52 protein-coding genes and 1 pseudogene (1 of these 53 only partly in view) are annotated in these 57,402 nt (G+C 67.1%); 30 read left to right on the top strand and 23 right to left on the bottom strand.

Annotation, left to right across the window (positions count from 1 at the left end):
* The 4 genes and pseudogenes from IU452_RS18120 to IU452_RS18135 form a co-directional block, all read left to right on the top strand.
* Window positions 1–840 (top strand): annotated as a pseudogene (locus IU452_RS18120) (DNA-directed RNA polymerase subunit beta); the annotation flags it as partial.
* A gap of 100 nt (window positions 841–940) precedes the next feature.
* Window positions 941–4,894, top strand: a complete 3,954-nt coding sequence (locus IU452_RS18125; protein ID WP_195110271.1) for a DNA-directed RNA polymerase subunit beta' — start codon at window positions 941–943, stop codon at window positions 4,892–4,894.
* Window positions 4,895–5,058: 164 nt separating this feature from the next.
* Window positions 5,059–5,499, top strand: a complete 441-nt coding sequence (locus tag IU452_RS18130) for a hypothetical protein (RefSeq protein WP_195110272.1) — start codon at window positions 5,059–5,061, stop codon at window positions 5,497–5,499.
* 128 nt (window positions 5,500–5,627) lie between these two features.
* Window positions 5,628–6,695: a glycerophosphodiester phosphodiesterase family protein gene (locus tag IU452_RS18135; protein ID WP_195110273.1), complete on the top strand. Its 1,068-nt coding sequence runs from the start codon at window positions 5,628–5,630 to the stop codon at window positions 6,693–6,695.
* 21 nt (window positions 6,696–6,716) lie between these two features.
* Here the strand turns inward: IU452_RS18135 and IU452_RS18140 are convergent, their stop codons facing one another.
* Window positions 6,717–7,652 carry an EamA family transporter gene (locus IU452_RS18140; protein ID WP_195110274.1) on the bottom strand — a complete coding sequence of 312 codons (936 nt, stop codon included), beginning with the start codon at window positions 7,650–7,652 and terminating at the stop codon, window positions 6,717–6,719.
* A gap of 38 nt (window positions 7,653–7,690) precedes the next feature.
* On the opposite strand from IU452_RS18140, the gene IU452_RS18145 reads away from it, so the two are divergent.
* From IU452_RS18145 to IU452_RS18155, 3 genes are all read left to right on the top strand, one after another.
* A complete protein-coding gene (locus IU452_RS18145; RefSeq protein ID WP_195110275.1) occupies window positions 7,691–8,221 on the top strand; it encodes a CGNR zinc finger domain-containing protein in 531 nt (176 codons plus the stop codon).
* A gap of 243 nt (window positions 8,222–8,464) precedes the next feature.
* Window positions 8,465–9,685: a Cmx/CmrA family chloramphenicol efflux MFS transporter gene (locus IU452_RS18150; RefSeq protein ID WP_195110276.1), complete on the top strand. Its 1,221-nt coding sequence runs from the start codon at window positions 8,465–8,467 to the stop codon at window positions 9,683–9,685.
* A gap of 29 nt (window positions 9,686–9,714) precedes the next feature.
* Entirely contained in the window at window positions 9,715–10,185 is a 471-nt protein-coding gene (locus IU452_RS18155) for a PaaI family thioesterase (protein WP_195110277.1), read from the top strand.
* On the opposite strand, the gene IU452_RS18160 is transcribed toward IU452_RS18155, so the two are convergent.
* Both IU452_RS18160 and IU452_RS18165 read right to left on the bottom strand, forming a co-directional pair.
* A complete protein-coding gene (locus tag IU452_RS18160; protein ID WP_195110278.1) occupies window positions 10,154–10,807 on the bottom strand; it encodes a hypothetical protein in 654 nt (217 codons plus the stop codon). The genes IU452_RS18155 and IU452_RS18160 overlap by 32 nt on opposite strands.
* Before the next feature lie 189 nt (window positions 10,808–10,996).
* Window positions 10,997–12,001 carry an aldo/keto reductase gene (locus IU452_RS18165; RefSeq protein WP_195110279.1) on the bottom strand — a complete coding sequence of 335 codons (1,005 nt, stop codon included), beginning with the start codon at window positions 11,999–12,001 and terminating at the stop codon, window positions 10,997–10,999.
* 101 nt (window positions 12,002–12,102) lie between these two features.
* Here IU452_RS18165 and IU452_RS18170 point away from each other — a divergent pair, with 101 nt between their 5' ends.
* The gene (locus IU452_RS18170) at window positions 12,103–12,975 is read left to right on the top strand and encodes a helix-turn-helix transcriptional regulator (RefSeq protein WP_195110280.1); all 873 of its coding nucleotides are present in this window, start codon (window positions 12,103–12,105) and stop codon (window positions 12,973–12,975) included.
* 21 nt (window positions 12,976–12,996) lie between these two features.
* On the opposite strand, the gene IU452_RS18175 is transcribed toward IU452_RS18170, so the two are convergent.
* Both IU452_RS18175 and IU452_RS18180 read right to left on the bottom strand, forming a co-directional pair.
* The gene (locus tag IU452_RS18175; RefSeq protein WP_195110281.1) at window positions 12,997–13,308 is read right to left on the bottom strand and encodes a GNAT family N-acetyltransferase; all 312 of its coding nucleotides are present in this window, start codon (window positions 13,306–13,308) and stop codon (window positions 12,997–12,999) included.
* 301 nt (window positions 13,309–13,609) lie between these two features.
* Window positions 13,610–14,086, bottom strand: a complete 477-nt coding sequence (locus IU452_RS18180) for a MarR family winged helix-turn-helix transcriptional regulator (RefSeq protein ID WP_195110282.1) — start codon at window positions 14,084–14,086, stop codon at window positions 13,610–13,612.
* 93 nt (window positions 14,087–14,179) lie between these two features.
* On the opposite strand from IU452_RS18180, the gene IU452_RS18185 reads away from it, so the two are divergent.
* Window positions 14,180–14,794 carry a GTP cyclohydrolase II gene (locus IU452_RS18185; RefSeq protein ID WP_195110283.1) on the top strand — a complete coding sequence of 205 codons (615 nt, stop codon included), beginning with the start codon at window positions 14,180–14,182 and terminating at the stop codon, window positions 14,792–14,794.
* 3 nt (window positions 14,795–14,797) lie between these two features.
* Here the strand turns inward: IU452_RS18185 and IU452_RS18190 are convergent, their stop codons facing one another.
* From IU452_RS18190 to IU452_RS18210, 5 genes are all read right to left on the bottom strand, one after another.
* Window positions 14,798–15,124, bottom strand: coding sequence for an STAS domain-containing protein (locus tag IU452_RS18190; protein WP_195110284.1), 327 nt, complete (start codon window positions 15,122–15,124; stop codon window positions 14,798–14,800).
* Window positions 15,121–19,008, bottom strand: a complete 3,888-nt coding sequence (locus tag IU452_RS18195; protein ID WP_195110285.1) for a SpoIIE family protein phosphatase — start codon at window positions 19,006–19,008, stop codon at window positions 15,121–15,123. The genes IU452_RS18190 and IU452_RS18195 overlap by 4 nt, the downstream gene beginning before the upstream one ends.
* Complete coding sequence (locus IU452_RS18200; protein WP_195110286.1) at window positions 19,005–19,376, bottom strand: STAS domain-containing protein; 372 nt, start codon at window positions 19,374–19,376, stop codon at window positions 19,005–19,007. The genes IU452_RS18195 and IU452_RS18200 overlap by 4 nt, the downstream gene beginning before the upstream one ends.
* 63 nt (window positions 19,377–19,439) lie before the next feature.
* Entirely contained in the window at window positions 19,440–20,141 is a 702-nt protein-coding gene (locus tag IU452_RS18205; RefSeq protein ID WP_324192692.1) for a PAS and ANTAR domain-containing protein, read from the bottom strand.
* A gap of 77 nt (window positions 20,142–20,218) precedes the next feature.
* A complete protein-coding gene (locus tag IU452_RS18210; protein ID WP_195110288.1) occupies window positions 20,219–20,719 on the bottom strand; it encodes a MerR family transcriptional regulator in 501 nt (166 codons plus the stop codon).
* Between the two features lie 119 nt (window positions 20,720–20,838).
* Between IU452_RS18210 and IU452_RS18215 the strand changes: the two genes are divergently transcribed.
* Window positions 20,839–21,039, top strand: a complete 201-nt coding sequence (locus IU452_RS18215; protein ID WP_195110289.1) for a hypothetical protein — start codon at window positions 20,839–20,841, stop codon at window positions 21,037–21,039.
* Between the two features lie 2 nt (window positions 21,040–21,041).
* Here IU452_RS18215 and IU452_RS18220 read toward each other — a convergent pair whose 3' ends face one another.
* The gene (locus IU452_RS18220) at window positions 21,042–21,533 is read right to left on the bottom strand and encodes a SixA phosphatase family protein (protein ID WP_195110290.1); all 492 of its coding nucleotides are present in this window, start codon (window positions 21,531–21,533) and stop codon (window positions 21,042–21,044) included.
* A 188-nt stretch (window positions 21,534–21,721) separates the two neighbouring features.
* Here IU452_RS18220 and IU452_RS18225 point away from each other — a divergent pair, with 188 nt between their 5' ends.
* Entirely contained in the window at window positions 21,722–23,389 is a 1,668-nt protein-coding gene (locus IU452_RS18225; RefSeq protein ID WP_195110291.1) for an FAD-dependent oxidoreductase, read from the top strand.
* 111 nt (window positions 23,390–23,500) lie between these two features.
* Here the strand turns inward: IU452_RS18225 and IU452_RS18230 are convergent, their stop codons facing one another.
* A complete protein-coding gene (locus tag IU452_RS18230; RefSeq protein ID WP_195110292.1) occupies window positions 23,501–24,274 on the bottom strand; it encodes an acyl-[acyl-carrier-protein] thioesterase in 774 nt (257 codons plus the stop codon).
* A 210-nt stretch (window positions 24,275–24,484) separates the two neighbouring features.
* On the opposite strand from IU452_RS18230, the gene IU452_RS18235 reads away from it, so the two are divergent.
* Genes IU452_RS18235 through IU452_RS18245 form a run of 3 tightly spaced genes read left to right on the top strand, consistent with a single transcriptional unit; the run spans window position 24,485 to window position 29,486 of the window.
* The gene (locus IU452_RS18235; protein WP_195110293.1) at window positions 24,485–26,332 is read left to right on the top strand and encodes a serine/threonine-protein kinase; all 1,848 of its coding nucleotides are present in this window, start codon (window positions 24,485–24,487) and stop codon (window positions 26,330–26,332) included.
* Entirely contained in the window at window positions 26,332–28,275 is a 1,944-nt protein-coding gene (locus IU452_RS18240; protein ID WP_195110294.1) for a serine/threonine-protein kinase, read from the top strand. The genes IU452_RS18235 and IU452_RS18240 overlap by 1 nt, the downstream gene beginning before the upstream one ends.
* Window positions 28,276–28,319: 44 nt before the next feature.
* Window positions 28,320–29,486, top strand: coding sequence for a DUF7373 family lipoprotein (locus IU452_RS18245; RefSeq protein WP_195110295.1), 1,167 nt, complete (start codon window positions 28,320–28,322; stop codon window positions 29,484–29,486).
* Window positions 29,487–29,489: 3 nt separating this feature from the next.
* Here the strand turns inward: IU452_RS18245 and IU452_RS18250 are convergent, their stop codons facing one another.
* Entirely contained in the window at window positions 29,490–30,734 is a 1,245-nt protein-coding gene (locus IU452_RS18250; RefSeq protein ID WP_195110296.1) for a transglycosylase SLT domain-containing protein, read from the bottom strand.
* Window positions 30,731–31,036, bottom strand: a complete 306-nt coding sequence (locus IU452_RS18255; protein ID WP_195110297.1) for a type VII secretion target — start codon at window positions 31,034–31,036, stop codon at window positions 30,731–30,733. The genes IU452_RS18250 and IU452_RS18255 overlap by 4 nt, the downstream gene beginning before the upstream one ends.
* Window positions 31,037–31,155: 119 nt before the next feature.
* Here IU452_RS18255 and IU452_RS18260 point away from each other — a divergent pair, with 119 nt between their 5' ends.
* The 3 genes from IU452_RS18260 (at window position 31,156) to IU452_RS18270 (ending at window position 34,429) form a co-directional block, all read left to right on the top strand.
* Window positions 31,156–32,130, top strand: a complete 975-nt coding sequence (locus IU452_RS18260; protein WP_195110298.1) for an NADPH:quinone oxidoreductase family protein — start codon at window positions 31,156–31,158, stop codon at window positions 32,128–32,130.
* Window positions 32,131–32,296: 166 nt separating this feature from the next.
* Window positions 32,297–33,283: a phosphotransferase gene (locus IU452_RS18265; RefSeq protein ID WP_195110299.1), complete on the top strand. Its 987-nt coding sequence runs from the start codon at window positions 32,297–32,299 to the stop codon at window positions 33,281–33,283.
* A gap of 24 nt (window positions 33,284–33,307) precedes the next feature.
* Entirely contained in the window at window positions 33,308–34,429 is a 1,122-nt protein-coding gene (locus IU452_RS18270; protein ID WP_195110300.1) for a winged helix DNA-binding domain-containing protein, read from the top strand.
* A gap of 53 nt (window positions 34,430–34,482) precedes the next feature.
* Here IU452_RS18270 and IU452_RS18275 read toward each other — a convergent pair whose 3' ends face one another.
* Window positions 34,483–35,004, bottom strand: a complete 522-nt coding sequence (locus IU452_RS18275; RefSeq protein WP_195110301.1) for an Lrp/AsnC family transcriptional regulator — start codon at window positions 35,002–35,004, stop codon at window positions 34,483–34,485.
* 137 nt (window positions 35,005–35,141) lie between these two features.
* On the opposite strand from IU452_RS18275, the gene hppD reads away from it, so the two are divergent.
* The 7 genes from hppD to tuf all read left to right on the top strand — a co-directional run bounded on the left by hppD (window position 35,142) and on the right by tuf (window position 42,323).
* Entirely contained in the window at window positions 35,142–36,344 is a 1,203-nt protein-coding gene (gene hppD, locus IU452_RS18280) for a 4-hydroxyphenylpyruvate dioxygenase (RefSeq protein WP_195110302.1), read from the top strand.
* Window positions 36,345–36,579: 235 nt separating this feature from the next.
* Entirely contained in the window at window positions 36,580–37,113 is a 534-nt protein-coding gene (locus IU452_RS18285) for a DUF3558 domain-containing protein (protein WP_195110303.1), read from the top strand.
* An 8-nt stretch (window positions 37,114–37,121) separates the two neighbouring features.
* Window positions 37,122–37,655, top strand: coding sequence for a DUF3558 domain-containing protein (locus IU452_RS18290; RefSeq protein ID WP_195110304.1), 534 nt, complete (start codon window positions 37,122–37,124; stop codon window positions 37,653–37,655).
* A gap of 296 nt (window positions 37,656–37,951) precedes the next feature.
* Complete coding sequence (gene rpsL / locus IU452_RS18295; protein ID WP_011211612.1) at window positions 37,952–38,326, top strand: 30S ribosomal protein S12; 375 nt, start codon at window positions 37,952–37,954, stop codon at window positions 38,324–38,326.
* Complete coding sequence (rpsG, locus tag IU452_RS18300) at window positions 38,326–38,796, top strand: 30S ribosomal protein S7 (protein ID WP_195110305.1); 471 nt, start codon at window positions 38,326–38,328, stop codon at window positions 38,794–38,796. The genes rpsL and rpsG overlap by 1 nt, the downstream gene beginning before the upstream one ends.
* 205 nt (window positions 38,797–39,001) lie before the next feature.
* On the top strand, window positions 39,002–41,053 hold the full coding sequence (gene fusA, locus IU452_RS18305) for an elongation factor G (RefSeq protein ID WP_228818310.1): 2,052 nt from the start codon (window positions 39,002–39,004) through the stop codon (window positions 41,051–41,053).
* Window positions 41,054–41,132: 79 nt separating this feature from the next.
* Complete coding sequence (tuf, locus tag IU452_RS18310; RefSeq protein WP_195110307.1) at window positions 41,133–42,323, top strand: elongation factor Tu; 1,191 nt, start codon at window positions 41,133–41,135, stop codon at window positions 42,321–42,323.
* 98 nt (window positions 42,324–42,421) lie between these two features.
* On the opposite strand, the gene IU452_RS18315 is transcribed toward tuf, so the two are convergent.
* From IU452_RS18315 to IU452_RS18330, 4 genes are all read right to left on the bottom strand, one after another.
* Window positions 42,422–43,750: a hypothetical protein gene (locus IU452_RS18315; RefSeq protein ID WP_195110308.1), complete on the bottom strand. Its 1,329-nt coding sequence runs from the start codon at window positions 43,748–43,750 to the stop codon at window positions 42,422–42,424.
* Window positions 43,751–43,854: 104 nt separating this feature from the next.
* Complete coding sequence (locus IU452_RS18320; RefSeq protein ID WP_195110766.1) at window positions 43,855–45,066, bottom strand: lipase family protein; 1,212 nt, start codon at window positions 45,064–45,066, stop codon at window positions 43,855–43,857.
* Between the two features lie 298 nt (window positions 45,067–45,364).
* The gene (locus IU452_RS18325) at window positions 45,365–45,994 is read right to left on the bottom strand and encodes a TetR/AcrR family transcriptional regulator (RefSeq protein ID WP_195110309.1); all 630 of its coding nucleotides are present in this window, start codon (window positions 45,992–45,994) and stop codon (window positions 45,365–45,367) included.
* Window positions 45,994–46,341 (bottom strand): SPW repeat domain-containing protein, encoded by a 348-nt coding sequence (locus tag IU452_RS18330; RefSeq protein WP_195110310.1) that lies wholly within the window; start codon window positions 46,339–46,341, stop codon window positions 45,994–45,996. Before IU452_RS18330 ends, IU452_RS18325 begins: the two co-directional genes overlap by 1 nt.
* Window positions 46,342–46,538: 197 nt before the next feature.
* On the opposite strand from IU452_RS18330, the gene IU452_RS18335 reads away from it, so the two are divergent.
* The gene (locus IU452_RS18335) at window positions 46,539–47,720 is read left to right on the top strand and encodes an NAD(P)/FAD-dependent oxidoreductase (protein WP_195110311.1); all 1,182 of its coding nucleotides are present in this window, start codon (window positions 46,539–46,541) and stop codon (window positions 47,718–47,720) included.
* Between the two features lie 12 nt (window positions 47,721–47,732).
* On the opposite strand, the gene IU452_RS18340 is transcribed toward IU452_RS18335, so the two are convergent.
* Window positions 47,733–48,542, bottom strand: coding sequence for an RES domain-containing protein (locus IU452_RS18340; RefSeq protein ID WP_195110312.1), 810 nt, complete (start codon window positions 48,540–48,542; stop codon window positions 47,733–47,735).
* A 93-nt stretch (window positions 48,543–48,635) separates the two neighbouring features.
* Window positions 48,636–49,010: a hypothetical protein gene (locus IU452_RS18345; protein ID WP_195110313.1), complete on the bottom strand. Its 375-nt coding sequence runs from the start codon at window positions 49,008–49,010 to the stop codon at window positions 48,636–48,638.
* A 234-nt stretch (window positions 49,011–49,244) separates the two neighbouring features.
* On the opposite strand from IU452_RS18345, the gene IU452_RS18350 reads away from it, so the two are divergent.
* Both IU452_RS18350 and IU452_RS18355 read left to right on the top strand, forming a co-directional pair.
* Window positions 49,245–50,018, top strand: coding sequence for an aspartate/glutamate racemase family protein (locus tag IU452_RS18350; protein WP_195110314.1), 774 nt, complete (start codon window positions 49,245–49,247; stop codon window positions 50,016–50,018).
* Between the two features lie 314 nt (window positions 50,019–50,332).
* Complete coding sequence (locus IU452_RS18355; RefSeq protein WP_195110315.1) at window positions 50,333–51,106, top strand: DNA alkylation repair protein; 774 nt, start codon at window positions 50,333–50,335, stop codon at window positions 51,104–51,106.
* A gap of 419 nt (window positions 51,107–51,525) precedes the next feature.
* Here IU452_RS18355 and IU452_RS18360 read toward each other — a convergent pair whose 3' ends face one another.
* Together IU452_RS18360 and mftR2 are read right to left on the bottom strand one after the other, a co-directional pair.
* Entirely contained in the window at window positions 51,526–52,581 is a 1,056-nt protein-coding gene (locus IU452_RS18360; protein ID WP_195110316.1) for a ferredoxin--NADP reductase, read from the bottom strand.
* A gap of 39 nt (window positions 52,582–52,620) precedes the next feature.
* A complete protein-coding gene (gene mftR2 / locus IU452_RS18365) occupies window positions 52,621–53,244 on the bottom strand; it encodes a mycofactocin system transcriptional regulator MftR2 (protein WP_195110317.1) in 624 nt (207 codons plus the stop codon).
* 383 nt (window positions 53,245–53,627) lie between these two features.
* Between mftR2 and mftF the strand changes: the two genes are divergently transcribed.
* The 3 genes from mftF to IU452_RS18380 all read left to right on the top strand — a co-directional run.
* Window positions 53,628–55,046, top strand: a complete 1,419-nt coding sequence (gene mftF / locus IU452_RS18370) for a mycofactocin biosynthesis glycosyltransferase MftF (protein ID WP_195110318.1) — start codon at window positions 53,628–53,630, stop codon at window positions 55,044–55,046.
* A gap of 331 nt (window positions 55,047–55,377) precedes the next feature.
* On the top strand, window positions 55,378–56,670 hold the full coding sequence (locus IU452_RS18375) for a helix-turn-helix domain-containing protein (protein ID WP_228818222.1): 1,293 nt from the start codon (window positions 55,378–55,380) through the stop codon (window positions 56,668–56,670).
* A gap of 341 nt (window positions 56,671–57,011) precedes the next feature.
* A protein-coding gene (locus tag IU452_RS18380) for an AMP-binding protein (protein ID WP_195110320.1) crosses the window boundary here: on the top strand, window positions 57,012–57,402 show its beginning. The gene runs 1,682 nt beyond the window's last position; 391 of the gene's 2,073 nt are visible here — the first part of the coding sequence; the start codon lies at window positions 57,012–57,014; its stop codon lies beyond the right edge, outside the window.

A 57,402-nucleotide genomic window follows, 5' to 3' on the forward strand; every position in this document is an offset into this window, starting at 1 on the left:
ATCCTCCCGAAGGAGGACATGCCGTTCATGCCCGACGGCACCCCGGTCGACATCATCCTCAACACCCACGGTGTGCCGCGTCGTATGAACATCGGCCAGATCCTGGAGACCCATTTGGGCTGGATCGCCAAGAGCGGCTGGCAGATCGACGGCAATCCGGAGTGGGCGAAGAACCTGCCGGAGGACATGATCGGCCAGCCCGCCGACACCAACATCGCGACCCCGGTGTTCGACGGTGCGCAGGAGGAGGAGCTGACCGGCCTGCTCGGCTCGACGCTCCCCAACCGCGACGGCGAGACCATGGTCAACGAGGACGGTAAGGCGGTCCTGTTCGACGGACGTTCCGGCGAGCCGTTCCCGTACCCGGTGGCGGTCGGCTACATGTACATCCTGAAGCTGCACCACCTGGTCGACGACAAGATCCACGCGCGTTCGACCGGTCCGTACTCGATGATCACCCAGCAGCCGCTCGGTGGTAAGGCGCAGTTCGGTGGTCAGCGCTTCGGTGAGATGGAATGTTGGGCCATGCAGGCCTACGGCGCCGCCTACACCCTGCAGGAACTGCTCACCATCAAGTCCGACGACGTGGTGGGCCGCGTGAAGGTGTACGAGGCGATCGTCAAGGGCGAGAACATCCCCGAGCCGGGCATTCCGGAGTCGTTCAAGGTCTTGCTCAAGGAACTCCAGTCCCTGTGCCTCAACGTCGAGGTGCTGTCTTCGGACGGCGCCGCGATCGAGCTACGGGAAGGCGAGGACGAGGACCTCGAGCGTGCGGCGGCGAACTTGGGAATCAACCTGTCCCGCAACGAGGCTGCGACGGTCGACGACTTGGCGCAGTGAGCCGATTCGGTCCGGGTCACTGGGGAGAACTCGGTGACCCGGGCATTGGAACCAGCGAATTTTGCTCAAAACTCAACCCGAACAGGGGAAAGGAAGTTACGTGCTAGACGTCAACTTCTTCGATGAACTCCGGATCGGCCTGGCCACCGCCGAAGACATCCGCCAGTGGTCCTACGGCGAGGTGAAGAAGCCGGAGACCATCAACTACCGCACGCTCAAGCCGGAGAAGGACGGCTTGTTCTGCGAGAAGATCTTCGGTCCCACCCGGGACTGGGAGTGCTACTGCGGCAAGTACAAGCGCGTGCGCTTCAAGGGCATCATCTGCGAGCGCTGTGGCGTCGAGGTGACGCGCGCCAAGGTGCGTCGTGAGCGGATGGGCCACATCGAACTGGCCGCGCCGGTCACCCACATCTGGTACTTCAAGGGCGTTCCGTCGCGTCTGGGCTACCTGCTGGACCTGGCGCCGAAGGATCTCGAGAAGATCATCTACTTCGCCGCCTACGTCATCACCGCCGTCGACGAGGAGCTGCGTCACAACGAGCTCTCCACGCTCGAGGCGGAGATGGAGGTCGAGAAGAAGGCCGTCGCCGATCAGCGCGACACCGACCTCGAGGCCCGCGCCCAGAAGCTCGAGGCCGACCTGGCCGAGCTGGAGGCCGAGGGTGCCAAGTCCGACGTCCGCCGCAAGGTCAAGGACGGTGGCGAGCGCGAGATGCGCCAGATCCGCGACCGTGCCCAGCGCGAGCTGGACCGGCTCGACGAGATCTGGAGCACCTTCACCAAGCTGGCCCCCAAGCAGCTGATCGTGGACGAGGTGCTCTACCGCGAGCTGCAGGACCGCTACGGCGAATACTTCACCGGCGCAATGGGTGCCGAAGCCATCCAGAAGCTGATGGAGAACTTCGACATCGAGGCCGAGGCCGAGTCGCTGCGCGAGGTCATCCGGACGGGTAAGGGCCAGAAGAAGCTTCGCGCGCTGAAGCGACTGAAGGTCGTGGCCGCGTTCCAGACCAACGGCAACTCGCCGATGGGCATGGTCCTCGACGCCGTTCCGGTGATCCCGCCGGAGCTGCGCCCGATGGTGCAGCTCGACGGTGGCCGCTTCGCGACCTCCGACCTGAACGACCTGTACCGCCGCGTCATCAACCGCAACAACCGCCTCAAGCGACTGATCGATCTGGGTGCGCCCGAGATCATCGTCAACAACGAGAAGCGGATGCTGCAGGAGTCGGTGGACGCCCTGTTCGACAACGGCCGCCGCGGCCGCCCGGTCACCGGTCCGGGCAACCGTCCGCTGAAGTCGCTGTCGGATCTGCTCAAGGGTAAGCAGGGTCGTTTCCGTCAGAACCTGCTCGGTAAGCGCGTCGACTACTCGGGCCGTTCGGTCATCGTCGTCGGTCCGCAGCTGAAGCTGCACCAGTGCGGTCTGCCGAAGCTGATGGCGCTGGAGCTGTTCAAGCCCTTCGTCATGAAGCGGCTGGTCGACCTGAACCACGCGCAGAACATCAAGTCCGCCAAGCGGATGGTCGAGCGGCAGCGGCCGCAGGTGTGGGACGTCCTCGAAGAGGTCATCGCCGAGCACCCCGTGCTGCTGAACCGCGCGCCCACCCTGCACCGGCTGGGTATCCAGGCCTTCGAGCCGCTGCTGGTCGAGGGTAAGGCCATCCAGCTGCACCCGCTGGTCTGTGAGGCGTTCAACGCCGACTTCGACGGTGACCAGATGGCCGTGCACCTGCCGCTGTCGGCGGAGGCGCAGGCCGAGGCCCGCATCCTGATGCTGTCCTCGAACAACATCCTGTCCCCGGCGTCCGGCCGCCCGCTGGCCATGCCGCGTCTGGACATGGTCACCGGTCTGTACTACCTGACCCGCCTGGAAGAGGGCGCCAAGGGTGAGTACAAGCCGGCCACCAAGGACACCCCGGAGTTCGGTGTGTACTCCTCGCCGGCCGAGGCCCAGATGGCCGTCGACCGCGGTGAGCTCACCGTGCGTTCGCGGATCAAGGTGCGTCTGACCGATCAGCGTCCGCCGAAGAACATCGAGGCGGAGCTGTTCCCGGACGGCTGGCGGCACGGCGATGCCTGGACCACCGTGACCACGCTGGGCCGGGTCATCTTCAACGAGCTGCTGCCGGTGGACTACGCGTTCATCGACGAGCAGATGCCGAAGAAGCGGCAGGCCGCGATCATCAACGATCTGGCCGAGCGCTACCCGATGATCGTGGTCGCGCAGACCGTCGACAAGCTCAAGGACGCCGGTTTCTACTGGGCCACCCGCTCCGGTGTCACCGTCTCCATGTCGGACGTTCTGGTTCCGCCGGAGAAGACCGACATCATGGAGCGCTACGAGGCGCAGTCGGATCAGATCGAGAAGAAGTACCAGCGTGGTGCCCTCGATCATCAGGAGCGCAACAACGCCCTGGTCAAGATCTGGCAGGAGGCCACCGAAGAGGTCGGTAAGGCGCTGCGTAACCACTACCCGGCCGACAACCCGATCATCACGATCGTCGACTCGGGTGCCACGGGTAACTTCACCCAGACCCGTACCCTCGCGGGCATGAAGGGTCTGGTGACCAACCCGAAGGGTGAGTTCATCCCGCGGCCGATCAAGTCCTCCTTCCGTGAGGGCCTGACGGTGCTGGAGTACTTCATCAACACCCACGGTGCGCGAAAGGGTCTGGCCGACACCGCGCTTCGCACCGCCGACTCGGGTTACCTGACCCGTCGTCTGGTGGACGTGTCGCAGGACGTCATCGTCCGCGAGGAGGACTGCGGCACCGAGCGCGGTATCACCGTGCACATCGCGGAGAAGATGCCCGACGGCACCCTCATCCGCGACCCGCACGTGGAGACCAGCACCTACGCCCGCACCGCGGCCATCGACATCGTCGACGCCAAGGGCAATGTCATCGTCGAGAAGGGTCACGACATCGGCGACCCGGCCATCGATGCGCTGCTCGAGGCGGGTGTCACCGAGGTCAAGGTGCGTTCGGTGCTGACCTGCACCTCGGCCACCGGTGTGTGTGCCATGTGCTACGGCCGCTCGATGGCGACCGGCAAGCTCGTGGACGTCGGTGAAGCGGTGGGTATTGTGGCCGCCCAGTCCATCGGTGAGCCCGGTACCCAGCTGACCATGCGTACCTTCCACCAGGGTGGTGTCGCCGGTGACGACATCACCGGTGGTCTGCCCCGTGTGCAGGAGCTGTTCGAGGCCCGTGTGCCCAAGGGCAAGGCCCCCATCGCGGAGGTCTCGGGTCGCGTGCGGCTCGAGGACGACGACCGCTTCTACAAGATCACGATCATTCCGGACGACGGTTCGGAGGAAGTGCTCTACGACAAGCTGTCGAAGCGTCAGCGGCTGCGGGTGTTCAAGCACGAGGACGGCACCGAGCGCCTGCTCGCCGACGGTGACCACGTCGAGGTCGGCCAGCAGCTGCTGGAGGGTTCGGCGGATCCGCACGAGGTGCTGCGCGTGATGGGCCCGCGTCAGGTGCAGGTCCACCTGGTCCACGAGGTCCAGGAGGTGTACCGGTCGCAGGGTGTGTCCATCCACGACAAGCACATCGAGGTCATCGTCCGCCAGATGCTGCGTCGCGTCACGATCATCGACTCGGGTGCGACGGAGTTCCTGCCCGGTTCGCTGGTCGAGCGCGCCGAGTTCGAGGCCTCGAACCGTCGCGTGGTGGCCGAGGGCGGCGAGCCCGCCTCGGGTCGCCCGGTCCTGATGGGTATCACCAAGGCCTCGCTGGCCACCGACTCGTGGCTGTCGGCGGCGTCCTTCCAGGAAACGACTCGTGTCTTGACGGACGCGGCCATCAACTGCCGCTCCGACAAGCTGATCGGCCTGAAGGAAAACGTCATCATCGGCAAGCTGATCCCGGCCGGTACCGGCATCAACCGCTACCGCAACATCCAGGTCCAGCCCACCGAGGAGGCCCGCGCCGCCGCCTACGCCGTCCCGTCCTACGACGACACCTACTACACCCCGGACGGCTTCGGCCAGACAACCGGTGCAGCGGTGCCACTGGACGACTACGGCTTCAGCGACTACCGGTAATCGGTAGGTAGCCAACCACTTTCGGCCCTCGCTCCGAGCTTCGGAGCGGGGGCCGAAGTGCTTCTATGGAGTGTCGCCTTCTGGCAGGTTGTCGGTGCCCGTAGCTAGAGTCCTACTGCCGGGGCGGTCCCGCCGTCGGCGCCGATACATAGGGGGATCAACGGATGAACGACGCAACACACGAAAACCGTTTGCGCGGGCTCGAGACCTTCGCCCAGACCACCGCAGTCGACATCGCCGACATCAAGACCACACTCGGCCAGCACACGCAGATGTTGGGGCAGCACACGGAGATGCTGGGCCACCACACGGAGATGCTGGGCCAGCACACGGAAATGCTGGAGCAGCACACGGAGATGCTGATCGAACTCAAACAGGTCGGCGATGCTCGGCATGCGGCGGCGATGGGCAAGCTAGCCGAACTCGAGCAGGTCGGCGATGCTCGGCATGCGGCGACGATGGGCAAGCTAGCCGAACTCGAGCAGGTCGGCGATGCTCGGCATGCGGCGACGATGGGCAAGCTAGCCGAACTCGAGCGGATCGGCGACGCACGTCATACGGCGACAACGACCATGCTTCAAGCGGTGCTCGACAGACTGTCCTGAGGTCGGTCGAATGCTCTCGGCCCCTGCGCTGACCGGGCGTAGGGGCCTGGGCATAGGCGGAGTGTGAGCTCGGCGGCTGTTCATTCTTGCGTCACTGGGGTGTGGATGATGTGCGGCAGGATGGGAGCATGCGCCGAGGGCATGGGACAGGTGTGGTGGCGTTGGTGGTGGCGGGGGTTGTGGCCGCCGGGGTGATCCCTGCGGCGGCGGATGGAGTGCGGCAGTTCGATCTGCAGGCGCATCGGGGTGGGTTGGCGTTGGTGGTTGAGAATACGTTGGCTGCCTTTGCTAATGCGGTGGAGGTTGGGGTGAGCACATTGGAGTTGGATGTGCAGATCACCGGCGATGGGTATGCGGTGGTTACTCATGATCGGGATCCGAGTCCGGCCAAGTGTGTGGATACGGCACCGGCGTTTCCTGGCGATCCGAAGTTTCCGTATGTCCCTGGCGCGACCTATATTCGGGATCTGACGCTGGCGCAGGTGCGCACTATCGACTGTGGTTCCAAACAATTGGACGGATACCCCGAGCAGCGGACTGTGCCTGGAGCGCGAATGCCGCTGCTGTCGGAGGTTTTCGATCTGGTGCGCGAATACCGGGCCGACGGGGTGATGTTGAATATCGAAACCAAGGTCGAGGCCGGGGCTCCCGAACAGACCGCTCCCCGTGAGCAATTCGTGGACGTGGTCGCCTCTGAAGTGCGTCGAGCGGGGATGGAACACCGCGTCACCATCCAGAGTTTCGACTGGGGTGCCTTGATGCGCATGCGGGAGGTGGCTCCCGAACTCCCGATCGTCGCCCTCACCAATGGCCAACAGTTCCTCCGCGCAGGCGAACCCGGACCCTCTCCCTGGCTGGGCGGAATAGACATCGACGACTTCCCTGGCACCTTGCAGGAGAAGTACGTCGCCGCAGCCGCATCCTTCGGCGCCGACGCCGTATCCCCCGTGCACGGCGATCCCCAGAACGCAACCGTCGACACCCCCGGCTACCGCCCGTTCACCACGCCCGAGCTGGTCCGAGCCGCACACGCTCGCGGGATGCGCGTGGTGCCGTGGACGATCGACGACCGCCCGACGATGACCACCCTGCTGGACCTCGGCGTAGACGGCATGATCACCAACCGTCCGGACCTGCTCCGCACGGTCCTCTCCGATCGCGGCTGCCCACTCCCGCCCGCCTACCGACGCCCGTGACCGGCGCCCCACGCGGCTCGGTTACCGGGTCTGTTCGCCTAGGCGGACGGTTACGACGCCGATGAGAATCAGTGCGCCGCCGAGCAGTTGGATGGGCCTGGGCGTTTCGCCCAGCAGCATCCACGCGAAAAGTATGGCGGCAAGGACCTCGGTCAGCGCGACGAACGAGGCCAGGCGCGAGCCGAGCAATCGCGTGGCGGCGATGCCGGAGACGTAGGCGAGCGCGGCGGTGACGACCCCGAGGGCGAGCAGCGGCGGCCACCACGATGTGGTGAAACCGGCGAAGACGACCGGCCGCGCCGTGACCCGCAGCGGCACGATACCGACGAAGCCGGCCAGCAGAATGGTCAGACCGCCGAGCAGCAGGCCGCCCGTGGCGAGCACCGTACCGGGAACGGTATCCGTGCCGCGGGCCGAAAGCAGGAAATACGTTGCCGCGCCGAGCATCGCGGCGACGGCCCAGGCGATGCCGATGCCGCTCGTGCTGACCCCGGAGAGCAGATCCAGGACCAGAAACAGGCCCGCGATTCCCAGCACCGCGCCGAGAATCGTTGCGCTGGTGGGTCGTTGGCCGTGGCATAGCCAGAGCCAGCCCACTACCGCGATGGGGGCGGTGTATTCGATCAACAGGGCCGCGCCGACCGTCATGTGCGCGACCGCATTGAAGTACGCCAATTGAGTGCCCGCAACGGCGGCCAGGCCGTAGGCGACGATCAGGGGAGCATTGCGGCGCAACAGGTCCCAGTCTCCGCGCAGTTGTCGCAGCGCTATCGGCAGCAGTACGACACCGCCGAGCAGCACGCGCACGGCGACGACGGCGGCGGGACTCCAGCCCGCATTCATCAGGCCGCGTGCCAGCGCGCCGGACAGGCCGAAGGACGATGCCGACAGCAGGGCGAAGAGCAGGCCGGTGCGCAGCCGGCTCGGTGTCGAGATGTCATGAGTCATCGTCCCCATGACCCATGACGCTAAGCGGTTGGGGGTAATATGTCAATATGTCTTTTGCTCATGACACGGTTGCGGCGCTGGCCGCGGCGGTCGAGCTGGTCAATTCGGCGGAAGAGCCGGATGCCATCACCGAGATCGCGCAGCTGGACGAGTTTTTCGTCAGGCATGGCTACACCGGCGCACGCGCCCGCGACGCCGAGGAGTTGACGGCCGTGCGTGCCTTGCGCGCGCCCCTGCGCCGGCTTCTCACCAGCGACCGCGACAGCGCGGTCGGGCTGGTGAACGAGATTCTCGCCGAGCATCGGGCGGTGCCCCAACTGGTCCGGCACGACGACCTCGACTACCACGTCCACGCGGTCCCGTCCGACGCTCCGCTGCCCGTCCGCATCGCGGTGGAAACCGCCATGGCCATGATCGACCTGATCCGGGAGGACGAACTGAGCCGCCTGTCGATCTGCGCCGACGAATCCTGCGAGGGCATCGTCCTGGACATGTCCCGCAACCGCTCCCGCCGCTACTGCAGCATCGCCTGCGGCAACCGCAACGCCGTCGCCGCCTACCGGGCTCGCCGCAGGTGAGCGTCACCTGCGAAATCGAGTTGAGCCGGGCCCGGAGGCCGGTGTTAGGGTAGCGGTCATGTTCTCCCCGGAGGCTTCCAGACGCTAGCCGTCGGGTGCGTTGCACCCTGACGGCCTTCGAGCGTGACAACCCTTGCCACCGAATGACTTCGGTGTCGTTGTGCTGCCGTCGGCTGTCGGTCCTCCTGCCCCTGGCCTTGTGCCGGGCGGTAAGTCCTTGCTGTACGAAGCTTTCGGAGAGATATGCCAGTCGTGGTATTCGTCCTGGCTGCTGCGGTTTTCGCGCAGGGGACGTCGGAATTCATGTTCTCGGGCCTGCTTGCACCCATTGCCGCCGATATCGGTGTGTCGATCGGTGCGGCGGGCCTGCTGACCTCGTTGTTCGCCCTCGGAATGATCATCGGCGCACCGCTGATGGCAATGACTGCGGGCCGCTGGTCGACGCGCCGGGCGCTGGCCGGGTTTCTGCTGGCCTTTCTCGCTGCGCACGTCATAGGGGCGTGCACAACGTCATTCGCGATACTGCTGATCACCCGCGCGGTGGCCGCGATCGCCAATGCCGGATTTCTCGCCGTCACACTCGCGGCGCTGCCCGCTCTGGTCGGGAACGCCCGGGTCGGCAGGGCAACCTCGAGCGTGCTGGCCGGGGTGACCCTGGCCTGCATCGTCGGCGTCCCCGCCGGCACGCTGCTCGGCCAGATCTGGGGCTGGCAGTCCGCGCTGTGGGCGGTCGTCGTGGTCGGATTGCCCGCGCTGGCCGCTACCTGGCGCCTCGTCCCGCCGACCGGATCGCCGGGTGGGGCCGAGTCGGCTCTCGACCCGCTCCGGCACGAGTGGCGCGCTCTGGGCGACCGTGCGGTGCGCACCGTCCTGTGCTGCGGGGCGTTGGTGAACGGTGCGACCTTCGCGGCCTTCACCTATCTCGGCGTTCTCGTCACCGATGCCGGGCATGCTGCGCCGCAGTGGATTCCGGTAGCTTTGGCGCTGTTCGGCATCGGCTCGTTCCTCGGCGTCACCGCGGCGGGTCGCTACGCCGACCGGTACGCCCACCCCATCGTCACCGTCGGTGCGGGAGCGCTCGTTCCGGTGTGGGTCGCCACGGCGTGTGCGGCCCGATGGCTGCCGAGCCTGCTCGCCATGACCCTCGTTGCGGGCGTTGTCTCGTTCGCGGTCGGATCCACGGTGATCGGCCTGATCGTCCGGACCGCTGCGGCCACCGCCCCGCGGCTCGGTGGAGCGATGGCGACCACCGCGTTCAATGTCGGTGCCGCCGTCGGTCCGGCGGCGGCGGGACTTGCGATCGGCGCGGCCGGTGCCGCGACGGCGGCCGTCTGGATCAGTGCCGTTCTGTCGTCCGTCGCGGCGGTGACGATCCTGCTCGCTCGGCGCAGGCAACGGCGCGAAGTGCACGACGGCACCGACCGTCCCGTGGACAACACCGTCCGCGCGGGGTATGAAAATTAGAACTTGTTTCAATTCCGACGGGAGTGGTGATGGACGACGCGGCGCTGGGTGACATGGTGATGGCCGGGTTCAAGAAGCTGGGCTTCATCCGGTTCGCGGGGATCGAGGGGGCGGACTATCGGGCCGGACGCAATGTGGTGACCATGGTGCCCAAGCCGGAACATCTCAACCACAACGGGGATCTGCACGCGGCGATGTTGTTCGGACTGGCGGAGACCGCGGCGATGGGGGCGTCGGTGTCCGGGATCGTCGACCTGATGGGGGAGACGTTCATCGTGGCCCGCGACGGCCGGATCGAATACCGGGCCCGTGCCAAGGGGGAGGCGGGTCCGTTCGCGGCTACCTCGGAATTGACTGCGGCGGAGGTCGATCGGATGCGCGCCGAGATTCGCGCGCGCAATCCGATCGAGCTCGCGGTGCCGGTCGATATTACCGACGGCACCGGAAAGACGGTCGCCGCGGCGACTTTCACCGCGGTAATACGCCCCCGGAGGCAATGAAGCTGTTCACCGACTGGAGCGCGGTGTCCAGGGCGGGCTGGCCGCCGCTGGCGTAAAGCCCTGCGGCGCCGCCGATCAGCCCGCCGAGCACGGTGGTGATCGGGACGGTGATGAAGTCCAGGACGAACAGGCCCGCGGGGAATCCGACCACGAATCCGATGGCCGCGCCGATCGCCGCGCCCGTTGCCACGGCGGGCAGGTTGGCCTGTACGACATCGAACAGCCTTTGCTGGGCGTCGATATCGCGCAGCGGTGTCGAGGTTTGGGCGGCCGGCGTCAGTGTCAGGCGCCGGCCCGCCTCCTCGATGGTGGGTGTGAGCTCGATGCGCTTACCGGCGATGTCGTAGCGCAACGGCACGCTCGCGATCATCTGTCCCGAATCATCTGTCACCGCAATGGATTCCGCATCCCACGTGGCCAGGAACCGCCCTGCCTGAAGAGTGCTCACCGCAGCCCTGCTGTCCGGGGTCAATCCCACCTGATACCCGACCCCGTGATCGGTGCCGTTCACCCCGAGCCCGGGCCGCTCGGCAGGCACCGGATCCGCCCCCGCCACACCCGCGGTCACCGTCGTCGCGCTCAGGCAGAGCACAGCTGTCGCAATGGCTTTCGTGATCCTCATCAACACTTCTCTCCCATAGCAATTTCGGACGAACCTACCGGCTGCCACCCGCCAGCAGAAGAGTTGCTGCACGGCGCATATGGGCAATGAGGCCCCGTCGCCCGGCCTGGCGGCCGGGCGACGGGGATGCGGAGTTGTGCGCGCGGGGAGGTGGAGATATTCCCTGTCGTGGGGGCTCTCCCTCAGGGCTCACCGCTCGCTGTCGAGCATTGCCATCTGTGCGGCGTCGTATCGGCCGCCCGCGACCTGGTCGGCGGGGACCGCGGATTCGATTGCCGCCAGTTCCTCGTCCGAGAGCTCGATCGCCAGGGCGCCGACCGCTTCCGTCCAGCGGTGGGGGCGGCGGGCGCCGATGATCGGGACGATGTCGGTGCCTCGGGCGAGGACCCACGCGATCGCCAGTTGGGCGACGGTGACGTCGTGCTGCTCGGCGATGGCTGCCAGCGCCTCGACCAGACGCAGGTTGGCGGTCAGGTTCTCGCCCTGGAAGCGGGGGCTGTGCGCGCGGAAATCGGTGGCCTCGAAGGCGGCGCCGCGGCGCAGCGAATCGCTGAGCAGGCCGCGCGACAGCACACCGTAGGCCGTGATGCCGATGCCGAGCTCGCGCGCGGTCGGCAGGATCTGCGCCTCGATACCGCGCGAGATCAGCGAGTACTCGATCTGCAGATCCGCGATCGGATGCACCGCAGCGGCCCGCCGCAGGGTCGGGGCACCCACCTCGGACAGGCCGATGTGCCGCACATATCCGGCCTCGACCAGCTCCGCGATGGCCCCGACGGTGTCCTCGATCGGCACGGCCGGATCCAGGCGGGCGGGCCGGTAGATGTCGATGTAGTCGACGCCCAGCCGTTGCAGCGAGTACGCGAGGAAATTGCGCACCGCCTCGGGCCGGGTGTCGACACCGCCGAAGCTGCCGTCCGGCCCGCGCAGGGCCCCGAACTTCACGCTGAGCAGATAGTCCTCGCGCTTGCGATCGGCGAGGGCGCGGTGAATAAGGGCCTCGTTGTGGCCCATCCCGTAGAAATCGCCGGTATCGATCAGATTCGCGCCCGAATCGAGGGCGGCGTGGATGGTGGCGACCGATTCGGCCTCGTCGGCCTGTCCGTACATGCCCGACATGCCCATCGCGCCGAGCCCGAGGCGGCTCACCTGCGGTCCGGCGGCTCCCAGCTGCACTTTCTCGATATTCGTCATACCTGGAATCCTGCGCCTCGCTCCCAGGATGCGGGAGAGATCGTTCATCGGGGGATCGGCGATCCCTGGCTGCGCGTCCGCCGCTGGAGCAGAGTGGGGGCATGGACCGCGACGAACTCGCCGATTTCCTGCGCCGCCGCCGCGAACAACTGCAGCCGTCGGAGGTGGGCCTGTTGCCGGGCAACCGCCGGCGCACTCCCGGCCTGCGCCGCGACGAGGTGGCCCTGCTCGCGGGCATGTCGACCGACTACTACACCCGCCTCGAACAGTCCCGGGGCCCGCGCCCGTCGGTCCAGGTGCTGAGTTCGCTGGCCCGCGCCCTGCGGCTGACCGACGACGAACGCGACCACCTCTACCACCTGTGCGGCCACCCCGCACCGGCCCGCGGCGGCGGCGACCGGCATGTCGGCCCCGGGCTGCTCTACCTGCTGAACACGCTCGACGACACTCCGGCCTGCGTGGTCTCGGATCTGGGCGAGATCCTGGTGCAGAACCGGATGCACATCATCCTGATGGGCGACGCCTCCGGCCATACCGGCCTGGACCGCTACCTGATGTGGCGGTGGTTCACCCACCCGCAGGAGCGCACCAAATTCCCCGACGCGGACTGGGACCGCCTGACCCGCAAACACGTTGCCGATCTGCGCGCCACGGCCGCCCGCCGCGCGGGCGACGCCGATGTCACCGAACTGGTCGCCCGGCTACGCGCCACCAGCCCCGAATTCGAGAGGTTGTGGACCGAACACGAAGTGGCCGTTCGGGTCACCGACGCCAAACGAGTCGACCACCCCCAGGTCGGCCTGCTGGACCTGGTCTGCGAAACCCTGCTCACCCCGAACGCGGCACAGAACCTGCTGGTCTACTACCCACGCCCGGGCACCGACGCCCAGGAGAAACTGGATCTGTTGCGAGTCATCGGCACCCAGTCCATGCCCACCGGTGAGATTCCGGCGAAGAGCGCGCCGGAATCGTGAAGGTGGCGTACCGCGGCCGACTCACCTCTGAATACCCTTGCCCACCACGTGCTCGTCGTATTCCGGGTGCTTGTCCAGCCAGCCCTTGATGAACGGGCAGCGCGCCACGATAACCCGCCCGCGCGCGACCGCATCCTCGATCGCGTCGTGTGCCAGCGCGCCGCCGAGGCCCTTCCCGCTGTATTCGGTGTCGACCTCGGTGTGGATGAAGACGGTGTCGCTGTCGCGTTCCCGGTATTCGGCGAAGCCGGCCAGCTTGTCCCCGTACCACACCTCGTAGCGGTGTTGGGCGTCGTTGCGGACGACGGCTGCGGTCACAGCCTGCTCGGTCATGGTTCAGTTCTCCTTCCGCGCCCGCACCGGATGCCTGCTCATGATCGACACGCGATTGAATGCACCGATGGTCGTCGCAACCCAGATGACGACGGATACCTGCTCATCCGACATGTGTTGTCGCGCAAGAGCATACTCACGCTCCGGCCGCCACCGCGGTGCGGACCGCGAGCGCCACCCTGTTGAGGGCGTGGAACGGCTCGGGGCTCTGCTCATCGATCCAGACGCGGGCATCGGGGAGAGATGTTTGCATAGCGGACGCATCGTAACCGGGCTCCGATGCTCCTGTGGCGCAAGTAATTCAGTGCTCGCCGCGTAGCCGCCGGATAACCTCGCTCAAACCATCGGCGATGGCGCTGAGTTGCTCGGCGGTCAGGACATCGAGGAACATCTCGCGCACGGCGGCGGCATGTCCGGGGGCCGCCTGATCCAGCCGGTGCCGTCCGGCCTCGGTCAGCACCGCATACACCGCGCGCATATCGGTGGTGCAGGACCGCCGGCGCACCAATCCGGCCTGTTGCAGCCGATCGATCTGATAGGTGAGTTTGCTCTTGGAGTTGAGCAGCGTCGCGGCCAGCTCGCTCATGCGCAGCTCGTGTTCGGGCGCGGCCGCCAGCCGGGCCAGGATCTCGTACTGCAGGTGCGAGAGTCCGGCATCGCGTTCCAGTCGCCGGTCCAGTCGCCGGCTCAGCAGATTCGCGGACGCCAGGTAGGCCAGCCAGGCGCGCTGTTCCTTGTCGTTCAGCTCCTTTTCGTTCAGCCGGCGCGGAACGCTCATGATGCGAGGCTACCGTCCGTTGTTCTGAATGGAATAACTTTACGATTCACTGGGTTCAAATTTGAACCATGTGACCCGGACAACGGAGCAGCCATGACACAGACGGCCGCGGTGCGTACCCGCGTGCGCATTCCGCTCAGCTTCGGCGACGGCTACTCGACCGCTGCCGAGGCTGTCACCTTCGACGGACTCGCCGACGGCAAGGAACATCTCGCCCTGATCCTGGGCGAGTGGTCCCTCGGGTCCACGCCGCTGGTGCGGCTGCATTCGGAATGCCTGACCGGGGACGTCTTCGGATCGGCCCGCTGCGACTGCGGCCCGCAACTGCGCGAGTCGGTCGAGCGCATCACCGAGGCCGGCGGCGTGCTGCTGTATCTGCGTCAGGAGGGCCGCGACATCGGCCTGTACAACAAGCTCGACGCCTACGCCCTGCAGGATGTGGGCCTGGACACCTATCAGGCCAATACCGCCCTGGGCCTGCCCGAGGACGGGCGCGACTACGGCGCGGCCGCGCAGATGCTGACCGCGCTCGGCATCACCGAAATCGACCTGCTCACCAACAATCCGGACAAGCCGCGCCAGCTGCGCGCCTTCGGCGTCGCCGTGCGCGCCACGATGCCGACCGGTGTCCACGCCACCGCGAGCAACCTGCGCTATCTGCGGGCCAAGGCCGAGCACACCGGCCACACCATCCGGTTGATCGGCTGAGTGTCAGTCCCCGAGCGAGCGAACGGCGGTGGCCGCGTCGGCGTGGAAGGGCAGGTGGACCAGTTCGGCCGCCCGGCGAATGGGACTGCCCGGCGCCAGAACCAGCACCACCGCATCGTCGGCGAGCAGCCGGTCCAGCGCGGCGAATCCCGCGCTGTCGAGATATCCGAGGTGGCTCAGTTCCAGCACCAGCGGCCGCGGGCCCGGCAGTGCGGCAACCGATTCGGCGAAGTCGTGGGCGTTGGTGACGTCGACCTCGCCGCTGACGGCCACGTGCGGTGGCGCGGCGCCGAGCCGGTCGGTATGTAGTTCGAAGGCGGCTCGGGTCATCTGTGAACTCCGTTCGCCGGGGACGAGGATGCGGGTGGATCGTCGAACCGCAGGGTGATCCGGGTTCCCCGGGCCGTCCTGACGGTGTCGACGTGATCGGCGAGTCCATTGATGAGTGTGAGCCCGCGGCCGCGTTGCGCGTTGCGGTGACTCGCCGACGAATCACGCCACCAGCGACCGGAGTCGCCGATGGTGACGGTGATGCCATCGAGGTGCCGGAACGCCTCGATCGAGACGGTGGCCTGCCGATCCGAGTGAGCGTGTTCGATCGCATTGGTGACCGCCTCGCCCACGGCCAGCAAAATGTCGTGCTGCCGGTGCGTTTCGTACCCGATGGTGCTCAGCCACTGCCGCAGCCGATCTCGGACCTGCGGGACCTGCGCCGGTTCGGCGGGGAAGGCGGTGGCGAGGCTGTGCTGAGTGGAGTGGGTGGTGCGGACCGCGAGCAGCGCCACGTCATCGGTGTAGCCGCCGGGCGGGGCCATGCGGTCGAGCAGTTCGGCGCAGACCGCACCGACCGGCAGATGTGAACAGGAGGCCACGGCCTCGCGCAGCCGCTCGAAGCCCTCGTCGAGGGTTTCGTCCGGGCGCTCGATCAGGCCGTCGGTGTAGAGCAGGACGAGACTTCCCGGAGGCAGCCGGGCGTGCCCGGCGGGCTCGGCTCCGCAACCACGCCAGGCCGCCAGCGGGGGACGGCGGCCCGCGGCGAGGAAATTCGCGCTGCCGTCCGGCGTGAGCAGCAGCGGGTACGGATGACCGGCGCCGATGTAATCGATCGAACCCGCCTGCGAATCCAGGACCGCGTAGGTGACGGTGGCGCAGCGGGCACCGGAGACGGTGGCCGCGTAGCGGTCCAGCGTGTCGAGGACGGTGGCCGGATCGGCGGCGGTCAGGGCGGTGGCGGCCAGTGCCGCCCGCAGCCTGCTCATCACGATCGCGGCGGGCAGCCCGTGCCCGACGACGTCGCCCACCGAGATCCCGAGCCGTCCCGGCTGGTCCAGCGGCGTCACCAGATACCAATCGCCGCCCACGCGCATGGCCTCACCGGCCGGTTGGTACACCGCCGAGACGACCGCGCTGGTCGAGCGGCGGTCCAGATCGAGCAGGTGCTCTTGGAAGGACACGGCGATGCGGTGTTCGCGCGCCAGCACCTGGACGCGGGTCAGGGCCGTCTCGGTCATCTCGGCCGTTCGGGCGAGGATGTCGAGATCGGTGTGGCCGAAGGGCCGGGCGTCCGACCACAGCAGTGTGAGGGCGCCGAAGACCCGGTTCGCCCCGTCGCGCAGCGGGTGGATCACCAGTGCCCGCAGGTAATGAGAGGTGTCCTCGGCGAAGCGGCGATATCGGGAGTCGAGGGTTGCGAGGTCGGTGACGATCGAGGGCCGGCCGGTCCGGATGACGTCCACGACCGGCACGGGCGCGTCCAGATCCAACAGGTGGTAGCGGTCGCGCAGTTCGGTGGGGACCGCGCCCGCGTATTCGATACGGATCCGGTCGGTTTCGCTGTCGAGTACCGCGATCGCCGCCGCGGCGGCATGGGCGGAACCGATCGGGGAGTCCAGCAGCGCGGCGAGGATTCCGGCGACGGTATCGGTCGCCTGCAGGGCGGCGTCGAGCTGGGCCAGCGCCGTCTCGCGCAGGACGTCCGCGTCGCGGCGGCGGCGACCGGCTCGTTCGCGGGCGGCCGCGGCCAGCCGGGCCGCCACTCGATCGATCAACTCCTGAGAGGCGAACGGTTTGGGCAGATAGTCGTCGGCGCCGTGGGCGAAACCCTCACTGGCCGACTCGCTTCCGGCACGGGCCGACAGCATCAGCACCGGAATCGACGCCGACACCGGATCGGCACGCAGCGCGGTGACGAATTCGAATCCGGTCAGCCCGGGCATCATCACATCGGTGACGATGACGTCGGGGCGGCGTTCGCGCACGGCCCGCAGCGCGGATTCGCCGTCGGCGGCCAGCAGCGTATCCCAGCGCGTCGACAGGATCCGGTCCAGGTGATGGCGCATATCGGCGTTGTCGTCGGCGATCAGGACGAGCGCCCGGTTGTCCCCGTCGCCGGATATCGGGTGCCCGCTCGACTCGGAGGCCGGAACCAGCCATTGACCGGCCTCGGTGACGTACGGATTGTTGCGGTCGACCGGTGCGGGCGAGTGGTGAACCGGCACGGCGGCCAGCGAATTCGGCAGCCGGATGGTCACCGTGGTGCCACGGTCGAGTTCGCTGTCGATTTCGATCCTGCCGTGCTGCAATTCGACCAGGCCGCGCACCAGCGCCAGTCCGATACCGGTGCCCTCCACGCTGCGGCCGTGGGCATTGTCGGCACGGTAGAACCGGTGGAACAGCCGATCCAGATCCCGGCGCGCGATACCGATCCCGGTGTCCTGCACGGTGATTCGGCAGCCGTCGGCCTCCGACCGCACCCGGACCCGGATCGAGCCGTGGAAGGTGAATTTCACCGCATTGGACAGCAGGTTCAGCACGATCGTCTCCCACATGGCGGTGTCGATATCCGCCAGTGCGGGATGACAATCCAGGATCAACTCGAGCCCCGCGCGCTGGCACAGCTCGCTGAATGAGGAGGCGATGTGCGCCGTCAGCGCGCCCACATCGGTACACACCGGCCGGGCGGTCGCGCGCCCGGCCTCGATCCGGGAGAAATCGAGCAGCGAATCCACCAGGCGCAGCAGCCGACCGGCGTTGCGCCGGGCGGTACTCAGCCGCTCGGCCAGCACCGGATCGTCGTCCACCTCGGCCAGTGCGTCGTCGAGCGGGCCGAGCAGCAGCGTCAGCGGCGTCCGGAATTCGTGGCTGACATTGGTGAGGAAGGTGGTTTTGGCGCGATCGAGTTCGGCGAGTGCGTCGGCGCGATGACGTTGCTGTTCATAGGAGACCGCGGCGGCGAAGGCCGACGACAGCTGGTCGGCGAGCAGCCGGCAGAAGCCGCGATACTGGGCGTCGAGCGGGCGCCGGGGGCTGGTGCCGATCACCACCGCGCCGATCACCGCCCCGTCGCCCAGCGGCAGGACGAGTGCCTGCTCCGGGCAGTTGTGCGGGAGAACCTCGGTGATGCGCGGGATCACCGCGGGCAGGTCCTCGATCGTCGCCACGGTCGAGCGCGACCACTGCGCCGGATCCCAGGCCGTCAGTTGGGCAACCGATTCCGGGAGCAGAGCCCGCACCGCGGGGGTCGCTCCGCGCAGCGTGATGTCGTGCGAGTGCGGATCCTCGACGTAGACGGCGATGAACGGCAGGTCGGCCGACTGCTGGGCACAGACCGTCACCGCGGCCTGCACGGCGTCGTCGACGGCGCGCGTGTCCATCACCGCGCTGGCGACCGCGTTGAGCGCGTGCAGGCGGCGCTCGCTCAACACCCGTTCGGTGGTTTCGGCGACCGCGCAGAAGATCCCGTACACCGCGCCGTCACTGTGGATCAGCGGGCTGTAGCTGAAGGTGAAGTACCGCTCCTCGGGGCGGCCCGCGGTCTGCACCGGCAGCATCAGATCGTTCGACCAGGTGGCCTGGCCGGTGGCGATGACACCGGCGATCATCGGCTGGATCGAATCCCAGATGTCCCACCACACCTCGCCCGCACTCTTACCGAGCGCTTCGGGGTGTTTGTCGCCGAGGATGGGGAGGTAGGCGTCGTTGTAGATCTGATAGAGCTCGGCCGCTCCGATCCAGAGCACGATCGGGAACTTCGAGGTGAGCGCCGCGGCCACGATCGAACGCAATTCTGTCGGCCAGGTGTGCAGGGATCCCAGCGGATGTGTCGACCAGTCGAAAGCGCCGAAGCGGCGGCCCATTTCACCGCCCAGGGCGAGCGCGGCGGCCAGGTCGGCGGGTATCGCCGGACCGTCGCGGTGCGCCCCTGCCGCGCTCATGGCTGCTTCTCGGGGTCCTCGGTTCGCAGCGCCTGCTCGAGTGTGGGGAACACCGACAGCACACTGTCCAGGTTCGTCACCTGGATCGGGCGTACCACCCGGGGAGTGTCGGCCACCAGCCGTACCGTCGTTCCCGTGGCCAGGCCCTGCTCGTGGCACTCCAGTGCGGCGTTGAGGCCTGCACTGCCGAAATAGGTCACCTCCTGCAGGTCGACCACCAGCAGGCGGCTCGGGTGCGCCGAGGCGAGTTCCAGCGCTGTCGTCAGCCGCTCGGCGAGAATCCGGACGGTGCTGATGTCCACGTCACCGACGGCGCGCACGATCACCGCATCGTCGCCGACCTCGTGGTCGACCGTCAAACGTCTCACCTGGACCCGCCTCGGTCTTCGAATTGTTCGTTGCCGTGTAAAAGATTACGGGCGACCCGTGGACTACGCCCGTTTCACCTGGTCGCCGTTGCCCGGCTCGGTGGGTATCCGCTCGTGCACGGTCAGCAGCAGGTGGTCGAAGCGGCTCTGCACCGTCGGTGGGGCGGGCGGCAGGGAGTCCAGTTCGGCGATCAGCCGCGCCGCCAGGGCGCGGAGTTTCGTATTGGTCTCCTGGGAGCGCCAGCGTAGGATCCGGAAGGCCTGATCGGCATTGATCCGGTAGATCCGCATCAGCACCCCCTTGGCCTGTTCGATGACGGCGCGCGCCTCGAACAGTTCGGGCAGGGTCTCGTCGAGGATCTCCTGGCGTTCTTCGGCCAGGGTGTCGGTGACGTCGATGTAGTAGCCGGAGGTCCCCACCACCGCGCCGGATTCGTCGAACATCCGGTCGGCGACCACGATCACGTTGTGGATGGTGCCGTTGGTATCGATGAAGCGGTGTCGGCTGGAGAACGACTCACCGGAGTGCAGGGCGTAGTCGAGGAGGTCCTGGACGTGGGCCCGGTCGGCGGGATGTTTGTGCGACAGCAGTAGTTCGGTGGTGGGTACCACCGAGCCCGGCTCGTAGCCGTGCATCCGCGCCAGCTCGTCTGACCATTCCCAGCGTTGACCGACGAACCAGAAGCGGAATGCGCCGACGTCAGGACGGTTTTCGCCGTCGCGGGCGTCCTGGTCGGCGTCTGGTGTCTCTGCGGGCCCCTGCACTACTGGAGTATCCCACTCGCGCAAAGTCGTTAGGAGCCGAGGCATCAAAATTCGGGGTCGAGCATTGACTTTCGGCACTACCGGGTGGTAGGTGCTAGCAGTCCTGGTTCGGGATCGCCAGCCCGGATTTCCGGTGCCGGAGTCGTTTCGCTCGGAATGCCTTGCAGCGCGGCGGTTCTCGCTTCGTAGAGGGTGATCTTGCGGTCCAGGACGGTCAGGGTCTGCTGCAGTTCCTCGATGCGGTCCAGGACCTCCGCGCGGGTCTTGCGGAACATCTCGAGCCGCTGCGGCGTGGTGGCGTCACCGGCGCGCACCAATTCGGCGTAGTGCAGCATGTCGGCCACCGACATGCCGGTGCAGCGCAACTTGCCGATCAGATCCAGCCAGTTCAGATCGCGGTCGCTGAAGCGGCGCTTGCCCGCGGCGTCGCGGCCGACGTAGTTCATCAGCCCGATCCGCTCGTACCAGCGCAGCGTGTCCCGGCTGAGCCCGGACTTCTCGGCCACCTCGCCGATCGAATAGCGGGGTCGCTCGTAGAGGTCCTGGTCACCGTCGGTATCCGAGATGGTCACACTCATCGGTTTCGCCCCTTCCGCCACAACTTCTCCCACCGTACCCACCTGGAGTGCACTCCAAGCAAGCCCGATCGGCGGAAAACGGCCGGGCCGTGCGGCCGCGGCGGGCCTACTCTGAATGCATGGCCAAAGAGATCGATCGGCTCAGGGCGCGTTCGGCCCTGGAGACGGTCAAGGAAAGCCCGGTGATCGCCGCCATCGCAGCGGTTCCGGTCCTCATCGTGCTGGGCGTCGTCTGGTGGCTGACCAACTGGTTCGTGGCGCTACTGGTCCTGGTCCTGCTCGGCGTCGTCGTGGTCGTCCGCGGCCGCCTCGTGCGGTAGGACTAGCGCGGTACGTGGAACCGGACCAGGTCGCCGGTGCCCGGGTCCGCGTCCGCCCACGGTCGGTCGAATTCCAGCACGGCCAGTGCCGAGGTGGGGAATTTGCGGCTGAGCTGTTCGGCCGGTGCCGAACCGCGGTTGGCCGCCAATTCCCAGGCGGTCCACGGCATCCCGGGGGCGTGCCCGATCAGCAGCAGCGTGTCCACGTCGGCGTCGGTGAGCTGGATCAGCTCGATCAGGGTGCGCGGGGACGCCTCGTAGATCGACGGCTCGAACACCACCGGCGCGGTGATGCCGGTCGCGGTCAGCGTCTCGCGGGTGCGAACCGCGGTCGAGCAGCGCACCGCGTCGATGGGCGGCTGCGTCGCGCGTAACCAGTCGCCGGCCAGCCCGGCCTCGCGGCGGCCGCGCGGTGCGAGCGGGCGCTCATGGTCGGCCACGCCCTCCGGATAACCGGATTTGCCGTGCCGCATCAGGATCAGGGTGCGCACCATGGGCACTACGGTAAGCCGCCGCCCGGCCCGACTCGTCGCTGCGGCGCGCCCCCATATCGGAGACGCAGCTCACTCTCGAGGCACACTGAAGGAGGCGTCACATCATCGGCTCGCGGGTCATGGCTGTGACGCATGCCCTGTCCCACCGGGGTGGGGTATCCCCGTGATGTTTCGAGGATCTGCGAGATATGGCCTACGTGATCACGCAGCGTTGTTGCAACGACGCCAGCTGCGTACCCGAGTGCCCGGTCGATTGCATTCGTCCCACTCCCGAGCAACCCGAGTTCGCGACGACCGAACAGCTCTACATCGACCCCGACACCTGCATCGACTGCGGTGCGTGTGTGGATGCCTGCCCGGTGGAGGCCATCTTCTCCGAGGACGATCTCACGGCTTCCCTGGCGCGGTTCCGCGATATCAACGCCACGTATTTCGAGCGGCACCCGCTGGAGTCGAACTTCGATCCGCTGGTCACCCCGGCCCGCCCGCCCAAGGAACTGGGCACCCTGCGGGTGGCGATCGTCGGCGCCGGCCCGGCCGCCTGCTATGCGGCCGACGAACTGCTGCGGCGCGCCGATGTGGAGGTGGAGATGTTCGACCGGCTGCCCACCCCGTGGGGGCTGGTCCGCGCCGGTGTCGCGCCCGATCATCCGGGGACCAAGACGGTGTCGAACATGTTCGAGAGCGCCTTCCGGCGCGACACCCTGCAGTACCACCTGAATGTCGAGGTCGGTAAGCATATTTCGCACGAGGAGCTGCTGGCCCACCATCACGCCGTGATCTATGCGGTGGGCGCCTCGACCGACCGGCGGCTGGGGGTGCCGGGGGAGGATCTGCCCGGCAGTCACTCCGCGACCGAGTTCGTGGCCTGGTACAACGGGCATCCGGACTATGCGGAGCGCACCTTCGACCTGTCGGGCGAGCGGGCGGTGATCGTCGGCAACGGCAATGTCGCCCTCGACGTGGCGCGCGTGCTGACCCTGGATCCGGACGAGCTGGCCAAGACCGATATCGCCGACTATGCCCTGGACGCCTTGCGCCAGAGCGCTATTCGTGAGGTCGTGGTCCTGGGGCGGCGCGGGCCGCTGCAGGCGGCGTACACCTCGCCGGAGTTCCTCGCGCTGGGCTATCTGCGGGGGGTCGACGTCGTGATCGATCCGGCCGAACTGGAGTTGGATCCGGAAAGCCGTGCGCTGCTGGACGATCCGGAGGTCGAGCCGTCGCTGCAGTTGAAATACCAGCTGGCCCGGGAGTATGCGGCCCAGGCGCCGAATCCGGGCAACAAGCGCATCGTGTTCCGCTATCTGGCCTCGCCGGCCGAGCTCACCGGTGGCGATCGGGTCGAGGGCGTCCGGTACGTGCACAACGAGCTGGTCTCGGAGAACGGCTCGCTGGTGGCGCGGGCGACCGACCGCACCGAGACGATCCCGGCCTCGCTGGTGCTGCGGTCCATCGGCTATCGGGGTCAGCCGGTCCCGGACCTGCCTTTCGACGAACGCACCGGCATCGTCCCGAACGAGGGCGGCCGCGTGGTCTCCGACGGCAATCCCCTCACAGGCGTCTACGTGACGGGCTGGATCAAGCGCGGCCCCCGCGGCGTGATCGGCTCCAACCGCACCGACGCCGCCGAAACCGTAGACCACGTCCTGGTCGACTTCACCTCCGGCAAACTCACCGCCCCCCAGGGCGACCGCACCGACCTGAAATCCCTCCTGACCCAACGCCAGCCGGACCTGGTAGACCGCGAGGGCTGGAAGGCGATCGACACCGCCGAACGCACCGCCGGCCGCTCCAGCGGCCGCCCCCGCGTCAAATACACCACCCGAGAAGACCTCCTCAAAGCCTCCCGCCCCTAACCCCAGCCGCACCCCGTACCTCCACCAGCCCAGCCGCACCCCTTGCTCGCATCCGCACCCTCTGCAGGGCCTGGAAGGGGTGCGGCTGTATGCGCGGGGTGCGGATGCGGGTCAGTTCGGCAGTGGGCCGATTCGGACTGCCGTCGTGGTGGTGCCGCCTACCACGAACCACAGGCGCAGCACGGGATGTCCGGTGCGATCACCCGGCTCGTAGCGGCTGCGCACGCTGATGTGCTGGCGCGCCAACACCGGGGCGATATATTCGATGACCGCGCGATGCGGGGCCGCCACCAGCTTCGGGAAGTCGACCAGGTAGTGCTCCACGGCCTGCCAGTAGGCGGCATTGTTGACGTGGTTGTACTGGTCGATGTCGGTGGCGCGCACGGGGAACGGCAGATCGGTGTCCGACTCGGCCGGGGTGGCGTCGGTCAGCCAGGGCCGCCAGCGCAGTCGTTGCTCGGTGGCGGTGCGGGCCAGATGCGCCAAACCCTCGTCGCTGATGCGGGTGGGCCGGTTGGTCGACTCGTTGATATTGATCCAGAAGCCCTCGGTCTCGATCAGACCGCCGTTCTCGCTGGTGATCCGCACCCGCATATTGGTCCAGCGGGTGGACATCGCCGAACACCACCGGCGCAACTCCACGCGGTCCGGCCACTGGATCGGCCGCACCACATCGATCACCGTGCGGCGGACGATCCAGCTCGGATCGGTGCGATGGAAGAATCCGGCGTGCAATTCCTCTTCCGCGATGTCCTGGAGATAGCGGGCCACGGCGTCGAACCGCAGCCGGTTGTACGGATCCACATCACCAGCCCGGACGGGCCACGCCGAGGCAAAGCCCATGCCCTCCTGGGGAAGCGGGGCGAGTGGCTGATCGAGTGACACTGGTGCTCCTCGCGCTGCACGGTGTGCTGCGTTCTCGTGCGTGCTGTTGTCACTGACTTTACGGGGCGTACGTCACACTGTGACGTCCAGTCGCCTCTACTCACCCGTAGTGAATGCCCGATTTGCCCGATCGCAACGGCCTCTCCCGAGCTGCGCTCACGGCCCTGTCGGTACTATCCCCCCGATGAGGTAGCGAGGGGAGGGACCACGGTGAAGCCGCTGGGGCCGCACGATCCGCATTGGGCGGGACGCCACCGGCTGATCGCGGTAATCGGCCAGGGCGCCATGGGGCGAGTACTACTCGGGCGCGCACCCGACGGCCGACTGGTCGCGGTGAAGATGATCCACCGCCATCTGGCCCAGAACCCCGAATTCCGAGCCCGGTTCCGCCTGGAAGTCCAAGCCTCGCAACGGGTGACCGGCGCCTATACGGCCGCCGTCATGGACGCCGACCCGGACGCCACCGATCCGTGGCTGGCCTCGATCTACGTACCCGGCCCGTCGCTGCGCGAGGCGGTGGACGGCTTCGGTCCGATTCCGCTCGGTGGGCTGCGGCTGCTCACCGCGGGCTTGGCGTCCGCTCTGCTGGAAATACACCGCGCGGGCATGATTCACCGCGACCTCAAACCGAGCAACGTGTTGCTCTCGGCCGGGGGCCCCCGCGTCATCGACTTCGGCATCGCCCGGGCGCTGGCCGCCGAGACCCAGCTGACCAGCGCCGGATCGCTGATCGGCTCCCCGGCCTTCATGTCACCCGAGCAGGCCGAGGGCCGCGAACTCACGACGGCCAGTGACGTTTTCGCCGTCGGCGCGATGCTGGTGCTGGCCGCGACCGGGCAGAGCCCATTCCTCGGCGCATCGACCCCGCAGACGCTCTACAACATCGTGCACAGCCGACCCGACACCTCCGGCGTCCCGGCGGTGCTGCGGCCGGTGGTCGATGCGTGTCTGTCCAAGCACCCTGCCTACCGGCCGACGCCGGTGCAGGTGTTGGAGTCGGTGGGGTCGATCTCGGCGCGTGCGGGGTGGCCCGCAGGCATTCAGTGGCGGATCGAGGACGGCCGGGCAGAGGCCGAGCGCTGCGTCCGGACCGACGGCCGCCCTCCCGAACTGCGCGCCCGCCGTCCGATTCGATGGATAGCGGCCGGCGCGGCGGCCGTCGCGGCTGCCGGTGGTGCGGCGGCGGTCGTGCTGACGAATGGCGGATCGGCCACCCCACCCGACCCGTTGGCGAACCGGACACTGTCGATGTCCGACGACCAATTGCGCCGGGTCGACACCTGCAAGCTGCTCGGCACCGACGTCGTCGGGTCGTTGGGGCAGCCGGTCCGGCCCGATTTCACGAACTCGTCGGTGTGCACGACGAAATTCGTCACCCCGGACGGGAAGCAACCGACGATGACCGTCGGCGTCGGGACCTCGGTCGCGTCCGCGAAGCCGACCTCGGACACCCTCGTCGGCAGCCCCGTGCTCGACACCACGACCGATCCCCGCTCGTGCGGACGGGCGATCCTGGCCCGCGAACATCCGAGGCTCGGTATCGACCTGAAAATCACCGATGCGGACGGTGATTCGTGCGAGTTGGCGATGGCGGGGCTGAAAAGCGTTGTCACCCGGTTGGTTACCGACCCTCCGGCCGCCGCGCTGCCCGGCCGCTCGGTCGTGGCCGCCGACCCGTGCGCCTCGGCCGACCCTGCCGCCGTCGCACAGGCGGTAGGTCCGGGAATTCAACCGACACAGACCGACATCCACACCTGCCGGTGGCAGGGGCCCGCACTGAGCATGCAGATCCGGATGATCGAGGCGAAACGCGTGGACACCGATCCCGAATACGAACTGTTCAGCCTCGGCGACGAGCTACAGCTGCTGCCGCACGACGGGGCTCGGCGGGTCGAATCCGACGGCACCTGCGCGAGCTATCTGACGGTGCAACCCACGGTCGCGGATCGCGCGGAAATGGCCGTCGTCACCGCACATCCGACCGGCCCCGCCGTCGGCAACGCCTGTGACATCAACAACGCGGTACTCACCACGGTCGTCAAGCGATTGGTGCTGTGATGGTCACACGATTGGCACCCGGCGACCCCTCTCGCATCGGACGGTACCGCGTGCTGGGGCAGCTCGGCGCGGGCGGAATGGGCCGCGTCCTCCTCGGCGTGGGACCGGACGGCCGCCTCGTCGCCATCAAGCAGGTGCACCCCCATCTGGTCGAGGAGACGGACTTCCTGCCGCGTTTTCGGCGCGAGGTGCAGACCTCGGCACGCGTCTCCGGCGCTTTCACCGCGGCGGTGGTCGATTCCGATGTCGACTCCGAATCGCCCTGGCTGGCCTCGGTTTTCGTGCCCGGATTGCCACTCGACCGCGCGGTGGAGCTGTCCGGCCCGCTCGCGCCCGGCCAGATCCGGACCCTCGCGGTCGGACTGGCCGCCGCACTGCAGGCAATTCACGGTGTCGGACTCATCCACCGAGATCTCAAGCCCGCCAACGTGATTCTCGCCGACGACGGTCCCAGAGTCATCGACTTCGGGATCGCCCGCGCCGTCGACGAACGCTCCGACCTGACCCACACCGGCTCGATCATCGGATCTCCGGCGTTCATGTCCCCGGAGCAGGCGCAGTCCGAACCCCTGACCCCGGCCAGCGACATCTTCTCACTCGGCGCGGTGCTCGCGATGGCGGCACTCGGCAAGAGTCCCTTCGCGGGCGGATCGATGCCTCTCACGCTGTACAACATCGTCCACACCGAACCAGACCTGAGCGGTCTGCCACCCGAGATCCGGGAGTTGGTCGAGCCGTGCTTGCACAAGGACCCGCATGCGCGTCCGACACCGGAACAGATCCTCGACTTCGTGGGACCGCTACCGCCGCGGCCCCGACCCTGGTCGGCCGCAATACATTCCGCGATCGCCGAGCAGTCACGGGAATTGGCGGCGCTGGTCTCGGACCCGGAGGCCACCCAGATTGCGGGTGTCGACGAGACGACCACGTCGCGACCGCTGGCCCTCGACTTCGAGGAGCGGCTGCTGCGGATCGCGGCCGCCTCCGAGGCAGACCGCGCCGATCGCCGTCGAAAGCGCTTCCTGGCAGTGGTTTCGGCTGCCGTCGTGATCCTCGTCGGAGCCCTGGTTGCGGGAGTCTCCGCCCTGTCCGGGGAGGGCGATAACGCTGCCACCGTGGCGAATCCGCTCGCCGGTCTCAACCTCACGAAGCTGCGCTCACTCGACGCGTGCGCACTGATGCGGCAGCCACTGGATCCATCGCTGGGGCCGTGGGCACGCCCGCCGACGTTGCCCGAATGGGGCACCTGCCAGGGCGAAGCCGGAGGCCATCAGTTCGAATTGGCTGTGAAGCGGATCGATGGGTATCGGGACACCGGCCGGACGGTGGACGGTGTCCCGATCTTCGAGGACATGGCAGCCGGAAACGACTCGTGCACACTGGCATTGCTGCCCGCGAAGACCGACCCGCAGTTCGGTATCACTCTCCGGGCGCAGGGTTCATCCGGCAAGGGAGTTGCCTGCGGCCACGCCAACAAGGCAATCACTCAACTCGCCCAACGGCTCTCGGCCGGGCCGCCGATGTTGCCTGATATCCGGCACTCGCTGGCCAGGCAGGACCCGTGCTCGCTGGTGGATAACATTACTACGAAGCTGAAAATCGGCGACAAAGTTCCGGGGCGGCCAGATCAGTTGCACTCTTGCAAATGGGTGGGTGGCAACACTGTAGTCGTTTTGCTGTCGCACGGAGCGTTACCGCAAAAGCTACCCAAGCCGATACCGATAGACATCGATCCTGCCCGCGTGGTTTATGTAGACGAGCAGGAATTGAATTCTACGTCGTGCACACGTCAGGCGCCGTACCGGATTCTCGACGACGGAACTGCTGAGCTGGTGACCGTTCGGGTGGACAACATGTTGAATCAGGCACTGCCCGGGATCAGATGCGTAAGCGCGCAATCGATCTTGTCATACATCATGCAGAATTTACCCGAGGTGAAATAATGGTGCTTCGGCGACGTTCATCGGCCGTTATAGGGGCTATTGCTGTGGCGACCGTGCTCCTGGCAGGTTGCTCATCCACGACGGCCGGTAATGGCCAGCCGGCCGAGATCGACGTGCGGACTCTCGAGACGGGCAACTTTCCGACCACCACTCCCCGATTGGAAACCCGACTCGACCGGACGGGGTATCTGAGGCTCGAGGCCGCTCGGATGGCTGCGGCGGTTCGTAGTCCCTATCTGGTCGATGCCAAGTATTCCGTGGGTGCTTCGGCCAGCACACACGTCGATTCGCGTTCGGTAGCACAATATCTGGACGTTTCTGCGGTGCCGATACTCACCAAGTACGGCTTCATAGTCGGGTTCTCCACCGCCTCCGCTGATGATGTCATGCCGCTCGACAAAGCCACGCGCAACACGCACGGGCGGGAAGGATTGGCCGTTACCGTACTCCGCTTTCCCGATGTGGCCTCGGCCAAGTCTGCTGCGATCGAGATCGATGGTGCGGATTTCGCTGCCCACTCGGAGAACGTGGCGGTTCGGCTGCCGAACTACCCGGGTTCCGTAGCTCATTGGCGGCCATCTGTCCCGACGTTGGGAAGTACTACCGCGCATGGGATTTACGTAGTAAGTATCCTGGCGGATTCTCGAGCGCCAGATTTGAGCAGGCTGGTCGAGATAACCCAGCATTATCTTGACGTGGAGCTGCCTGAACTGGACCGCTTCCTACCGACGCCGGTGGACATGTTGGAGGATCTGCCACGCGACCCTGACCGCCTTCTGGCTCGTACGCTACATAATTCAGGTGTCGTCCCACCACCTGATGGGCAAGGGGAGGTGGTGTACAGCCTGCCCGGCTATCTGAACTATATTCTCGATCAGGCCGGGCGGTACCCGGTACTGGAACGTGCAGGCGTGGACCGCGTCTCGGTAACCCCGACGGTTTTCGTCTTCCGTACCCGAGATGCCTCGGCCGCAGAGCGATTCGTCGGGGACTCGACCGCGCTGGGCGATCCAGCGACCCACTCGCCGGTGGATCCTCCAGAAGGGGTTCCAAGTTCTGTCTGTGTCCGAGACTTGACGGCCAGGGATGAGGGCGAATTCAGGTGCTTCGTCGCTTACGGACGGTATGCCGCGCTGGTTCTGGGGCACCGGTTGTGGGAGACCCAGCAGCGGGCAGCGGCTCAATATGCCTTGCTGGCCAATAGCCTCTGACCGTCAGTAACCCACGTACGGTTTGCCCTGTGCAACGGCCGCGACACCTGGCACATCCTGCAACGAGCCATACCGGTCGATCGCGTACCGGGTGGCGGCCACGATGTTGTCGACGGGGTTATAGATGTTGCGATGGCCATCAACGGCGTAGGAGTTGAATGTGCTGTCGATGGTCTGCATCAGTCCTTTCGACGAATGTCCAGCAGCCCAGTTGCTGTCCCATTTGTTTTCGATCAGTGGGTTGCCGGACGATTCGTGCTTGATGATCGTGGCGATCGCGTTCTCATCGATCATCTCAGGCGGATAGCCCATCTCGATCAGAATCCGCTTGGCCTCCGCAATCCACTGTGCGACATCGCCACTCGGCATCTCCTGCGGCGGTCCGCCACTGACCGGCCCGGAGAACGAGGTGCCGCCCGCGAAACTCGAGGCACCGCTCCCGCCGCCGTAGGACCCGCCGCCACCGCCTGCGCTGTAGTAACTGCTGGACCCACCCGAAGATGTCCCCCCACTCATGAGCTGCGACGCCCCTGCCCCATTCGACACCGGTGCCCCGGCAACCGGAACCTCCGGCGCGGCAACGGAACTGGGGGCGGTCGACGCCGGAGCCGGTGTCACCCCGCCCGCCCCGGTCACCGGATCGCCCATCCGGTTGTACGCCTGATCGACCTTCGCCTTCGCCTCGCCGACGGCTTTGGTCGCCGCCTCCGCGACGATCTCGGCCTGCTTCAGCGCATTGGTGATCGCGCTCTGGTGCTGGGCGGCTTTCAGATCCTCTTCGAGGCTCTTCGTCTGGACCTCGAGGGGATTCAGTGCGGGCGGGCTGTTCGGGTCGCTGGATGTGCCCTGGTTGTCCCAGTAGGCCTTTCGCGCCGTCGCCGTGACCACTCCGTTGTCGGCGACCTCGAATCCCTCGGTCGGCGGCGTCTGGTCCGAACCCGGATGCAGCGCCCGATTCCGTGCGTCGAGCACGGCCTGCCTGGCGTTGGTCAGGTTGTCGACCTGATCGGTCAGGGCCTTCTGCAGCGCGACCAGTGCCTGGCTCACCTCGGAGGCGCGCAGCTTCTCCACGGTCATGCGATCTTCGGCGGCCTTGGCGGCCTTACCTTCCCACCCGATTGTCGCCACACTGGTGACGCCTCCGGCGATGGCCGTGTCCAGGTCGGCGAACAGTTTCCCGACGGACGCACCGGCGGTGGCCAGTTGGGCCGGATCCCATTTCTCGACGTCGGAGATCGTGAGGGTCATTGGCGCAACCCGACCTTCGCGAGATCATCGGCGAACTGCTCGTCGGTCTGGATGAAAACCTTGCCCGCCTGCTCGATGCTGTCGGCCAGCGTCGTGAGCCGATCGCCGATGCGGCGCAACGCCTTGTCGACCGAATCCTTGGCCTGCTGGCACGTGGCGTCCCACGTGGTTCCGGGCAGCGCGGTGGCCGCATTCGCCAAGCCGGAGTTCAGTTTTGCGACGGTGCCCGCTTCGTCGCGGAGATTCTTCGCGAAGGTCACGAGCGTCCCCGGCTCGAGACGCACGGCGGGTGTGTCACCCATGAGTCCCCCTCATTTGCTCTCTTCAGCGGGCCCAAGCCTAACAAACGCGGCACCTGTGGACACCCGGTCGCGAAGAGCGGTTAACTTAGGCGCACAGCCCCGGACAGAGAGGTCGATATATGCGTGCAGCCCAGGTGAGCAAGCTCGAGGGACCGGAAGCCATCGAGATCGTCGATATTCCGGAGCCCGCGTCGCAGGCGGGTGCAGTGGTCATCGATGTGCATGCGGCGGGGGTGGCATTTCCGGATGTGCTGATGACGCGGGGGCTGTATCAGATGAAGCCCGAGTTGCCGTTCGTCGTGGGCGGCGAGGTGGCCGGGATCGTGCGCGAGGCACCCGAGGACGCGCATGTGCGGCCGGGTGATCGGGTGCTGGCGTTGACGCTGCTCGGCAATGCCATGGCCGAGGTGGCGGTGGCTCCCGTGCAGATGGTGTTCCGGCTGCCGGACAACATCTCCCTGGAGGCGGGCGCGGGCATCCTGTTCAACGACCTGACCGTGCATTTCTGCCTGCGCAACCGCGGTCGGCTCGCCGCGGGGGAGACCGTGCTGGTGCACGGTGCCGCGGGCGGTATCGGCACCTCGACGCTGCGGATGGCCGGCGCGCTCGGGGCGGGCCGGGTGATCGCCGTGGTGAGCACCGAGGAGAAGGCGGCGGTGGCACGGGCGAACGGCGCGACCAATGTGGTGCTCACCGACGGGTGGCTGGCTGCGGTCAAGGAACTGACCGGCGGGCGGGGCGTGGACATCGTGCTCGACCCGGTCGGCGGTGATCGTTTCACCGACAGCATTCGCTCGCTCGCCTCGGCGGGACGGCTGCTGGTGGTCGGCTTCACCGCGGGGGAGATCCCCATCGTCAAGGTGAATCGCCTGCTGCTGAAGAACGTCGAAGTGGTCGGCGCGGCCTGGGGCGAGTGGGTGCTGACGCATCCCGGCTACCTGCAGGAACAGTGGGCGGAGGTGGAACCGCTGCTGGCCGCGGGCAAGATCGCGCCCCCGCAGCCGGTGGTCTACCCGCTCGAGCAGGCCGCCGCGGCGGTCGCCTCCCTCGACAACCGGACGGCCACCGGCAAGGTCGTGGTCACCCTCCGCTGAACCCGTGCACCCACCGGTCGCAGGGACCTGGCAGCCGCACCCCGTGTACGCATCCGCACCCCTCGCAAGGCCCTGCAAAGGGTGCGGATGTCAGTAAGGGGTGCGGCTGTCTGCCAGGGCGAAAAGGCGGCGAGCACTGTCGGTGGCTCCGCATATGCTGCGACTCGTGCTGACTCCGCCCGCCGACCTACCGGACGACACCGTTGCCGCCGCCCTGCGCCACTGGGGCATCGAGCCCGTCTCGCTGGAGTATCGGCCGGTCGGTTTCGGCAGCCACCACTGGGCGGTGGCCGACCGCCGCGGCGAGCGCCGGTTCGTGACCGTCGACGAACTGGATCTGCGCCGCAAATCGCTCGATGATTCCCACACAGCTGCTTTCGAACGATTGTGCGCGGCCCTCACTACCGCTCGTGCACTGCGGGAGGCGGGGCTGGACTTCGTCGTCGCACCGATTCGTGGCCGCGACGGCACAGTCCTGGCACGGATCGGCGACCGCTTCGCACTGGCCTGCTACCCCCATCTCGAGGGGACGAGCTACGACTTCGGCACCTATCGGGACGAGGACCACCGCCGCGCGGTCTTCGACATGATCGTCGCGGTGCACACCACCCCAGGGTGCGAGCACGCGCAAGCCGACGATTTTGTTATCGCCCACCGGGACGAACTCACCCTCGCCCTCGCCGACAACCAGGTTCCGGACGCCGGGCCGTATGCCGCCCCGATGCGAGACCTCCTGCACGAGAAAGCGACCGCGATCCGTGCGGAACTGGCCCGATACGACGAACTCGCCGAACTCGCGCGCGCCGAACCGGAACGCGCGGTGCTCACCCACGGCGAACCGCATCCGGCCAATACGATGCGCATCGCCGAGGGCTGGCGGCTCATCGACTGGGATACCGCCCTGATCGCGCCCCCGGAACGCGATCTGTGGGACCTCGACCCCGATGACGGCTCGCTGCTGACCGCTTACGCGCAGGCGACCGGCACGACCCTGCGCCCCGAGCTGCTCGAGTTGTACCGCCGCCGTTGGGATCTCGCCGACGTGGCCGAATACGTCCACCGCTTCCGCCACCCGCACACCGGCTCCGAGGACGATGTCGAATCCTGGAAAGGGTTGCGACAGATCGTCTCCGACCTCGCCGACCGGACCTGACCCGCTCCACCCGAAAGGCCGCCCATGACCGCCGATCTCGTGCCCAACAGAGTGCTCAACCGCACCCTGCTGGCCCGCCAGCATCTGCTGCACCGCACCACGCTGTCGGTCGCCGAGATGTGCGAGCATCTGATCGGCCTGCAGGCACAGGACGTGCCGCCGCCGTTCGTCGGGTTGTGGAGTCGCATAGCCGATTTCGAGCCCGGCACCGTGTCCTCGGGCCTGACCGACCGCTCGCTGGTGCGAATCACGTTGATGCGAGGCACCATTCACATGGTCACGCCCGCGGACGCGCTGCGCATCGCCCCGCATATCCAGCCGGAGCTGGAAAAGGTCCCGTTCCGCAAGGGTTTCAACTACGGTGCCATGGTCGGCCTCGACCCGGAGGAGGTACGACGCCGCGGCGAACAGGTGCTGGGCGACGAGCCGATGCCCGCGGCCGAGCTGCGGGCGCGGGCGGCCGAGCTGTATCCCGACCGGGATCCGGGCGCGGTCGTGCAGACCTGGCTCTACCAACTGCCGGTCCTGCAGACCCCGCCGCGCGGGCTGTGGAAGAACAACAGCCGACCGGTGTGGTCGCGCATCGAACCGTGGCTGGGCGCCCCGCTCGACCCGTCGTATCCCCTGGAAGAGTTGGTGATTCGCTATCTGCGCGCCTTCGGCCCGGCCACCACGATGGACGTGCAGACCTGGTCGAAACTACTCGGCATCAAGGAGGCGATGGCGCGGCTCGGCGACCGCGTCCGCACCTACACCGATGAGCGCGGCCGCACCCTCTACGACGCCGCCGACGCCGAACTCGCCGATCCGGACCAGCCCGCGCCCGTGCGCTATCTGGGCTGGTACGACAACATCGTACTGTCGCACCAGGACCGCAGCCGGATCGTGCCCGACGCCGCCGCGCCTCCGCTGCAGTACCTGGCCACCCAGGTCTCGCCCATCCTGGTCGACGGCTATCTGTCCGGCATCTACAAGATCTTCACCGATCGCACCCGCGCCCGGCTGCGCATCGTCCCCGGACGCACGTGGTCGGCCGCCGAGCGCAAGGACGTGGAAGCGGAAGGCCTTGCACTGCTGGGCTTTCTGGAGGCCGACCGGGAGCCGAGCATCGAAATCCTGGCACCCGGCCAAAAGCTCGCCGGGTGACGAAGGGTGACCTCGCCGGGTGACGAAGGGCGACCTCGCCGGGTGACGACGGCTCAGGACCCCGCGTTGCGGTAGGCGGGGGCCTTGCTCGTCCCGGCCGGGGTCAGGGTGCGCAGCAGGGGCAGCGCGCGGTGCGCGACCACCGTCGACAGCACGATCACGCTGTGCGACCGCACCACCGCGGCGCTGCGGTCGATGCTCAGCAGCACCGTCTGCAGCCCGGCATGCGAGTCGGCGCCGATCCGGCACAGCACATCCCCCGATCCGGTGGTCGCGTACGCTTCCAGCACGCCGGGGATCGACTCCAGGTCCGCGGCGACCGCCTCCAGCGCGCCCTGGGCGATCTCCAAGGTCACGAAGGCTTGCACATCGAAGCCGGCCGCGGTGACATCGATGTGCGGATCATAGGAGGCGATGACCCCCGATTCCTCCATGCGGGCGATCCGCGACTGCACCGTCGCGCGGGCCACCCGGGTGCGACGGGACAGTTCGAGAATGCCCGCCTTCTGGTACTCGTGCATGGCCGTCAGGATCGCCAGGTCCAGTTCGTCAAGCTTCGCGGCAGTGCGCCCCATTGGTCCTCTTCCTCAGCTCGCGGTGATCTATTCAAATTGTCCAGCACACGGCCCGACTTGGTGACGTAATTCACCACGGTGTCTATCGAATTTCGGCGATATTGCTCAGTCTTGCGGTCCGGCGATTACCTAGGTGCATGACTACCGAGCACCTTCCCAGGGACACCCGGTCCGCAGCGCCCAGCGACGATGACCTGCGCCGCCTCGTCGGCCTGGTCGACCACGACCCGGACAGCGATCCGTTCCCGGTCATCGGGTGGGACGCGCTGGTGTGGGTGGTCGGCAATGCCACCCAGTTCGCGCACTATCTGGAGTCGGCCTTCGGGATGCGGTTGGAGGCCTACGCCGGTCCCGAGACCGGCAATCGCGATCACAAGTCCTTCGTGCTGCGCAGCGGAAGTGCGCGATTCGTGGTCAAGGGTGCCGTGGATCCCGAGAGCCCGCTGGTGACCCACCACGACCGGCACGGTGACGGCATCGTCGACATCGCGCTCGAGGTTCCCGATGTCGACAAGTGCGTCGAGTGGGCGCGCACCCACGGCGCCACCGTTCTGGTCGAACCCCACGACGAGACCGATGAGTTCGGCACGGTTCGATCGGCCGCGCTGGCCACCTACGGCGAGACCCGGCACACGCTGGTCGACCGGTCCCGCTACGAAGGCCCCTATCTGCCGGGCTACATCTTCAGGCGCTCCACCTACGTGCCCCGCGAGGGTGCGCCGAAGCGGCTCTTCCAGGCGATCGACCACGTGGTCGGCAATGTCGAGCTCGGCAAGATGGACGAGTGGGTGGAGTTCTACCGCAACGTCATGGGCTTCCAGAACATGGCCGAATTCGTCGGTGACGACATCGCCACCGAGTACTCGGCGCTGATGAGCAAGGTCGTCGCCAACGGCAACCATCGCGTGAAGTTCCCCCTCAACGAACCGGCGGTGGGGCGCAAGAAGTCTCAGATCGACGAGTACCTCGAGTTCTATCGCGGCCCGGGCGTGCAGCACATCGCCCTGGCCACCGGCGACATCCTCACCACCGTCGACGCGCTGCGCCGTGAGGGCATCGAATTCCTCGCCACCCCCGACGCCTACTACGAGGACCCCGAACTGCGTGCCCGCATCGGCCACGTCCGCGTCCCGGTGGAGGAACTGCAGTCCCGCGGCATCCTGGTCGACCGCGACGAGGACGGCTACCTTCTCCAGATCTTCTGCCGCCCCCTCACCGACCGTCCCACCGTCTTCTTCGAACTCATCGAACGCCACGGCTCCCTAGGCTTCGGCAAGGGCAACTTCAAGGCCCTCTTCCAAGCTATCGAACGCGAACAAGAGGCCCGCGGCAACCTCTGACTCTCCCCAAAAACATGGGAGGGCCAGGGTGTTGATGGCTCTGTGAGGGCTGAGTCGTCGATAGCCCCGGCGGCTCAGCCCGCGGTAGCCTCGGCGGCTCAGCTCTCGATAGCCCCGGCGGCCCAGCTCTTGAATGCCCGGCGGCTCAGCTCTCGAATGCCCCCGGCATGCTTTTGGCCGGGGGCTTCGTTTGCGTGGCCGGAATGGGTGGGCGGATCACAGTAGAGTGCGGGTTATGCGGAGGATCTCGGCGGCTGTTGTCACGGGGGTGGCGATGGCAGCGCTGTTGACGGCGTGTGGGGGCGGTGGGGAGTCGGATGATGGTGCGACGCCGGTGCGGCCGCCGATGAAGGTGGCGGCGCTGGGGCCATTCGTGGGCGAGTGCGGGCATGTCACCGATGACGAGGTGCGTGACCTGGGGGGCCTGGCGCAGATCTCGCATGTCTACAAGAACTCGGTGGGGTGCAATTGGCAGGGCGGCGGAATCGACGGTCCGTCGGTGACTTTCGCGTCCTACCGCGGCAGCCCGATCGAGCGGGAGCGCGCCTGGGTCACGGCGCAGGGGCGCAATCCGGAGACCATCGACGTCGGCGGCAAGACCGGGTTCCAAGCCGTGGATCTGATGTCGGGCATCTGCGATCTGGCGGTCCAACTCGGCGACGACTTCTTCGAGTGGTCGACCTACGGGGGTGCGTTCGGGCAGCCGAGCCCGACCCCGTGCGACAAGAATCGCAAACTGGCCGAGCTGACGGTGCAGCGATTGAAATGAGGCGCGCAATGGGAGCACGAGCCGCGGTCACGGCGTTCGTCGCGTTCGCCGTCCTGGCCACGACCGCAGGATGCGGACGCACCGTGTCCGGCACCGCCGAGCCCGCCGGCGGCAGCGGCGTGAACATGAACTTCGACAAGCTGCTGCGCGAGTGCGAGGTGGTGTCGCAGCCCGAGATCGCCAAGGCCACCGGCGCGCAGGAGGTCATGGGCTCCTTCAACGGCGCGGTGTGCATGTGGAATCTCGTCGGCGCGCCCGGCGGCGACGCCATGGCCACGCTGAACTGGTACGAGATGGGTACCCTGACCACCGAGAAACAGAACAACGACAGGCTGGGTTACATCACCACCGACGCCAATGTGCAGGGGCGGCGCTCGATCCAGGTACAACGGCCCAACGACCCCGACTCCTGCGGCGTGATGGCACCGGCGGCCGACACCGGCATCATCGGCTGGTGGGTCAACTATCGGCCCGGCGCACACCCGAATCCGTGCGATCCGGCCAAGAAACTGGCAGAGTTGACTCTGAACCTTGCCCGCTAGATCGCATATCTTCGCCCGTGCGCGCGTACCACGGGGCACCCGCTTTTGCCCCCCGCCGCGCCGACGGGTATCGTGGATCGCTGTGCCCGGAAGCATGCGGGCAAGCTTGTGTGCAGGACGTAAGCCAGCGAGAGCGGCCGACCGTTTCAGCGTGCCCAGAAACCGCGGTGCGCGCTGCGCGCGACACGCCCGACCTCGGGACGCGAGGAACGCGGCTCGGGCGAGCGGGTGAAAGCTCGATGACACAGACATGAAGAGTTCCAGACACCTGGTTACTGAATAAGGAAAGCCGGTATATGCCAACCATCAACCAGCTGGTCCGCAAGGGTCGCCGCGACAAGGTCGCGAAGACGAAGACCGCGGCCCTGAAGGGGAGCCCGCAGCGTCGTGGCGTGTGCACCCGCGTGTACACCACGACCCCGAAGAAGCCGAACTCCGCGCTGCGCAAGGTCGCGCGTGTTCGTTTGACCAGCCAGGTCGAGGTGACGGCCTACATCCCCGGTGAGGGCCACAACCTGCAGGAGCACTCGATGGTGCTCGTGCGCGGCGGTCGTGTGAAGGACCTCCCGGGTGTGCGCTACAAGATCATCCGCGGTTCGCTCGACACCCAGGGTGTGAAGAACCGCAAGCAGGCCCGCAGCCGCTACGGCGCCAAGAAGGAGAAGAGCTAATGCCGCGCAAGGGCCCCGCTCCCAAGCGTCCCCTGATCAACGATCCGGTCTACGGGTCGCCGCTGGTCTCGCAGCTGGTCAACAAGGTGCTGCTGGACGGCAAGAAGTCGATCGCCGAGCGCATCGTCTACGGCGCCCTCGAGCAGGCGCGCGAGAAGACGGGCACCGATCCGGTCGTGACCCTCAAGCGCGCGCTGGACAACGTCAAGCCCGCCCTCGAGGTGAAGCCCCGGCGTGTCGGTGGTGCCACCTACCAGGTGCCGGTGGAGGTGCGGCCGGGCCGCGCCAACACCCTGGCCATGCGCTGGCTCGTGAACTTCGCGCGGCAGCGTCGTGAGAAGACGATGGTCGAGCGTCTGGCCAACGAGCTGCTGGACGCGAGCAACGGTCTGGGCGCTTCGGTGAAGCGTCGCGAGGACACCCACAAGATGGCCGAGTCCAACCGGGCCTTCGCGCACTACCGCTGGTGACGAGTCACCCGGCCCGCCGGTGAAGGAACGGCGCCGGGAGGCGAGTCACAGTCGGGCGCGGCACTTCGGCGTCGCGCCCGACGTTGAAAAAGTGATGACCCCCGACAGGGTCGTTCCCGTAAATCCCAACTAGCTACGAGCGGGGAAGATTTCCGTGGCACAGGACGTGCTCACCGACCTCAACAAGGTCCGCAACATCGGCATCATGGCCCACATCGATGCCGGTAAGACCACGACAACCGAACGCATCCTCTTCTACACCGGTATCACCTACAAGATCGGTGAGGTCCACGACGGCGCGGCCACGATGGACTGGATGGCCCAGGAGCAGGAGCGCGGCATCACCATCACGTCTGCCGCGACGACCTGCTTCTGGAAAGACCACCAGATCAACATCATCGACACGCCCGGACACGTCGACTTCACGGTCGAGGTGGAGCGGTCGCTGCGCGTGCTCGACGGCGCAGTTGCGGTCTTCGACGGCAAAGAGGGCGTTGAGCCGCAGTCCGAGCAGGTCTGGCGGCAGGCCGACAAGTACGACGTCCCGCGCATCTGCTTCGTCAACAAGATGGACAAGCTCGGTGCGGACTTCTACTTCACCGTGCAGACCATCAAGGACCGTCTGGGTGCCAAGCCGCTGGTCATTCAGCTGCCCATCGGCGCGGAGAACGACTTCGAGGGCATCGTCGACCTGGTCGAGATGAACGCCAAGGTCTGGAAGGGCGAGACCAAGCTCGGCGAGTCCTACGAGACCACCGAGATCCCGGCCGATCTGCAGGAGAAGGCCGAGCAGTACCGCCAGGAGCTGCTCGAGGCCGTCGCCGAGTCGGACGAGGAGCTGCTGGAGAAGTTCCTGGGCGGCGAGGAGCTCTCGATCGAGGAGATCAAGGGCGCCATCCGCAAGCTGACCGTGAACTCGGAGCTCTACCCCGTGCTCTGTGGTTCGGCGTTCAAGAACAAGGGCGTGCAGCCCATGCTCGACGCGGTCATCGACTACCTGCCCAACCCGCTGGACGACGGCGGCACCGATGGTCACGTCCCGAACAAGGAAGACGAGGTCATCCACCGCAACGCCGACATCAACGAGCCGTTCGCGGCGCTGGCGTTCAAGGTGGCGACGCACCCGTTCTTCGGCAAGCTGACCTACGTTCGCGTGTACTCCGGCAAGGTCGACTCCGGTGCCCAGGTCATCAACTCGACCAAGGGCAAGAAGGAGCGTCTGGGCAAGCTGTTCCAGATGCACTCCAACAAGGAGAACCCGGTCACCGAGGCGCAGGCCGGCCACATCTACGCGGTCATCGGCCTGAAGGACACCACGACCGGCGACACCCTGTGCGATCCGCAGAACCAGATCGTGCTGGAGTCGATGACCTTCCCGGATCCGGTCATCGAGGTCGCCATCGAGCCGAAGACCAAGGCCGACCAGGAGAAGCTGGGCACCGCCATCCAGAAGTTCGCGGAGGAGGACCCGACCTTCAACGTGAAGCTGGACGCCGAGACCGGCCAGACCGTGATCGGTGGCATGGGCGAGCTGCAGCTCGACATCTACGTCGACCGGATGAAGCGCGAGTTCAAGGTCGAGGCCAATATCGGCAAGCCGCAGGTGGCTTACCGTGAGACCATCACCAAGACGGTCGAGAAGCTCGAGTACACCCACAAGAAGCAGACCGGTGGCTCGGGTCAGTTCGCGCGCGTCATCATCGCCCTGGAGCCGTTCGTCGGCGAGGACGGTGCGACCTACGAGTTCGAGAACAAGGTCACCGGTGGCCGCGTGCCGAAGGAGTACATCCCGTCGGTCGACGCCGGTATCCAGGACGCCATGCAGTACGGTGTTCTCGCTGGTTACCCGCTGGTGAACGTGAAAGCCAAGCTGCTCGACGGCGCCTACCACGAGGTCGACTCCTCGGAAATGGCGTTCAAGATCGCGGGTGCGCAGGCCCTGAAGGAAGCGGCCCGCAAGGCCGGTCCGGTGATTCTCGAGCCGCTGATGGCCGTCGAGGTCACCACGCCCGAGGACTACATGGGCGAAGTGATCGGCGACCTGAACTCCCGCCGTGGTCAGATCCAGGCCATGGAGGAACGCAGTGGTGCCCGTGTCGTCAAGGCGCTGGTTCCGCTCTCGGAGATGTTCGGATACATCGGTGATCTGCGGTCGAAGACCCAGGGCCGGGCGAACTTCTCCATGGTGTTCGATTCGTACGCGGAGGTTCCGGCCAACGTGTCGAAGGAGATCATCGCCAAGGCGACCGGCGAATAAATCCGGGCGCTGCACGACCCCTGTAAGTACAAACCGCACTGCTGCTTAGCAAGCACCAACAAGTCCAGGAGGACATCAAGTGGCGAAGGCGAAGTTCGAGCGGACGAAGCCCCACGTCAACATCGGCACCATCGGTCACGTCGACCACGGCAAGACCACGCTGACCGCGGCGATCACCAAGGTGCTGGCTGACAAGTACCCGGACCTGAACCAGAGCTTTGCGTTCGATCAGATCGACAAGGCTCCGGAGGAGAAGGCTCGTGGTATCACGATCAACATCTCCCACGTCGAGTACCAGACGGAGAAGCGGCACTACGCCCACGTTGACGCTCCGGGTCACGCCGACTACATCAAGAACATGATCACCGGTGCGGCCCAGATGGACGGCGCCATCCTCGTGGTCGCCGCCACCGACGGCCCGATGCCGCAGACCCGTGAGCACGTGCTGCTCGCCCGTCAGGTCGGTGTGCCCTACATCCTGGTCGCGCTGAACAAGTCCGACATGGTCGACGACGAGGAGATCCTCGAGCTCGTCGAGATGGAGGTCCGTGAGCTGCTGGCCGCCCAGGAGTTCGACGAGGAAGCCCCGGTCGTGCGCGTGTCCGGCCTGAAGGCCCTCGAGGGCGACGAGAAGTGGGTCCAGTCCGTGCTGGATCTGATGGACGCCGTCGACGAGTCGATCCCGGACCCGGTCCGCGAGACCGACAAGCCGTTCCTGATGCCGATCGAGGACGTCTTCACGATCACCGGTCGTGGCACCGTCGTCACCGGTCGTGTCGAGCGTGGCGTGATCAACGTCAACGAGGAAGTCGAGATCACCGGCATCCGCCCGGAGACCACCAAGACCACGGTCACCGGCATCGAGATGTTCCGCAAGCTGCTCGACCAGGGCCAGGCCGGTGACAACGTCGGCCTGCTGCTGCGTGGCATCAAGCGCGAGGATGTGGAGCGCGGCCAGGTCGTCATCAAGCCGGGCACCACCACCCCGCACACCGAGTTCGAGGGCCAGGCGTACATCCTGTCGAAGGACGAGGGCGGCCGCCACACCCCGTTCTTCAACAACTACCGCCCGCAGTTCTACTTCCGCACCACCGACGTGACCGGCGTCGTGACCCTCCCCGAGGGCACCGAGATGGTCATGCCGGGCGACAACACCGAGATGAGCGTCAAGCTCATCCAGCCGGTCGCCATGGAAGAGGGCCTGCGCTTCGCCATCCGCGAGGGCGGCCGCACCGTCGGCGCCGGCCGGGTCACCAAGATCATCAAGTGATCTTGCCCTTCCTCGGAAGGTAACCACGGCAAAAGGGCCGTTCCCCTAGGGGAACGGCCCTTTTCGTGTCTCGCGGCGGCCGCGTTCCGTGCCGCCCCTCAGGCGGGGTCGGTGGCGGCGAGGAGGGCCTCGGCGAATTGGCGCATTTGGGTGGTGCCGCCGAACCAGGCGGAGACGAGGTCTACGGCGGTTGAGCGGGTGCGGTGGGCGGCGCGGATGAAGTCGTCGAGGGAGGCGTCGCCGGATTCGGCCTTCTTGGCGACGAGTTCGAGGTTGTGGCTGGCCAGCAGGAGACGCATCACCAAGTGGATGTCGACGGAGGTGGGGGCGTCGTCCAGGGGGCTGGCGTGGCGGTTGGCCGCGCGGCGGGGCTGGGTGGGTTCGGCGGCGCGGCGAGGGGAGGGTGTTTCGGCCTGGCGGCTGGACTCCAGGTCTGTGCGGCGACCTGATTCGGGATCGGACCAGTGCGTGGATTCCGCATTGGTGTGGCGGCTGGATTCGGGACCGGAGCGGCGGGTGGGTTCGGAGTCGGTGTGGCGGCTTGATTCCGGATCGGACCAGCGGGTGGGCTCCGCGTTGGTGGGGCGGCTGGATTCCGGATCGGTGTGGCGGTTCGACTCCAGTTCCGTGCGGCGGCTGGCCCCAGGGTCGGAGCGGTGGGTGGGCTCTGAATCGGTGTGGCGGTTCGACTCGAGGTCCGTCCGGGTGCCGGGTTCGGGGTCGGACCAGTGGGTGGATTCCGCATTGGTGCGGCGGTTGGGCTCCAGGTTCGCGCGGGTGCCGGGTTCGGGGTCGGACCAGTGGGTGGACTCGGCATTGGTGCGGCGGTTGGGCTCCAGGTTCGCGCGGGCGCCGGGTTCCGGGTCGGACCAGTGGGTGGACTCGGCATTGGTGCGGCGGTTGGGCTCCACGTCCGTGCGGCGGCCGGGTTCGGGGTCGGACCAGCGTGTGTGGGTCGAGTCGGTGCGGCGGGTGGCGTCCGGGGTGATGCGGCGGCCGAGATCCGGATCGGAGTGGCGGGCGGTGGGATCCGGCTCGGAGCGGTAGGGATTCTCCTCGGAGCGGAGGGTCTCCGGGCGCTGCTGTGCGTCGTGGCGGGATAATGCGGATTCGGCCGAACCTCGCGAATCCGGCCGTATGGCAACCGAATCCGGGGACGAAATGACCGATTCCGAACGCGGCGTAGGGGTTTCGGAGCGGGGTGTGATCGTGGGTGTGGAACTCGTGGGCCATTGCGAGCCCACGTCCGGTTGCGTCCAGTGCACGCCGCTGTCCTGGCCCAAGCCGGTTCGGCCGGTGGAGGTGTCGTATCCGGTCAGGCCGCTGGTCGATGCCTGCCCCGCGTCGTTGACCGGGTGGGTGAGACGGTATCCCTCCGGCCGGGAGCGGTTCGGTTCCCCGAAACTGGCGAAGTCGGCATCGGTCATAGTGGCCAATGCTAGGCCAGCCCGCTCTGTTGCGCCGTAGGCCATACGAGCGAGTGGCGCGATTCTCCTGCCGCTGCCGGATTTGTCACCTGACACCTCGGCGGTCAGCAGTTCGAGGGGGCAGGCTCACCGCGGAACCGACCATCGAGCCAATCCACCATCGACGGCAGGCCCAGGACCGCCGCGGACAGATGTTCCGGCGACGGCGTCAGTTCGGCCAGCAGAGGCACCCCGGCCGCACACCAGCGGTGGTTCGTATTGCGTATCGCATCGATGGGGATCAGCGGATCCGATGGGGAATGCCATTCCAAAATCGGCATATTCGGCACGCCGTCGTACAGCTCGAGGCTGTTCGCGGCCACCACCGACCAGGCGTCCGGGCTGTTGATCAGCGCGGTGTTGCCCGCGAGTTCGAGGGCATTGTGGCCCGCACCGGCCGCGAGGATCTCATTGGTGCACCCGTTGGCCATCGAGTTGCGAATCGCGATACCGCGCGGGTTCATATAGTCGCTGACCGGCAACTCTTCGGGATATTCGCGCTCCAGCCCGATGGCCGCGGCCATGGCGAGCCCGAACGCCGGATGCGAGTTGGTGCCCAGCGCTTCCACCATCGTCACCAGATTCATCGGCACCCCGCCGATCGCCGCCCCCGCGATCTCGAGTTCGGGCGCATACCGCGGTTGCAGCGCCGCCGCCCACGCCGACGCCATCCCACCACCGGAGTAACCGGCCATCGTGACGGGACTGTGCTCGACCTGCAATTGCGGCACCCGATGCACCGCGCGAATGCCGTCCAGCGTGATCTGACCGCCCAAACGTGCTGCACCGTAGGCGAACTGCGGCCCGAGATGGTCGGGTAGTGCCACGCTCCACCCACGCATCAGGAGCAGATTCAACGCCGGCGCCTCCCGCACCGCCAGATTCGGATCGGAGGTGTACAGCACGTGCGACACCGCGCATTCGGTCCCGAGGGCGTTGATGATGTGCTGATAGGACAGCAGCGGCCCGTCCGGGCGATGATTGGGCGGGGTGAGAACGGTGGTGGTCGCCGCGATCGGATCACCGTGAGAGTTGGTGGAGCGGAACTTGATCAGCGTGACGGTGGTGCCGGGGAACGAGAGCAGCGGCGGCATCGCCCGCACCGCCAGGACATCGCCGGGCGCATAGTCGGCCAGGTCGGGCGGTGCGGCGTAGAAGGGGTCGGGATCGGGGCGGGGATAGATCGGCTCCGCGGCCGCTCCCGCGACCGTCGCGAGCGCCAGGACGACCCCGCCGAGCGCTCCCCATAGTCGCCCGGTCTTCCCACGCCTGCTCACCGAACCCTGACTGGTCACCCATAACCTCCATGGCAAATTCGTAGCTACGGAAGACTGGCCAGTTCGTATTCAAGTGTCAAAGCCGCTCGGATCCATGCGACACGCCGGTAGTGAATTCGGGAAGATGGGGAAAATACAGCGGAAACACGCCCGGAATATTGCGCCGCACCCAGACCTGCTGGTGGCGTGTCGAAAGCGCCGTAAGATGGCCTGTTTCGGCTCTATTGGCTGACTGACACCCGATCTGGTTCGACTCGAGCAAATACCTGGCGGCCCTGCGGAGCGATCCCGACGAAGCTCAGCCCAGATGAGTCATTCCCGCCGCGACCACCTGGGAGATGCTGAAGATCTCGTCGGCGGTCGGCAGGGTGAGGCCGTCGAGGGTGTGCAGCCGATCGGTGGTGGCGACGGCCAGCATGGCCGAAACCCAGGCGCCCGCGCAGGCGCGCAGCGTGCCCGGCTGTACCGGGGCGGGGGCGCTGGCCTGTAACACGCGTGTCGTGATGTCCAGCAGTTGATCGCGCATGCGGCGCAACTGCTTTCGAACATCGGGATGGGTGTCGGCCTCGCGCCACATGATGACGCGCAACACCGATGAATGATGGTCGCGCAAATTCAGTGCGGCATCCAGGTTGACCAGGCTCCGGGCCGGATCACCCGGTGTGACAACGGTATTGATGTCGTCGATGGGATGGTTGGGCACCCGTTCGGCCATCAGGGCCGACAGGATGGATTCCTTGGTGGGGAAATAGTAGAAGACCAGCCCCTTCGGAACGCCCGCGGCGGTGGCGATGGCCGCCGTCGCGGTGGCGTCGAAACCGTGTGTCGCGAACAGGTTTTCGGCCGCGTCCAGAATGAGCTGACGGGCGTCGCCGTCGACCTTCTTGCTCCGGCGACGCCCCGCTCGATGGGGTTTGGGCATCTGCATCAGTGCGCTGTGTGCAGGCGCCCCGCCACCTGTGGCAGTGCCGCCACCGCGACCACCACGGTCAGCACTCCCACGATCCACGCCGTCCACGAGGCGCCATTGTAGGCGTCGTAGTTCATCACCCACGGGGAGATGAACAGCAGCGCTCCACACAAGGCCATCGCGTAATCGAGGCCGGCCAGTGCCGGACGCGCGATCTGCGCCAGGCCGGTCAGGGCGATGAGCACACCCAGGACGATCAGCGTCCACATCGCCCGGTTGCTGGTGTCGACCCAGATGGGGGACAGCGCGGTGAAGACGCCGAGCACGACGGCTACGAAGTCCTGCGCACGACTCTCGGTGAACATCATGTGCCTCCTCATGGGCAAGGGATATGTTCCTCCTTGGTATAACTCTGATTGACCGCCCGATCAATACCGGCTGGACAACAATTACGCGGGCGCGTTGGATAGGGTGGGCGTCACCGTAGAAAGTAGAACGAGTTCTAGAATAGGTGGGTTGCCGTGCGGCTGTGTGGAGTGATGCGGGTGCCGGGAGGGGTGCTGTGACCAGTCCGATCGTGATCGTGGGCGCCGGATTGGCCGGCCTGCGGACCGCCGAGCAACTGCGCCGCGCCGGGTACACCGGTGGCCTGATCCTGGTGGGTGACGAATCGCGGCTGCCGTACGACCGGCCGCCGCTGTCGAAACAGTTCGTGCGCGGCGAAACCGACGACACCACCTTGCGTCCCGCCGAATTCTTCACCGAGCAGGGCATCGAGCTGCGGCTGGGTGTGGCCGCCGCGGGGGTCGATACCGCGTCGCGGCGGTTGCTGCTCGCCGACGGGGCCGCTCTCGACTACGACCAGCTGATCATCGCGACGGGCTTGCGGCCCAAGCGAATTCCCGGCCTACCGGATGTGTCCGGCGTATACGTGCTGCGCTGCTACGAGGACGCCGCCGCCCTGCGCGACGGATTGGCCGGTGCGACAAAGGCTCTGGTGGTGGGCGCGGGATTCATCGGCTGTGAGCTCGCCTCCAGCTTCCGGACCCGGGGTGTCGATGTGGTGCTGGTGGAACCGCAGCCGACACCGCTGGCGGCGGCGCTGGGTGAGCGGGTCGGTGCGCTGGTCGGTCGGCTGCACCGGGATCAGGGCGTCGATCTGCGCTGCGGGGTGGGACTGGACTCCCTTGTCGTCGAGAATGATTCGGCCCGCGGCGCCCGTTTGACCGACGGCGGCACCGTCGACGCCGATCTGGTGGTGATCGGCGTCGGCTCGGCGCCGGTGACCGAGTGGCTGGCGGGCTCCGGAATTCCCCTGGCCGATCCCGGCGCGGGCGGCGGCGTGCTCGCCGACGAGGTGGGCCGAACCGCCGTCGAACGGGTGTGGGCGGTCGGCGATGTGGCGGCATGGCGTCAGGAGACCGGCGGCCACCGCCGGGTCGAGCACTGGACCAACGCGGGCGAGCAGGCCCAACTGCTGGCCTGTGCGCTACTGGGCACCGAACCACCGGCCGCGGCCAGGGTCCCTTACGTCTGGAGCGACCAGTACGACCTGAAAATCCAGGTTTTGGGCACACCGTCGCCCACCGACGAGGTGCGGATCATCGACGACGACGGCCGCAAATTCCTCGCCCACTATTTCTCCGACGGCATCCTCACTGCGGTAGTCGGCGCGGGCCGAGCAGGCCAGGTCATGAAGATGCGCGCCCAACTGGCCGTGTCCACCCGCTCGGCAGTGCCGTGAGCACGCGGGCGGTCACCAGGTTCCGATAAGCCCGTAGGTGGTCAGGATGGCGTCCAGTGCGGGGTTGAGGGCGGGTTGGAGTACCTCGATCCCGCGGTCGGCGGTGGTGATGAGCCCGCGGGCGGCGCGGTCGCGTTTGGTGCGGCGTAGCCAGACGGCCCAGCAGTTCCAGTCGCTGCCGTGGCGCGATCCGTACATGATGCCGTGCGCGAGGCTGGTGTCGTCGAGGGTCAGCGGCCACACGCTGGTGGCGATGGCGGTGGTGAGCTCGCGATCGCTGCCGCGGAGTTCGGCGACGCTGACCTCCCTGATGCCGCGCTCGATCAAACTCGGTGGGGCGTAACGGGTGATGGCCGACAGGCTGGTCGCGGCCTCGATATCGATGAACCAGCCTCTGGCGGGAAGAGTGAGCCGATACAGCCGGTACTCGCTCAACCACATCAGGTCGACCTCGCGGGGTGCGCGGTGTCCGGCGGATTGCCACTCTTCGCGGATCAGCGATTCGAGATCGTCGTCGGACGCGACGTCGTCGAAGTAGATCGCCGCCGAGGCAGGGAGTTTCGGTTTGAGAGGGGCGAGCAGTTCGCCGTAGGCGCCTTGTTCGGTGCTGGCCGCGTAGACGGTCCGCTGTCCGGCGACGTCGTATCTGTTCCAGGCGTCGCGGCTTTCGGAGCTGGAAACGCCGCGCAGTAGGGGGTTGAGCGGGCCATACGACGGTTTCGACAGCCGATAGACCTCCCGGCCCGCCGAGGGGACCAAGGCGAATCCGGTCTTCGAGCAGGTACGCGGTGCACCGGGTCGCCGGATATCGCGTATAGACACGAAGGGATCCCCCTCACCACAGCCCAACACACAGCCCAACCTCTGAAGAAGAGAGCCTAGTGGAGACGGGGAATCCCGTGTGTGCCGGTTCGGCTACGAACCGTCAACGAATGCGACTGCGGCAGTTATCACTTCAGCGAACCGACCTTCCCGGATGGCGATGGCCGGCGATTCCTCCCCTAATCGGGGGTTCGCGCCGATGAACCACGACCGGGCGACATCTTCGGTTTCGGCGGTGGCGAGCAGGATCCAACAGCGGTGCGCGACCTGCAGCCGCGCCAATGCCGCGTCCCGTGGACGCGGGCCTTCTGCCTGGGCCCACTTGTGCGGCAGCTTGCGGTCACGAACACCTGCGACCAGGGCTACCAGGGTCGGGCCCAAGTGCTGGACCAGCTGGCGCGCCAGTTCGGAGGGTCGCAGTCTTGCTGTCTCGACGTGACTTGTGATGGCTCCATTGAGCACGGGCATCGGTCCCAACCCTTCGAGGCAGCAGGCGGCCCAGTACGAGATGACCAGACCAGTCTAAGCTCGATGCGACTCGAATGCAACCATTTCTGCTACCCTAACATCCCTGTAAAAGCCCCTGAAACCTCTTCGAACGGGTGCGGCTGTGGTGGGTGATCCGGTGCTGGTCGGCTGCCGGATGTGAGGTTCGCCCATGCGGCGGATCGCGTGTCGACGGGCGCTAATAAAGTTGGGCGTGTGATCGTCGCGCTCATCGACTCGGGACTGGGGCTGCTGCCCACGGGGGCGTGGCTGCGCAAATTGCGGCCGGATCTGGATCTTCTGCTGCAGTTGGACCCGGATGGGGCGCCCTGGGGACCCAAGCCCGAGCAGTGGGTGGTGGATCGGGTGCTGGAGGCGACCCGGCGGGCGCTGCGCCTGGGGGCGGAGGTGATCGTGCTGCCGTGCAATACGGCGAGCGTGACCGCTCTCGAACACGTGCGTGCCGAGGTGGGTCCGGAGGTTCCGGTGATCGGGACGGTCCCGGCGATCAAGCCCGCCGCGGCGGTGTGCCGGACGGTGGCGGTCTGGGCGACCGCCGCGACCACCGCCAGCCGCTATCAGGCCGATCTGATCGCCCGGTTCGGCGGCGACGCCGATGTGGTCGGGGTGGCCTGCCACGGCCTGGCCGATGCCATCGACCGCGGTGACCTGCCGGCCATCGAGGAGGCTATCGAGAAGGCGGTGGCGCAGACGCCCCGGGGCACCGAGGGCATCGTCCTCGGCTGCACCCACTACCCCCTCGTGACGGACTCCATCATCGCCGCACTCCCCGACGACGTACGCCTGTTCGACAGCGCCGAAGCCGTTGCTGCCCAAACCCTCCGCCGCATGGACGCCGTGGGCCGCCCCACCACCGGCTCCGGCACGGTCACCGTCCTGAACAGCGGCCGCCCCGGCCCCCTCCCCCCCGCCGCCGCCACCTTCGAATCCGGCCGCATCCTAGGCGCCCTAACCTCCCCAGCCCACTAGCCCGCACCCAGCCGCACCCTTTATTCGCAAACGCACCCTCTCCAGGCCCTGCACAGGGTGCGTTTGCAAGCAAGGGGTGCGGCTCAGACGTCCCGGGCGTGGATCCGCCCGCCTGTTCCTGGCGTGCACCCACTCCAGCCGCACCCCTTATTCGCAAACGCACCCTCCCCAGGGCCTGCACGGGGTGCGTTTGCGAATAGGGGGTGCGGGTTGCTTGTGTGCGGCGGGCTTTGGTCGGGATCGACCGGGTACCACGGGGGATGGTGAGCGATACTGGGCCGGAAGTTGATCTTCTGTGTGGACCGGGAGGTCGGATGAGTCGGGATGTAGGGGTGAGCGGGGGTGCGAGTGTGCCCGCGGTGACGGCGGCGGCCGTGCAGCAGGCGCTGGCGGCGGTGGCCGATCCGGCCGATGCCATTCATCTGCAGCGATTTTTCAAGACGGGGCCGGGGGAGTACGGCGAGGGCGATGTCTTCATCGGCGTGCGTGTGCCGTCGACCCGGGCCATCGCGAAACAGTTTGCCGCGCTGCCGCTCTCGGAGATCGACATGCTGCTCGACAGCCCGGTGCACGAACATCGGCTGGCCGGCCTGGTCATACTCAACGCCGCCATGGCGAAGGCCATGAAGGCGCGCACCTTCGACGGTGCGGCACAGGAGAAGATCGTCGAACTGTATCTGGCGGCCGTACGACGAGGGCGGGTGAACAACTGGGATCTGGTCGACATCTCCGCGGAGAACATCCTCGGCCCCTGGCTCCAGGACCGCCCCCGCGACCTGCTGTTCCAACTGGTTCAACAGGATTCGCTGTGGGAGCGGCGGGTCGCACTGCTGACCACGTTCGCGTTCATCAAGGCCGGTGACGCCTCGACCACCTTCGCCCTGTGCGAACGACTGCTCGACGACCGCCGCGACCTGATCCAGAAGGCCATCGGCTGGATGCTGCGCGAGGTGGGCAAGCGCATCGACCGATCCCTGCTGCTCGGCTTCCTCGACGGCCACGCCGGCGAGATGGGCCGCACGGCACTGAGTTACGCCACCGAGCATCTGGAATCCGAAGTGCGGCAGAGGTATCGCGACAAGCGGTGAGGTGAGATCCCCGCCCCAGGCGCTGGGGCGCCTGGGGCGGGGAAATGAGTGGCGTCAGGCCCGAGGTAGGTAGGTGCGTGGCGCCGGGCCTGAGGCAGGGAGTGCGTGGCGTCAGGCCTGAGGCAGGGAATGGGTGGCGTCAGGCCTGAGGCAGGGAATGGGTGGCGTCAGGCCTGAGGCAGGGAATGGGTGGCGTCAGGCCTGAGGCAGGGAATGGGTGGCGTCAGGCCTGAGGCAGGGAATGGGTGGCGCCGGGCGACAGGCGGGGAGTGCGTGGCGCCGGGCGACAGGCGGGGAGTGCGTGGCGCCGGGCCACAGGCAGGAATGGGTGGCGTTAGGCCCGAGGCAGGGTATGGGTGGTGCCAGGCCCGAGGCGGGGGAGTGCGGGGCGTCAGGCCTGAGGCGGGAAATGAGTGGCGTCAGAACTGGATCTTCAGGTGGTCGGTGACCGGGTGGGACTGGCAGCCCAGGATGTAACCGGCCTCGATGTCCTCCGGGTCGAGGATTTCGGAGTTGTCCATCTCGACCTTGCCCTCGAGCACTGTGCAGGCACAGGATCCGCACTCGCCCTCCTGACACGAGTACGGCACATCGAGGCCCTTGGCCAGCATGATGTCGACCAGGGTCTGGCGTCGCGGCCAGCGCAGGTTGTGCACCTCGCCGTCCAGCTCCACCTCGACGGTGGCGGCGTCGGCGGCCTCCTCCTCGCTGATCTCGACCGGGTCGTCCGCCGAGAACGGGTCGCCCGACAGCGAATTGAAGACCTCGGCATGAGTCCGGTTGCGCGGCACGCCCAACTGCGCCAAAGCGTCGTGCACCCGGTCCATGAACGCCTTCGGCCCGCACATGAACGCGCGGTACTCGGTATACGGCGCGGAGACCGCCGCCAGCGCCTCGACACTCGGCAGCCCCTGCAGTGTCTCCAGCCAATGCACCACGACCAGCCGCTGCGGATGCTTATCGCCCAATTCCCGCAATTCGCTGGCGAAGATGACCGATTCGGCATCGCGGTTGGCGTAGAACAGCACCACCTTGCCGCCGCCCCGCGCCAACGCCGACTTCAGGATCGACATCACGGGCGTGATACCGCTACCCGCAGCGAACAGCAGCAGATCCTCGTCGAGGTCCTTGGGCGTGAAAGCGCCGGAGGGCGGCAGAACTTCGAGCTCATCGCCGGCTTTCACGTTGTCGCACACCCAGTTCGACGCATATCCGTCGGCGGTACGCTTGACGGTGACCTTGGGCCGATCGTCGGTGTAGGGCGAACTGGCCAGCGAATAGCAGCGCGCCACGGAACCGGTCAGCTCGCTGGGGATGCGCAGGGTGAGAAACTGCCCCGGCTGATAGGTGAACCGATCGCGCAGATCCTCGGGGACGTCGAAGACCAGCGAGCAGGCATCGGCCGTCTCGTTGATGACCGCGGAGACCCGCAGCACGGCAGATCGCGAGCCGTGTGGCACTTCAACGGTGGTCATAGTGTCCTCTCGGGCGCCAAACTAGAACGTGTTCTAGTTTCATGATACGTGGCCCTCCTGTTGCCGGACAAGCTGAGCCTCCAGGCCCGCGATCAGTACGTCCATTCCGAAGTCGTAGGAGTACTTCCCGCGCAGGTCGCCGATATGCTTCACCGCCCGCTCCACCGCCTCCGGCAGCGCGACATCGACGAGCGCGGACCGATCCCGCGGATTCACCCGGGCGCGCCCGAACAGATAGGTGTGGATGGTGGCGTAGGAGGCCAGCACATTGCGGTCGTCGAAACCCGCCTCGAACAGGATCTCCATCACCGCGGCGATCAGATCGAGTTGTTTGCCGAGCATCTGCTCGATCAGCACGTCACCGAGTCCCGGATGCTTGCGCAGCTTTTCGTCGATCTGATCGATGAGCTCACGCAGCCGCTGTTGCCACGGCCCCGATTCCGGCGGCGGTTTGCGGACACCCGTCAGGGCCGCGCTCGCCACAAGATCGAGCAGTTCCCGTTTGTCGGCGACGTAGTAATACGGTGCCATCGGCGAAACGCCGAGCTCGCGCGACAACCGGCGCATGGACAATTTGTCCACACCGTCCTCGCGCACCACCCGCAGTGCGGCCTCGACGATCTCGGATTCCGACAACGTGTTGCCGCCCCCGCTCGTCTGCATCCGTCCGACTCCCATGCCACCTCGCGACTGTGCCGCCGCCCGACCGTCCGTCGGCAACCCGTCATCTGCTGTTCAACGTGCTTTTTCCCTCCGCAGTCTAGAGCGCGGGCCCGAACCTGGGTTCGCGTGTGCGCGCGTCGCGCCCCGAACGCCGGTGAGCTGGGGCCCGATTGCATTAGCCGATGGTGAGCTGCGGTGCGGAGTAAGCGTGATCTTCGTCGCATCCAGCCGGAAGTTGCTGTTTCATTGCCAGCAATCCGGAGGAATAGCCCGCAGGTCATCGGCCGCCGCGCCGGGACGCCCCTGGCGTATTCCTATCGAATTCGTTCCGTTTTTTTCGACACGGTATGCCCGATGGGCAATCAACGCATAGCATCCCAGGAATGCGCCATGATCGACTGCCCGACGGGTTCGGGGTGCGAATCGATCCGAGGGTGCGCACCTACTCCGGTGGACGGTTCCTGGTCGGTGGTTCGCCGACGAGGTTGCTGCGGCTCGCGCCGGAGGCTGCCGCCCTGATCGGTGACGGGTATCTGGAGGTGACCGACCCGAAGTCGGCGGTGGTTGCCAGACGGCTGCTCGATTCCGGTGTGGCCAACCCGCGTCCGCGCCTGCTGCCCGCGCCGGAGGATGTCACCGTCGTGGTCCCGCATTACAACGATGCGGAGGGTCTAGAGCGACTGCTCGGTACGTTGCGCGGGCACAGTGTGGTCGTGGTGGACGACGGTTCCGACCGTCCCGTGCGCGTGCCCCGCACCCGTGGCCGCTGCCGGGTGACCGTGCTGCGGCACGATCGCCGGCACGGTCCGGCTGCCGCCCGCAATGCCGGACTGCGCGCGGCGACAACGGAATTCGTGGCCTTTCTGGACTCGGACGTGGTGCCGCGGGCCGGGTGGCTCGAGGTGATGCTCGGGCATTTCAGCGACCCCGAGGTGGCCCTGGTGGCCCCGCGCATCGTCGCGCGCGAACCGGACACCACGGTGCTGGGGCGTTACGAGCACACGCGGTCGTCGCTGGACCGGGGGCGGCGCGAAACGGCGGTCACCTCGCGCGGCGCGGTGTCGTATGTCCCGGGCGCGGCGTTGCTGGTGCGGCGGCGGGCGCTGTTGGCAGAGGGCGGATTCGACGAACAGATGCGTTCGGCGGCCGATATCGATCTGTGCTGGCGGCTCGAGCGGGCGGGCTGGCGGCTGCGCTACGAGCCCGCCGCGCATGTCGCGTGCGATCATCCGGTCTCGCTCGGAAAATGGCTCGCGCGCAAGGTTTCTCACGGCGCGGGCGCGGCACCGCTGGCGCGCCGGCACGAGGGGATGGTGGCGCCGCTGTCGGTGCCGTTCTGGGCCGTGGTGGCCACCGCGCTGCTGGCGGCGGCGACCCGCTGGAGCGTCCTGGGCGGGCTGGCCACGCTGGTGGCCGCGCTGGTGCGACTACGCCGCGTCTTCGCCGAACTCGACAATCCCACGCGCGTGGCGGCAATCCAATTGGCCCGCGGGTTCTCCGGCGGAGTCTGGCGGATCGTCTCGGCGTTGTGCCGCCACTACTGGCCGGTGACGATGCTGGCGATGGTGATCTCACCGCGGATCCGGCGGATCGCGCTGACGATGGCGCTCGCCGACGGGCTGGCCGATTGGTTCACCCACCGTGAACCCGGCGGACTGGACCCGCTGCGCTATCTGATCTGCAAACGGTTGGACGACCTGGCCTACGGAACCGGCCTGTGGTGGGGCGCCGCCCGCGCCCGCAACGTCACCGCCCTCCGCCCCGCGGCGCCACCCCACCCGGCCAGGAACCCGCAGGGCTGACGCACGCCGAGGCGCTCTCAGGCGGCTGAGAACGCCGGAACCGCTAGGGGAATGCCGAGGTGGCCGGGGTCGAAGGTCGCGCCAGAATGGCTGGAGCCAAATGCCGCGCCGGGTGGCCGAGGCGGAGCGCATGCCGGAGTGATCGAGAGGGTGGGGGATGCTGCGCACCTCACATTTCGGGGTGATAGGGGTGTGGTGTGACCTGTCGGACAAACGACCGGCTTCGGCCATGTCGTTGTTCGGTTGCCGGTAGGGTTTCGGGCGGGAAGAAAGGCAAATGGTCAGCAATCTCGCGGGTGGTCGTACTGCAGCGCATGGAGTCGAGCCGGACATGGAGTTCGGCGCGCTGGAAACCCATGCCGCGCAGGCTCATGGCCATCTCACCGCCGGCGGCGATCGGCTGAATCTTCTCCCCGGCCTGCTGCGGCCGCTGGTGCTCGAATCCTGGCTGCGCAGTCTGCGCGGCGGCCTCGATCCGAACAGCGTTCTCGACGGTCGCGGGCTGCGGGGCGTCGACCTGCAGCGCTATCGCGCCAATCATCCGACCGCGGCCGTAATGCCGTTGGTGGACAAGCTGTTACTGCAGGACGCCGCGAGTACCGGAGTGATCGTGGTGGTTGCCGACCAGTTCGGCCGGGTGCTGTCGGTGCGCGGCAATGCCGAACTAGTGACGGCCGCCGCCGAGGTCGGGCTGCGGGAGGGTGACGATCTGAGCGAACGCCGCATCGGCACGAACGCGGTCGGCCTCGTGGTGCGCACCGGCCGGGCGACCTGGATACACGGCCCCGAGCATTATCTGCGGCGAATGCATCAGCTCACGGGAGCCGCTGCGCCCGTCCACGATCCGGACGGGCGGCTGGTGGGCGTCCTGATGATTGCCGGTGGTCCGCGAGTGGCCCGGCCCGAGATCCTGGCCCTCGTGAAGGCCGCCGCGACCGCCGCGGAGATGGATCTGATGTTGACCGCTGTGCGGTCGGCCCAGCGGGGCACGAATCATCCTGGTGCGACAGACAATTCGATTGAATACCGCGCATCCAGCCACCTCGGGCTGGACGTGCTGGGGCTCGGGCAGCCGCAACTGTCCGTGGCCGGTGAGCGAATCCCGTTGTCCCAGCGGCATGCCGAGATCCTCCTGCTGCTGGCCGAGCACCCGGAGGGCCTGTCCGCCGAGCATATGGCGTTATTGCTCGACGACACCGACCTGGATAACGCCACCATTCGCGCGGCCATGTCGCGACTGCGCGCGGTGGTGGGCCCGGACGTCCTCGGCTCGCGGCCCTATCGCCTGCGCGTGCAGGTGACCACGGATGTGGAGGCGCTGCGCGCGGCGCTGGATTGCGGGGACATGGATACCGCGGTGCGGCTGTACACCGGACCGGTGCTGCCGCGTTCGACCGCGCCCGGAGTGATGGACATTCGCGATGAACTGCGGGTGCGGTTGCGCACGGGCGTGCTGCGGTCGGGCGACCCGGCCGTCCTGAGCCGCTGGACAGCAGGAGCCGATGGGCGTGACGACGCTGCTGCGTGGGCGGCCTACCGGGCCACCGTCGATCGAGAGTCGGCGCTGTATGCCCAGATAGAGGCCAAGATGCGGGTCTTGGACCGGCGACTGGGCGTCCTTTAAGGGAATTTGCTCCGTTTTATTGTGTAAACGCCTATTCTCCCTGTGATGTCGACCTTCGTCGGAGCCGGTGGCCTCGCTCGCGAAATGTCCGGCTTGTCGGTGCGGGAGAGTAGGCTGAACACCGGCGTGACCGAGTTCGAACTTCAACTCACGGTCACCACAAGCTTCGCCGGTGCCGGTCCCGGGGAAGGTCCGGCACCGGCGAGGGTTCCCCATTCGCCGGGTCTCGTCGATCCCGCACTCCTCATCTCCCATTCCCGCTGGCCCATGCGGCCTGCTCGGGTGCCGCCCTGCCTACGCGACGGCGCGCGGACATCGAGCTGCACGGAAGGAAATCTTTGATGGCGCATGCGGAGTCCGTCGCATCCCTCCGGGTGATCCACCACACCGCCCTGCGCGAGGCCCCGCGTCTCGCTCCGCCCGAGACCCTCGCGACGATGTTCGCAGACCAGGCGCGCCGCACCCCGGATGCCGTCGCGGTCGAATGTCGCGGGCGCGCTGCCACTTACGCCGAGTTGGATGCGCGCGCCGAGGTGCTGGCGCGGCGGCTGGTCGCCCTCGGCGTTCGGCCGGACGCGCTGGTCGGGTTGGCCGTCCGCCGCTCGATCGAGATGGTTGTCGCCGCCTACGCGATCCACAAGGCGGGCGGCGCCTATCTGCTTATCGACCCGGATCATTCGGCCGAGCACATCGCCGCCGTGCTCGAGGTCTCCGCGCCGGTTCTGATGGTGA

Origin of the sequence: Nocardia transvalensis (assembly GCF_015477765.1) — a bacterium.
GTDB lineage: Bacteria > Actinomycetota > Actinomycetes > Mycobacteriales > Mycobacteriaceae > Nocardia > Nocardia transvalensis_A.

Bases quoted from the DNA above. Each gene is read 5' to 3' on its own strand.
- IU452_RS18130 (WP_195110272.1), top strand. From the start codon at position 5,059: ATGAACGACGCAACACACGAAAACCGTTTGCGCGGGCTCGAGACCTTC.
- IU452_RS18135 (WP_195110273.1), top strand. From the start codon at position 5,628: ATGCGCCGAGGGCATGGGACAGGTGTGGTGGCGTTGGTGGTGGCGGGG.
- IU452_RS18140 (WP_195110274.1), bottom strand. From the start codon at position 7,652: ATGGGGACGATGACTCATGACATCTCGACACCGAGCCGGCTGCGCACC.
- IU452_RS18145 (WP_195110275.1), top strand. From the start codon at position 7,691: ATGTCTTTTGCTCATGACACGGTTGCGGCGCTGGCCGCGGCGGTCGAG.
- IU452_RS18150 (WP_195110276.1), top strand. From the start codon at position 8,465: ATGCCAGTCGTGGTATTCGTCCTGGCTGCTGCGGTTTTCGCGCAGGGG.
- IU452_RS18155 (WP_195110277.1), top strand. From the start codon at position 9,715: ATGGACGACGCGGCGCTGGGTGACATGGTGATGGCCGGGTTCAAGAAG.
- IU452_RS18160 (WP_195110278.1), bottom strand. From the start codon at position 10,807: ATGAGGATCACGAAAGCCATTGCGACAGCTGTGCTCTGCCTGAGCGCG.
- IU452_RS18165 (WP_195110279.1), bottom strand. From the start codon at position 12,001: ATGACGAATATCGAGAAAGTGCAGCTGGGAGCCGCCGGACCGCAGGTG.
- IU452_RS18170 (WP_195110280.1), top strand. From the start codon at position 12,103: ATGGACCGCGACGAACTCGCCGATTTCCTGCGCCGCCGCCGCGAACAA.
- IU452_RS18175 (WP_195110281.1), bottom strand. From the start codon at position 13,308: ATGACCGAGCAGGCTGTGACCGCAGCCGTCGTCCGCAACGACGCCCAA.
- IU452_RS18180 (WP_195110282.1), bottom strand. From the start codon at position 14,086: ATGAGCGTTCCGCGCCGGCTGAACGAAAAGGAGCTGAACGACAAGGAA.
- IU452_RS18185 (WP_195110283.1), top strand. From the start codon at position 14,180: ATGACACAGACGGCCGCGGTGCGTACCCGCGTGCGCATTCCGCTCAGC.
- IU452_RS18190 (WP_195110284.1), bottom strand. From the start codon at position 15,124: ATGACCCGAGCCGCCTTCGAACTACATACCGACCGGCTCGGCGCCGCG.
- IU452_RS18195 (WP_195110285.1), bottom strand. From the start codon at position 19,008: ATGAGCGCGGCAGGGGCGCACCGCGACGGTCCGGCGATACCCGCCGAC.
- IU452_RS18210 (WP_195110288.1), bottom strand. From the start codon at position 20,719: ATGAGTGTGACCATCTCGGATACCGACGGTGACCAGGACCTCTACGAG.
- IU452_RS18215 (WP_195110289.1), top strand. From the start codon at position 20,839: ATGGCCAAAGAGATCGATCGGCTCAGGGCGCGTTCGGCCCTGGAGACG.
- IU452_RS18220 (WP_195110290.1), bottom strand. From the start codon at position 21,533: ATGGTGCGCACCCTGATCCTGATGCGGCACGGCAAATCCGGTTATCCG.
- IU452_RS18225 (WP_195110291.1), top strand. From the start codon at position 21,722: ATGGCCTACGTGATCACGCAGCGTTGTTGCAACGACGCCAGCTGCGTA.
- IU452_RS18240 (WP_195110294.1), top strand. From the start codon at position 26,332: ATGGTCACACGATTGGCACCCGGCGACCCCTCTCGCATCGGACGGTAC.
- IU452_RS18250 (WP_195110296.1), bottom strand. From the start codon at position 30,734: ATGACCCTCACGATCTCCGACGTCGAGAAATGGGATCCGGCCCAACTG.
- IU452_RS18255 (WP_195110297.1), bottom strand. From the start codon at position 31,036: ATGGGTGACACACCCGCCGTGCGTCTCGAGCCGGGGACGCTCGTGACC.
- IU452_RS18260 (WP_195110298.1), top strand. From the start codon at position 31,156: ATGCGTGCAGCCCAGGTGAGCAAGCTCGAGGGACCGGAAGCCATCGAG.
- IU452_RS18270 (WP_195110300.1), top strand. From the start codon at position 33,308: ATGACCGCCGATCTCGTGCCCAACAGAGTGCTCAACCGCACCCTGCTG.
- IU452_RS18275 (WP_195110301.1), bottom strand. From the start codon at position 35,004: ATGGGGCGCACTGCCGCGAAGCTTGACGAACTGGACCTGGCGATCCTG.
- hppD (WP_195110302.1), top strand. From the start codon at position 35,142: ATGACTACCGAGCACCTTCCCAGGGACACCCGGTCCGCAGCGCCCAGC.
- IU452_RS18285 (WP_195110303.1), top strand. From the start codon at position 36,580: ATGCGGAGGATCTCGGCGGCTGTTGTCACGGGGGTGGCGATGGCAGCG.
- IU452_RS18290 (WP_195110304.1), top strand. From the start codon at position 37,122: ATGGGAGCACGAGCCGCGGTCACGGCGTTCGTCGCGTTCGCCGTCCTG.
- rpsL (WP_011211612.1), top strand. From the start codon at position 37,952: ATGCCAACCATCAACCAGCTGGTCCGCAAGGGTCGCCGCGACAAGGTC.
- rpsG (WP_195110305.1), top strand. From the start codon at position 38,326: ATGCCGCGCAAGGGCCCCGCTCCCAAGCGTCCCCTGATCAACGATCCG.
- fusA (WP_228818310.1), top strand. From the start codon at position 39,002: ATGGCCCACATCGATGCCGGTAAGACCACGACAACCGAACGCATCCTC.
- IU452_RS18315 (WP_195110308.1), bottom strand. From the start codon at position 43,750: ATGACCGATGCCGACTTCGCCAGTTTCGGGGAACCGAACCGCTCCCGG.
- IU452_RS18325 (WP_195110309.1), bottom strand. From the start codon at position 45,994: ATGCAGATGCCCAAACCCCATCGAGCGGGGCGTCGCCGGAGCAAGAAG.
- IU452_RS18330 (WP_195110310.1), bottom strand. From the start codon at position 46,341: ATGTTCACCGAGAGTCGTGCGCAGGACTTCGTAGCCGTCGTGCTCGGC.
- IU452_RS18345 (WP_195110313.1), bottom strand. From the start codon at position 49,010: ATGCCCGTGCTCAATGGAGCCATCACAAGTCACGTCGAGACAGCAAGA.
- IU452_RS18355 (WP_195110315.1), top strand. From the start codon at position 50,333: ATGAGTCGGGATGTAGGGGTGAGCGGGGGTGCGAGTGTGCCCGCGGTG.
- IU452_RS18360 (WP_195110316.1), bottom strand. From the start codon at position 52,581: ATGACCACCGTTGAAGTGCCACACGGCTCGCGATCTGCCGTGCTGCGG.
- mftR2 (WP_195110317.1), bottom strand. From the start codon at position 53,244: ATGCAGACGAGCGGGGGCGGCAACACGTTGTCGGAATCCGAGATCGTC.
- mftF (WP_195110318.1), top strand. From the start codon at position 53,628: ATGCGCCATGATCGACTGCCCGACGGGTTCGGGGTGCGAATCGATCCG.
- IU452_RS18375 (WP_228818222.1), top strand. From the start codon at position 55,378: ATGGAGTTCGGCGCGCTGGAAACCCATGCCGCGCAGGCTCATGGCCAT.